At 63.4% G+C, this 56,758-nt stretch carries 49 protein-coding genes and 2 riboswitches (1 of these 51 cut by a window edge); of the genes, 22 read left to right on the top strand and 27 right to left on the bottom strand.

Going from position 1 to position 56,758, the window contains the following annotated elements:
• The 7 genes from ACTJJN_RS07955 to ACTJJN_RS07925 all read left to right on the top strand — a co-directional run.
• A protein-coding gene (locus ACTJJN_RS07955; RefSeq protein WP_012052939.1) for a DNA polymerase II crosses the window boundary here: on the top strand, positions 1-182 show its 3' end. The gene continues 2,179 nt to the left of window position 1, outside the view; 182 of the gene's 2,361 nt are visible here — the last part of the coding sequence; its start codon lies beyond the left edge, outside the window; its stop codon occupies positions 180-182.
• Positions 183-260: 78 nt separating this feature from the next.
• Complete coding sequence (locus ACTJJN_RS07950; RefSeq protein WP_440781186.1) at positions 261-4,682, top strand: NEL-type E3 ubiquitin ligase domain-containing protein; 4,422 nt, start codon at positions 261-263, stop codon at positions 4,680-4,682.
• 97 nt (positions 4,683-4,779) lie between these two features.
• Entirely contained in the window at positions 4,780-9,273 is a 4,494-nt protein-coding gene (locus tag ACTJJN_RS07945) for an NEL-type E3 ubiquitin ligase domain-containing protein (RefSeq protein WP_440781185.1), read from the top strand.
• Between the two features lie 228 nt (positions 9,274-9,501).
• Positions 9,502-10,053 carry a DUF4174 domain-containing protein gene (locus ACTJJN_RS07940; RefSeq protein WP_003250449.1) on the top strand — a complete coding sequence of 184 codons (552 nt, stop codon included), beginning with the start codon at positions 9,502-9,504 and terminating at the stop codon, positions 10,051-10,053.
• 174 nt (positions 10,054-10,227) lie between these two features.
• Positions 10,228-10,719 carry an HvfA family oxazolone/thioamide-modified RiPP metallophore gene (locus tag ACTJJN_RS07935; protein WP_003250451.1) on the top strand — a complete coding sequence of 164 codons (492 nt, stop codon included), beginning with the start codon at positions 10,228-10,230 and terminating at the stop codon, positions 10,717-10,719.
• A 74-nt stretch (positions 10,720-10,793) separates the two neighbouring features.
• The gene (locus ACTJJN_RS07930; protein WP_014753786.1) at positions 10,794-11,627 is read left to right on the top strand and encodes an HvfB family MNIO-type RiPP peptide maturase; all 834 of its coding nucleotides are present in this window, start codon (positions 10,794-10,796) and stop codon (positions 11,625-11,627) included.
• Positions 11,620-12,315 carry an HvfC family RiPP maturation protein gene (locus ACTJJN_RS07925; protein ID WP_012052934.1) on the top strand — a complete coding sequence of 232 codons (696 nt, stop codon included), beginning with the start codon at positions 11,620-11,622 and terminating at the stop codon, positions 12,313-12,315. Before ACTJJN_RS07930 ends, ACTJJN_RS07925 begins: the two co-directional genes overlap by 8 nt.
• A 33-nt stretch (positions 12,316-12,348) precedes the next feature.
• Here ACTJJN_RS07925 and ACTJJN_RS07920 read toward each other — a convergent pair whose 3' ends face one another.
• From ACTJJN_RS07920 to ACTJJN_RS07905, 4 genes are all read right to left on the bottom strand, one after another.
• Positions 12,349-12,837 carry an HvfX family Cu-binding RiPP maturation protein gene (locus ACTJJN_RS07920; RefSeq protein ID WP_012052933.1) on the bottom strand — a complete coding sequence of 163 codons (489 nt, stop codon included), beginning with the start codon at positions 12,835-12,837 and terminating at the stop codon, positions 12,349-12,351.
• Positions 12,838-12,851: 14 nt separating this feature from the next.
• Complete coding sequence (locus ACTJJN_RS07915) at positions 12,852-13,469, bottom strand: ferric reductase-like transmembrane domain-containing protein (RefSeq protein ID WP_014861799.1); 618 nt, start codon at positions 13,467-13,469, stop codon at positions 12,852-12,854.
• 163 nt (positions 13,470-13,632) lie between these two features.
• Positions 13,633-14,919, bottom strand: coding sequence for a sensor histidine kinase (locus tag ACTJJN_RS07910; RefSeq protein ID WP_012052931.1), 1,287 nt, complete (start codon positions 14,917-14,919; stop codon positions 13,633-13,635).
• Positions 14,916-15,656 carry a response regulator gene (locus ACTJJN_RS07905; protein ID WP_003250463.1) on the bottom strand — a complete coding sequence of 247 codons (741 nt, stop codon included), beginning with the start codon at positions 15,654-15,656 and terminating at the stop codon, positions 14,916-14,918. The genes ACTJJN_RS07910 and ACTJJN_RS07905 overlap by 4 nt, the downstream gene beginning before the upstream one ends.
• Positions 15,657-15,876: 220 nt before the next feature.
• Here ACTJJN_RS07905 and ACTJJN_RS07900 point away from each other — a divergent pair, with 220 nt between their 5' ends.
• On the top strand, positions 15,877-16,152 hold the full coding sequence (locus ACTJJN_RS07900; RefSeq protein ID WP_004573749.1) for a DUF2790 domain-containing protein: 276 nt from the start codon (positions 15,877-15,879) through the stop codon (positions 16,150-16,152).
• A gap of 10 nt (positions 16,153-16,162) precedes the next feature.
• A complete protein-coding gene (locus tag ACTJJN_RS07895; RefSeq protein WP_041168480.1) occupies positions 16,163-16,678 on the top strand; it encodes a thioredoxin family protein in 516 nt (171 codons plus the stop codon).
• 118 nt (positions 16,679-16,796) lie between these two features.
• Here ACTJJN_RS07895 and ACTJJN_RS07890 read toward each other — a convergent pair whose 3' ends face one another.
• The gene (locus ACTJJN_RS07890; protein WP_012052928.1) at positions 16,797-17,645 is read right to left on the bottom strand and encodes a shikimate dehydrogenase; all 849 of its coding nucleotides are present in this window, start codon (positions 17,643-17,645) and stop codon (positions 16,797-16,799) included.
• A complete protein-coding gene (aroQ, locus tag ACTJJN_RS07885) occupies positions 17,642-18,091 on the bottom strand; it encodes a type II 3-dehydroquinate dehydratase (RefSeq protein WP_003250469.1) in 450 nt (149 codons plus the stop codon). Before aroQ ends, ACTJJN_RS07890 begins: the two co-directional genes overlap by 4 nt.
• A gap of 262 nt (positions 18,092-18,353) precedes the next feature.
• On the opposite strand from aroQ, the gene ACTJJN_RS07880 reads away from it, so the two are divergent.
• From ACTJJN_RS07880 to ACTJJN_RS07870, 3 genes are read left to right on the top strand one after another with little or no spacing between them, the layout of a single operon-like run.
• Entirely contained in the window at positions 18,354-19,607 is a 1,254-nt protein-coding gene (locus ACTJJN_RS07880) for a TolC family protein (RefSeq protein WP_440781184.1), read from the top strand.
• Positions 19,600-20,814, top strand: coding sequence for an efflux RND transporter periplasmic adaptor subunit (locus ACTJJN_RS07875; protein ID WP_014753779.1), 1,215 nt, complete (start codon positions 19,600-19,602; stop codon positions 20,812-20,814). The genes ACTJJN_RS07880 and ACTJJN_RS07875 overlap by 8 nt, the downstream gene beginning before the upstream one ends.
• Before the next feature lie 16 nt (positions 20,815-20,830).
• Positions 20,831-23,977 carry a CusA/CzcA family heavy metal efflux RND transporter gene (locus ACTJJN_RS07870; RefSeq protein ID WP_440781183.1) on the top strand — a complete coding sequence of 1,049 codons (3,147 nt, stop codon included), beginning with the start codon at positions 20,831-20,833 and terminating at the stop codon, positions 23,975-23,977.
• A 32-nt stretch (positions 23,978-24,009) separates the two neighbouring features.
• Here ACTJJN_RS07870 and ACTJJN_RS07865 read toward each other — a convergent pair whose 3' ends face one another.
• The 4 genes from ACTJJN_RS07865 to ACTJJN_RS07850 all read right to left on the bottom strand — a co-directional run bounded on the left by ACTJJN_RS07865 (position 24,010) and on the right by ACTJJN_RS07850 (position 28,573).
• Positions 24,010-25,347 carry an MFS transporter gene (locus ACTJJN_RS07865; protein ID WP_012052924.1) on the bottom strand — a complete coding sequence of 446 codons (1,338 nt, stop codon included), beginning with the start codon at positions 25,345-25,347 and terminating at the stop codon, positions 24,010-24,012.
• Positions 25,348-25,527: 180 nt separating this feature from the next.
• Entirely contained in the window at positions 25,528-26,304 is a 777-nt protein-coding gene (locus ACTJJN_RS07860) for a ParA family protein (protein ID WP_017147727.1), read from the bottom strand.
• Between the two features lie 158 nt (positions 26,305-26,462).
• Entirely contained in the window at positions 26,463-28,034 is a 1,572-nt protein-coding gene (locus ACTJJN_RS07855) for a sensor domain-containing diguanylate cyclase (RefSeq protein ID WP_014861791.1), read from the bottom strand.
• 59 nt (positions 28,035-28,093) lie between these two features.
• Complete coding sequence (locus ACTJJN_RS07850; RefSeq protein ID WP_003250484.1) at positions 28,094-28,573, bottom strand: hypothetical protein; 480 nt, start codon at positions 28,571-28,573, stop codon at positions 28,094-28,096.
• Between the two features lie 133 nt (positions 28,574-28,706).
• Between ACTJJN_RS07850 and ACTJJN_RS07845 the strand changes: the two genes are divergently transcribed.
• Positions 28,707-29,204 carry a GNAT family N-acetyltransferase gene (locus ACTJJN_RS07845; protein WP_003250486.1) on the top strand — a complete coding sequence of 166 codons (498 nt, stop codon included), beginning with the start codon at positions 28,707-28,709 and terminating at the stop codon, positions 29,202-29,204.
• A 156-nt stretch (positions 29,205-29,360) separates the two neighbouring features.
• On the opposite strand, the gene ACTJJN_RS07840 is transcribed toward ACTJJN_RS07845, so the two are convergent.
• From ACTJJN_RS07840 to lpxO, 9 genes are all read right to left on the bottom strand, one after another.
• Positions 29,361-29,795, bottom strand: a complete 435-nt coding sequence (locus tag ACTJJN_RS07840) for a pseudoazurin (RefSeq protein ID WP_004573737.1) — start codon at positions 29,793-29,795, stop codon at positions 29,361-29,363.
• A gap of 17 nt (positions 29,796-29,812) precedes the next feature.
• Positions 29,813-30,601, bottom strand: a complete 789-nt coding sequence (locus ACTJJN_RS07835) for an ABC transporter ATP-binding protein (RefSeq protein WP_054888682.1) — start codon at positions 30,599-30,601, stop codon at positions 29,813-29,815.
• The gene (locus tag ACTJJN_RS07830) at positions 30,598-31,614 is read right to left on the bottom strand and encodes a FecCD family ABC transporter permease (RefSeq protein WP_003250493.1); all 1,017 of its coding nucleotides are present in this window, start codon (positions 31,612-31,614) and stop codon (positions 30,598-30,600) included. Before ACTJJN_RS07830 ends, ACTJJN_RS07835 begins: the two co-directional genes overlap by 4 nt.
• Positions 31,614-32,624, bottom strand: a complete 1,011-nt coding sequence (locus ACTJJN_RS07825; protein ID WP_014753772.1) for an ABC transporter substrate-binding protein — start codon at positions 32,622-32,624, stop codon at positions 31,614-31,616. Before ACTJJN_RS07825 ends, ACTJJN_RS07830 begins: the two co-directional genes overlap by 1 nt.
• Before the next feature lie 111 nt (positions 32,625-32,735).
• Positions 32,736-32,933: riboswitch (cobalamin riboswitch) on the bottom strand.
• Between the two features lie 28 nt (positions 32,934-32,961).
• Positions 32,962-34,128 carry a DUF1624 domain-containing protein gene (locus tag ACTJJN_RS07820; RefSeq protein ID WP_161773415.1) on the bottom strand — a complete coding sequence of 389 codons (1,167 nt, stop codon included), beginning with the start codon at positions 34,126-34,128 and terminating at the stop codon, positions 32,962-32,964.
• 117 nt (positions 34,129-34,245) lie between these two features.
• Positions 34,246-36,372: a TonB-dependent receptor gene (locus tag ACTJJN_RS07815; protein ID WP_440781182.1), complete on the bottom strand. Its 2,127-nt coding sequence runs from the start codon at positions 36,370-36,372 to the stop codon at positions 34,246-34,248.
• 109 nt (positions 36,373-36,481) lie between these two features.
• Positions 36,482-36,689: riboswitch (cobalamin riboswitch) on the bottom strand.
• Positions 36,690-36,844: 155 nt separating this feature from the next.
• Positions 36,845-37,414 carry an N-acetyltransferase family protein gene (locus ACTJJN_RS07810; protein WP_440781181.1) on the bottom strand — a complete coding sequence of 190 codons (570 nt, stop codon included), beginning with the start codon at positions 37,412-37,414 and terminating at the stop codon, positions 36,845-36,847.
• Positions 37,415-37,492: 78 nt separating this feature from the next.
• Positions 37,493-37,837 carry a carboxymuconolactone decarboxylase family protein gene (locus ACTJJN_RS07805; protein WP_014591592.1) on the bottom strand — a complete coding sequence of 115 codons (345 nt, stop codon included), beginning with the start codon at positions 37,835-37,837 and terminating at the stop codon, positions 37,493-37,495.
• A gap of 118 nt (positions 37,838-37,955) precedes the next feature.
• Positions 37,956-38,855, bottom strand: a complete 900-nt coding sequence (gene lpxO, locus ACTJJN_RS07800) for a lipid A hydroxylase LpxO (RefSeq protein ID WP_003250504.1) — start codon at positions 38,853-38,855, stop codon at positions 37,956-37,958.
• A 158-nt stretch (positions 38,856-39,013) separates the two neighbouring features.
• Between lpxO and thpR the strand changes: the two genes are divergently transcribed.
• Entirely contained in the window at positions 39,014-39,559 is a 546-nt protein-coding gene (thpR, locus tag ACTJJN_RS07795) for an RNA 2',3'-cyclic phosphodiesterase (RefSeq protein WP_392510389.1), read from the top strand.
• A gap of 63 nt (positions 39,560-39,622) precedes the next feature.
• Here the strand turns inward: thpR and ACTJJN_RS07790 are convergent, their stop codons facing one another.
• Positions 39,623-40,528, bottom strand: coding sequence for an AraC family transcriptional regulator N-terminal domain-containing protein (locus tag ACTJJN_RS07790; RefSeq protein WP_440781180.1), 906 nt, complete (start codon positions 40,526-40,528; stop codon positions 39,623-39,625).
• Between the two features lie 181 nt (positions 40,529-40,709).
• Between ACTJJN_RS07790 and calA the strand changes: the two genes are divergently transcribed.
• Positions 40,710-41,762, top strand: coding sequence for a vanillin reductase (calA, locus tag ACTJJN_RS07785; protein WP_012052913.1), 1,053 nt, complete (start codon positions 40,710-40,712; stop codon positions 41,760-41,762).
• 110 nt (positions 41,763-41,872) lie between these two features.
• Here calA and ACTJJN_RS07780 read toward each other — a convergent pair whose 3' ends face one another.
• Entirely contained in the window at positions 41,873-43,189 is a 1,317-nt protein-coding gene (locus ACTJJN_RS07780; protein WP_440781179.1) for a hypothetical protein, read from the bottom strand.
• Between the two features lie 205 nt (positions 43,190-43,394).
• On the opposite strand from ACTJJN_RS07780, the gene ACTJJN_RS07775 reads away from it, so the two are divergent.
• Complete coding sequence (locus tag ACTJJN_RS07775; RefSeq protein ID WP_003250514.1) at positions 43,395-44,594, top strand: sugar transporter; 1,200 nt, start codon at positions 43,395-43,397, stop codon at positions 44,592-44,594.
• Positions 44,595-44,633: 39 nt separating this feature from the next.
• Here ACTJJN_RS07775 and ACTJJN_RS07770 read toward each other — a convergent pair whose 3' ends face one another.
• Genes ACTJJN_RS07770 through ACTJJN_RS07760 form a run of 3 tightly spaced genes read right to left on the bottom strand, consistent with a single transcriptional unit; the run spans position 44,634 to position 47,072 of the window.
• Positions 44,634-45,218, bottom strand: coding sequence for a LysE family translocator (locus ACTJJN_RS07770; RefSeq protein WP_004573728.1), 585 nt, complete (start codon positions 45,216-45,218; stop codon positions 44,634-44,636).
• Between the two features lie 51 nt (positions 45,219-45,269).
• Positions 45,270-46,100 carry an AraC family transcriptional regulator gene (locus ACTJJN_RS07765; protein WP_003250518.1) on the bottom strand — a complete coding sequence of 277 codons (831 nt, stop codon included), beginning with the start codon at positions 46,098-46,100 and terminating at the stop codon, positions 45,270-45,272.
• A 48-nt stretch (positions 46,101-46,148) separates the two neighbouring features.
• A complete protein-coding gene (locus ACTJJN_RS07760; RefSeq protein ID WP_004573727.1) occupies positions 46,149-47,072 on the bottom strand; it encodes a LysR family transcriptional regulator in 924 nt (307 codons plus the stop codon).
• A gap of 103 nt (positions 47,073-47,175) precedes the next feature.
• Between ACTJJN_RS07760 and ACTJJN_RS07755 the strand changes: the two genes are divergently transcribed.
• From ACTJJN_RS07755 to ACTJJN_RS07745, 3 genes are all read left to right on the top strand, one after another.
• Entirely contained in the window at positions 47,176-47,829 is a 654-nt protein-coding gene (locus ACTJJN_RS07755) for an oxygen-insensitive NAD(P)H-dependent nitroreductase NfsB (RefSeq protein ID WP_004573726.1), read from the top strand.
• Between the two features lie 142 nt (positions 47,830-47,971).
• Entirely contained in the window at positions 47,972-48,421 is a 450-nt protein-coding gene (locus ACTJJN_RS07750; RefSeq protein WP_003250525.1) for an antitoxin Xre/MbcA/ParS toxin-binding domain-containing protein, read from the top strand.
• A complete protein-coding gene (locus ACTJJN_RS07745; RefSeq protein WP_012052908.1) occupies positions 48,418-48,855 on the top strand; it encodes an RES family NAD+ phosphorylase in 438 nt (145 codons plus the stop codon). Before ACTJJN_RS07750 ends, ACTJJN_RS07745 begins: the two co-directional genes overlap by 4 nt.
• Before the next feature lie 168 nt (positions 48,856-49,023).
• Here ACTJJN_RS07745 and ACTJJN_RS07740 read toward each other — a convergent pair whose 3' ends face one another.
• Both ACTJJN_RS07740 and ACTJJN_RS07735 read right to left on the bottom strand, forming a co-directional pair.
• Positions 49,024-50,178, bottom strand: coding sequence for a cysteine desulfurase family protein (locus ACTJJN_RS07740; protein ID WP_041168478.1), 1,155 nt, complete (start codon positions 50,176-50,178; stop codon positions 49,024-49,026).
• A 193-nt stretch (positions 50,179-50,371) separates the two neighbouring features.
• Entirely contained in the window at positions 50,372-51,295 is a 924-nt protein-coding gene (locus tag ACTJJN_RS07735; RefSeq protein ID WP_012052906.1) for a LysR family transcriptional regulator, read from the bottom strand.
• A gap of 140 nt (positions 51,296-51,435) precedes the next feature.
• On the opposite strand from ACTJJN_RS07735, the gene ACTJJN_RS07730 reads away from it, so the two are divergent.
• Positions 51,436-52,665 carry an acyl-CoA dehydrogenase gene (locus tag ACTJJN_RS07730; RefSeq protein WP_440781178.1) on the top strand — a complete coding sequence of 410 codons (1,230 nt, stop codon included), beginning with the start codon at positions 51,436-51,438 and terminating at the stop codon, positions 52,663-52,665.
• 95 nt (positions 52,666-52,760) lie between these two features.
• Here the strand turns inward: ACTJJN_RS07730 and ACTJJN_RS07725 are convergent, their stop codons facing one another.
• Positions 52,761-53,825 (bottom strand): TerC family protein, encoded by a 1,065-nt coding sequence (locus ACTJJN_RS07725; RefSeq protein WP_041167238.1) that lies wholly within the window; start codon positions 53,823-53,825, stop codon positions 52,761-52,763.
• 321 nt (positions 53,826-54,146) lie between these two features.
• On the opposite strand from ACTJJN_RS07725, the gene ahpC reads away from it, so the two are divergent.
• Entirely contained in the window at positions 54,147-54,710 is a 564-nt protein-coding gene (ahpC, locus tag ACTJJN_RS07720) for an alkyl hydroperoxide reductase subunit C (protein WP_003250537.1), read from the top strand.
• 124 nt (positions 54,711-54,834) lie between these two features.
• Positions 54,835-56,397, top strand: coding sequence for an alkyl hydroperoxide reductase subunit F (ahpF, locus tag ACTJJN_RS07715; protein ID WP_012052903.1), 1,563 nt, complete (start codon positions 54,835-54,837; stop codon positions 56,395-56,397).
• Positions 56,398-56,758: the final 361 nt, after the last annotated feature.

Genomic DNA, 56,758 nt, shown 5'->3' with positions numbered 1-56,758 from the left:
GTGGGGGCTGGATCAGCTACGTGATCACCACCGCCGGGCCTGAGCCGCTGGAAAACCTGCAGGCACCGATCGACTACGATCACTACATCAGCCGTCAGCTACTGCCGGTGGCCGACGCCATCCTGCCCTTTGTCGGCGATGATTTCGCGCGCCTTACCGACCATCAGTTACTGCTGTTCTGAACAGGTGGTAGATAGCTAGGCGTCAGCCTGACGCTACAGTCTTCAGACTCGGCCCTCCATGTCGTCGCGGAGGCAGAGATGCAGAACAATAGCCGTCAACCATCGGCTGCGGTCGATACCCTTGCCATGGCACAAGCATGCCAGGACCACTACATCGCACAGCGGCTGCCGGCCTGGATGAAGCGGCTGAGCATGGCCGAATTCAGCCTGCTGAGCGAGGCGCTGGCTGAACTGTTGGCGTGCCGTGCAGGCTTGTCGTCAGCGCTGGCGCGGCTAAGCAACCTGAATGCATTTACCCAGCCCTTGCTGCAGCAAGCGCTCGGTGCCCACGGCGACCTTGACGTCGATCGCCTGTACTTTCGCCAGTGGTACACCTTTACCTCGCCCACGATCCATTATGTAACCAGTCGGCTTCCGGTTGTCGGCAGCGATTACTACGACATCCCTCTGCTCGAGGCTGCTTTGAGCAATTTCACCGCAGAACAGCAGCGCGACCAGCCACAGGGTAATTGCCTGGTCGATGTGCGCGGCGCAAGGCGTAGTGAGCTGTCTGCACCGAGCTTCGCCAGGCTGTGTCGAGCGCTGGATCTTGGGCAGAAATACCAGGCGCATCTGGATTCGGTACTTCAGCCCGAAGTCAGGGGATTGCTGACGCGACGGCAACGCTACAGCATGCTGGTGGATGCCCTGCAGGCCAGGGCGCAGGGCGTATTGAGCGCAGACGAACTGCAGTGGGTGGTGGCGCTCTGCACCAAGGACACGCTCGGCAAGCTCGAAGGCGCCTCGGTTCGCGTGCGGCAGTTGGCGGTGTTCGGTTGCCGCTTGCAGCAGATCGTCGTGCTGGACGTGATCGACGCGGGCCTGTTGTTCAACACCAGCAAGCGCGTGTTGGTCTATGTACCGGGTGACCCGCACGGCCCCTGGAGCGTGCGCAGCGACCTGGAAGATTATGCCCGCCGGGTGCTTGGCAAACGCCTGCGCGAAGATGACTACCGGCGCTTCTTCAACCGCTTCGTGCGCCGACGCGATAGCCAGCGATTCTTCTCGGCCGTCAGTGAGCGCCTCGATGATGTGCCCGGCTGGGCAACCCGCGACCTCGATGAGCAGACCTTTGCCTATCGCCTGCCATTGTTCGAACACCTTGCTGACGACTGGATTGCGCGAATCAAGGACGATGCTGCGGTCATCGCCCCGCCCGTGGCCTTGCTTGATCGCGAGGTCCAGGCCGAACACGCCCGCCGTTTGCGTGCTGAAGGCTGGACCCTGTTGGGTGTTGCAGGGTTTTTCGTTCCGGGCATCGGCGCGGTGTTGTTGGGGGTGATGGCCTGGGAGCTGCTTGAGCAGACGTTCCAGGCTGTAGGGGATTGGCAGGACAACGAACGCAATGCGGCACTGGCGCACCTGCTGAATGTAGGCAAAGGACTGCTGGCTGTCGGGGCAACCGTTGCCGTAGTCGCCACGGCCCGACGCGCCTGGAGTGTGGTGGACAACCTGGTACCGGCGCAGCTGGAAAACGGTGAGGAAAAACTGTGGAACGCAGACCTCGGCCCCTATCGCTGCGAAAGCCCGCCAGACACGGCGGTGCCGGACATGGAGGGTATGCACCGCCTGGGCGAGCGCCGCTGGATCAGCATGGACGGGCACTGGTATGAGATGACCTGGCACAACGACGATGAACAGTGGCAACTGCTCCCTTATCAGGGCTATGCGCCGCCACTGCGTCACAATGGGGCCGGTGCATGGCGGCTGTGGTACGAGCAGCCCGCCGAGTGGGGCGACACACGCCAGTTGTTCCGCCGCCTGGGCGGGCCATTCAGCGACCTTGACGATGCGCAGATCGACCAGTCGCTGGCGATCCATGGCCTCGATGATCAGCACCTTCGGGCATGGCATGTGTATGGCCTTGCGCCGGAAGCAGCGCTGGTCGACACCGTCGCACGCGTGCGGCTCGCCGGCAGGATTGGGACGTTGATCAACCACTTGCGCGAGGGAGGGGTAACGGCAGACCCGCTGCTGCTGGAGCAGGTCATGCGCCTTCCACAGGCCGCCGGCAAGGACGGAGCAGCGTTGGCCGATGTGGCTTGGGCCGGGCGACGAGCACTGCTGCAGGCGGTGTACGAAGAGCAGAATCCCGACACGGAAACGGGCCGTCTCTTACGGCAGAATTTTGCCAGCCTGCACCGCCTGGCTGCGGATGAGGTGCTACGCGATGCCAGCGAGGATGACCTGCAGCTTTTGCGTGAGACGGGGCGCGTGCCGTTGCCGATGGCCGAGGCAGCAAGGTTGCAGGTTGCGCGGATTCGAATAGCGCGGGTGTATGAGGCGCTGAGCATCGATACGCCGCAAAACCTCGACCTGGCGCGTGTGGTACTTAATCTGCTGGTGCATGTGCCGGGGGCTGGCGGGCCCGGGTGGCGATTGTACGACGGTGATGCCAGCGAGCCGTTAGTGACGGTCGAGGGATCGGGGCAGACGTTTGACTTGCTTCATCGTCATGGGCTGTTCCGCCTGCGTACCCGAACGCACACGGTTGCCGGTGAGAGGGGGGAGTTGTTCGAGACCTTGGCCGCAGCCTATGACGACGCATCGCAAGCGGCCATCGGCCAAGGCCGGTCGTTTGTGCCTGCGCTGCGCCAGGCGCTGACCGACGTTGCTATCGAGCAACGCCAGACCGTGGTGAATCTGCTCAGGCTGGAACAGCCGACCGGCTCGTTTCTCCCGCCACAACGTCTGGCTGATGGCAGGGTTGGCTACCCCTTGGCGGGCGGCAGGTTCTGGGGGGCGCTGGGGCGGAACAGGCCTAGGGCGCTTCAGGCTCGGCTGCGTGATCTGTACCCAGCTTTCAGTGACGAGCAGATTGGGCACTGGCTCGCATCAGGCGACGCGCAGGCCAGGTTACAGAGGCTGGAACAGCAATACGGGGTGCTCAAGAGGCACTTGACCCAGTGGGCGCGCAGTGCCTTGCTGTCATCAGAACTGCCCGCCCGGCGTGAGTTCAGAAAGGGGCTGATCAACTGCTGGCGCTGTCTTGTGCCGGAACTGCAAGGACAAGCAGCACTGGACGACGGGCGCTTCATGCTGACCCAGACCATCAGCCGCTTGGGCCACCTGCCGGCCCTGCCCGCGCAAGTGGGCTTTCCCCACGTTTCGATCCTGGCCTTGCGCGCCATGCGCGTGGAGCACGTTCCGGATGAGTTTCTGCGGGCGTTTCCCAACTTGCGCAACCTGGAAATCACCCATTGCCGACTCCGGCGTTTGCCATTGCCTCTGATGCTTGTCCAGAAGCTGGAGGTACTCGACTTGTCTGGTAACCAGATCACCCTCGACCAAGGCCAGGCGTTGGTCCTGGCAGATTGCCGATCCCTGGTGTACCTGAACCTTTCGGACAACCCGTTGCGCAGGGCATTTTCCGTCCAGGCAATGACGGAGCTGAATGCCCTCTACCTGTCGAACACCCAGTTGCCCGAGTGCCCCTACGGGCTGATGGACGCGCCAGAACTGCATACCCTGAACCTCAGCGGCAACCGTATTTCTGAACTGCCCGAGGGTTTTCATCAGTCGCAGCTGTGGCGCTTGGGCAGGGTCGAGCTTTCCGGCAATCGGCTGGGGGGGGCGCAGGTTGGGTTATCAAACTGGCATTTGCTTGAGGCCAGTCGCGTGCCTTACCGGTTGCGCATTCTGGATGCGCTGCCTGGCGAACGCCGAGATGAAATGGCTGCACTGTGGGCCCATCTGGAGGCCGAGGAACAATCGGAAGCGTTCTTCAATACCCTGTCGATGCTGACGGAATCGGGCGCCTTCAGCTTCTCATCGACTGCATCCGCGCTCGCGGCCCGTGTGTTCGACATGTTCCAGGCGATGTCTGAGCATGATGCCCTCAGGCAGGAGCTGTTCGAGCACGCTGCGGCGACCGGTTGCCAGGATAACGCCACCGCGCGTTTCGCCAACCTGGAACTGCGAGTGATGATATGGCGCACGAGGCACAGCGGATCTGCCCGGCCTGAACGGGCCTTGCTGAAGCTCGGTGCCCGGATGTGGCGGTTGGCGGTGCTTGAGCAAATTGCCGCTGAACATGCTCATCGGGTGGGGGCGAGCGCTGAATCGATCGAATTCGCCTTGGCCTATCGAATCGGCTTGCGCACGTCTCTGGACTTGCCTGGCCAACCCGATGAAATGCTCTATGCAGGTATCCCTGCCTTGAGTAGCCAGGACCTTCTCCTGGCCCGTGAAAGGGTTCTGGCGCGACAGACCCGGGAGGGCATTGCTGATTACTTGTCACGCCAGTGGTTCTGGCAGGATTACTTGCGCAAGGCCTGCGCGGTTCGCTTGCAAGTGCCCCAATCCATGCACGCTGAGCTGGAACGGCTGATGGCGCTGGGGAATCGGGACGAGGAAATCGCGCGGCTGCAGATCCGCAATCAGCAACGCGAGCATGCGGTGTTGCTGCAGTTGACGCTGGAGGCGCTGGACCGGAACACGGTGCAGCGTCCGCTCAGCTAGCGGGTTGGCGGTTGTCTGAACGCAGGCATTAGCTATATAGCGCCTGGCGGGGAGCAGGCAATTTAGTCTGGCCTCTTTTCATGAAGAGGCCCCCGCTATGGACACCACTTTGCCGTCAGATGCGCAGGCCGCCATCGATGCCTTTCAGGACGGCATCATCGGCAGGCGCCTGCCACCCTGGTTGCGTCATGCACCTGCTGAGCAACTGCCTGAGATCGGCAGGGCATTGTCAAACAGCCTTCGCTGCTGTGAGCAAGTGAACACGGTGCTGCGAGGTATCGAGGGCCTCGACAGTTTCGTCGCATCAGCCCTGGGAAAGGCCCTCGACGAGCGTTACGGGCTTGGCCGTAACCCGCACGTGCTCAGGTTCCTGGAGGGCCGCCGGGAACCTGTGATCAACAGTCAGCCGGTGGGCGCGCACCTGACTACCGTGGTCTATGAAGAAAAGCCACTGCTCGAAGTGGCATTGCGCAACTTCACGGACGCGCAGGCGCAGGAAGGTGGCCAGCCGCGCGGTAACCGCCTGCTGCTTCCACGCCACGGCACGGCCAAACCCCCTACGAGCATCGAGTTTGCCGGACTGTGTCGTGAGCTGGACCTGGGTGAGCGCTATCAACGTCATCTGGATGCCATCCTCACGCCCACTGGCAGTGCCGAGCGCCTGGTATCGCAGCTTGTAGATGCCACGCGCTACACCATGCTTGTGGACGCCTACAAAGCCAGGCAAGAGGGAACGCTGGATGCCAGCGAACTCAATGTGATGGTAGCTGTGTGCGAGAAGGGAAAACTGCCGCGCTTGGCGGGCGACCTTGTGCAGGCCAGGCAACTGAAATTGCTGGGTTGCCAGATTGAGCAGGTGACCGTGTTCGTAGTGGTTGAGCAGGGCGTTTTGTTCAACACGACGCGTCGGGTGTTGCTTTACGTGCCTGGAGACCCTTTTTCGCCCTGGCGCGCGTTCGAGAGCCTCGACAAACTGAACCGCGAACTGGGCCGTCGCTTGCGAGACAAGGCTTACCAGCGTTTTTTCAGCCGCTTCGTGCTGCGGCGCGACAGCCAGGCTTTTTTCGCCCAGGTCGCGGAGCGCTTCGATGACCTGCCGGGCTGGGCGTTTCGTGATCTCGAACCGCGCTTGCAGGCTTACCCGCAGCCGTTGTTCATCAGCCTGGCACAGGCACGTATCCACCAGATCAAGGACGATGCGGCGATGATCGCGGTGCCTGTGGCCAGACTGGATCGTGAGGTTCAGCGCCAGCATGACCTGCGCCTTGCAGCCGAAGGATGGGCGCTGCTCAACCTGGCCAGTTTCTTTGTGCCCGGGGTTGGCCTGGCGCTGCTGGCCGTGACGGCCTGCGAACTGCTGGGTGAGGTCTACCATGGCGCCGAGGCCTGGCAGCAAGGCGATCGTCCGGAGGCGCTCGACCATTTGACCCACGTGGCGACAGACCTTGCCGTGCTGGCGACCACAGTCGCCGGGGTGGGTGTCGCTCGACGGGTTTGGGCACGCTCTGCGAAGGTCGATGCCATGGTGCCGGCCCGGCTGGAGGACGGCACTGAGAAACTTTGGCAACACGACTTGACCCTGTTTCAAAGCCAGGCCCCCGTTGCGGCCTCGAGCCGGGATGCCTTGGGTATTCGGCGTCAGGACGGGCGGGCCTGGATCGAAATGGACGGGCATCACTATCGCGTGGCAGAGGCGGGTGATGATCAATGGCAGTTGTATCCGGTCGACGGCCACGGGCCGTTGCTGCGCCACAATGGCGCAGGTGCCTGGCGTTTGTGGAGCGAGCAACCGGCTCGGTGGACCGACAAATACCGCATGTTCCGGCGTTTGGGCGAACCCTTCAATAGGCTGAATGACGAACAGATCGATGAGGTTCTGCTGTTCCATGGCCTTGATGGCGACGACCTGCGTGGCCTGCATGTACACGCCCAGGCACCGAGCCCAGGGATGATCGACAGTGTGGAGCGGGTCAGGCTTGATCAACGCATCCGCAGCATGATTGGCCGTCTGCGCAGCGGCGAGCCGGTCGCAGATACAACAGTGCTCGATCACGCTCGGCGCCTGCCAGGCGCGAGTGGCCTGACAGATCAGGCACTGGCCACGTTGGCATGGACGCAGCGCCGAACACTGCTGCAGCACCTTTTCGAAGCCTTGCAGCCCAGCGACACCCCTGGCAGCGCGGCGCTGCGCCGGGTGTTCCCGGGGCTGAGCGCGCGCACTGCGCAAGCATTGGTACAGGCCGCCAGCAGCGTGGATCGCATGCGGCTGCGGTCCAGCGGCAGGGTTGCACTGGGGCTCGCTGAAGCGGCAAGGGGCAGTGTGCTGGCTACCCGCCAGGCTCGGGTATTTGAAGCGTTGTACCTTGATACCCCGCAGCACGCAGACTTGGCACGGGTGGCCTTGGGCTTGCTGCGGTATGTACCCGGTGGCGAACAAGGTGTGTGCTGGCGTCTGTACGAAGGTTGCCTGGGCGGGCCGATGCTGGCGAAGACCGAGCAAGGGCAGCGGGCGTTCGATCTGGTGCACGTGAACGGTACGTTTCAACTGCATGGCAGCCAGGGCACGGCGCTGGGTGAGGCAGGTGAGTTGTTCGACGTCATGGCGCCAGCCTATACCGAAGCGCAGAGGGCGGCGATGGGGATCGGCGATCCATTTGCGCACAACCTCAGGGTGATACTGGCGCGCGAAGCGGCACGCCATCGTGATGAAATCAGTCGTTTGCTTGGCGCGGTACGCCCAGGTGCTGTCCGAGGGCCCATGCGCTTGGCCGATGGACGTATTGGCTACCCGCTGGGTGGTGGCGGAGTAGGTGGTTTCGCATCAAGGGGGAGTGCCCTGAGGGCAACGCTGCGCGATCTCTTTCCGTGGTTGAGTGATGAGCAGGTCGAGACCTTCGCCGATGACGCCAGGCGTTCAGGGCAGCAGATTGAACACGTACTGGCGGACCTTCGCAATGAGTTCGCCATCCTGCGCATCACACTGAATACCTGGGTGGCACGAGGGCAGGGCGATGTCAGGGAAGATCGAGAGGCTCTACGCCAGACGTTGTTCAATTGCTGGCGGCGGTCAGTCGGCGTGGGGGAACTGCAAATCAATGCACAGGAAAACCTCCACGTCATGTTCTGCAATTTCAGATCGAGCGGCTTGCCCAACATACCCCCACAAGTCAGCTTCAGAGGTGTGACCAGCCTGTCGCTGCTGCACCTTGACCTTCTGGAGGTGCCCAGCAGCCTATTGCTGGCTTTCCCTAACCTGCAAACCCTCGATCTGGGAGGGAACCTGTTGACGCGCCTTCCGCAGCCGTTGCTGCAGATAGCGCAGCTGCGGCATCTGAGCCTGACCAACAACCGGATCGTCCTGAACATTGCACAAACCGCCACATTGGCCAGTTGCACGAACCTGCAGTCTCTCGACCTATCCCACAACCCCCTGGGGAGCCGGTTCACGTTGGCGGGTTTGGCTGAATTGCGTTGGCTGAACTTGCGCGACACACAGATCTCGCAGTTTCCACTGGGCGTGTTCGACAACGCTCAGTTGGTATCCGTTGACTTGCGGGATAACCGGATCAGGCACATTCCAGAGGGTTTCTACCAGTTGCCCCTGTGGCATCGGCGGCGGTTTCGCTTGAATGCGAACCCCTTAGGCGAGGCCCAGACGTTACGCTTGCAGGCTTCGTTGAGCAGCGACGATCCTGCCCTCGACGAGGAGCAAGTGCTTTTGCGCCTGCAGCACGCGCGTGAAGTCTGGGGGGATGCCGTGGCCCCGGAGCATCGCGGCCTGATGCTTGCTGCCTGGGACTCGCTGGATTCAGGGCAGGACGCCGAGCGCTTTTTCCGTGTGCTTCGCCAGTTGTTGCTGTCCGAAGACTTTCGTGTCAATGCGCGTGCACTGGGCAATCGGGTAATGGCGGTATTGCAAGCGATGGCCATTACGCCAGAGCTGCGGCAGAACCTGCTGTCAGTGGCCAATGATGAGTGGGGGTGCCAGGACGGTGCAACCTGGTGCTTGAGCAACCTTGAACTGAATTTGCTGGTTTGGCAGGTTGAGCACGCGGCTCAGGGAGAAAGCGAACGCGCTTTGCTAGACCTGGGCAGACGTTTATGGCGCCAGGATGCAGTCGACATGTTCGCTACCCGATGGGCGCTACAGCATGGCAGGACGCTGGAAGGAAGCGAGGTGGGGTTGGCTTTCAGGATCGGGCTGAGGGAGCGTCTCGACCTGCCATTGCAGGTGGGAGAAATGAGCTTTCTTGCGATCTCAGGCGTCCTGGAGGCGGACCTTGCAGAGGCAGAGGCTGCGGTGCGGGATGCAGAAACGCCGGAAGAGATTGCCCGCTCCATGGTTGACCGTGAATTTTGGCAGGCGCACCTGGAGCGTTCCCATCCTGAGCGATTCGCTGCGGTCGACCTGCCGTTCAGAAGGCAGCTTGAAACCGTGCTTGACGACGAAGCGCTGAGCGAAGGGGCCAGGATCGACCAGGCGGATGCCATTCGTGATGCTCAGCGCGCTGCACGCAGAGGGCTGATGCTGGATATGACGATTCAAGCGATGGAAATGGGACCCAAGGGGCCATCGATCGATGTACGTTGACATGCGCTCAGGGTAAGGGCTTGCCCGGCCCTGCCAAAGCGGCTTTGGGCTATGCTCAATCAAGCTGAATGTGGTTTGTACCAGCGCCGTAGTCTTGGCTTCAGGTGGCTCGGAAATCGACAGTTACTTTTACACACCCCGTTCTGGAATGAAGTGGTTTAGGCTCCCTGTCGGATTTTTCTCCGTGATCTGTAGTCATTGGTTTATCGAGACAATAAGGAGATACGCATGCTTGTCCGGTCACTGACCCTCGCAACCTTGCTTGCTGTTGCCGGCCCCCTGTTTGCCGCAGACAGTGATGCGCCTCTAGCCAAGGAACTGGGCAAGGCCAGACCATTGGTGGTTATCGCTCCCAGCAGTGCCGACCCAACGTTGCGAGGGCTGAACAAAGCGCTCGAGGACCCGGCCACACAGGCAGCGTTCAAGGAGCGCAACCTTGTCCTGTACAGCGTCGCCAACATGATGGGCAAGCGAGAGGACAAGAACCTCGAGCAGCAGACCACAATGGCCCTGATTCGGGAACTGAAGCTGGGTGCGAGCAAGGGTACCAAGGTGATCCTGGTGGGCAAGGATGGTGAGCGGCACATGCTCAAGGACGACGACACCGGCGAGGCCATCGACCCACAGGTGATCCTCAAAGCGGTCGATGAACTGCCTGCCAGCGAAAAGGCGGTGGCGGCGCCCGAGCCCGTAGCGGCGGCCCCGCAAGCCAAGGACAAGGACAGCAAGCCGGCCAAGCCCGCCAAGCCAGCGGCCCCGCCCAAACCGCTGGAAGACTGATCACGCCTCATGGCCCCAAGGCAACTTGGGGCCCGTTGCCGGGTGGTGTGTATCGCACTGTATCTGCCTGTGCTGCAGACCTACTGCCATACAAAAGTGCGCCTGGCACGATACATCCACGACAAACCGCAACGGCCTAATGGCTCCACTTTCCAACCCCAGTGGAGCTGCATCATGACTCAAGCAAAAAACACCCTCGGCCTGCTCGGCGCCGCCCTGATCGGCAGCATGGCATTGAGCAACAGTGCGTTCGCCGTCGAGCCGCTGGCTCAAGGTTACCAACTGGCCTCGGCCAAAGTGGCCGGCGAGGGCAAGTGTGGTGAAGGCAAGTGCGGGGGGAGCGGCAAGGCTTCCCAGAGCGAAGGCAAGTGCGGTGAGGGTAAGTGCGGCGCCGGCGCCAAGGCTGGGGCCGAGGGCAAGTGTGGTGAAGGCAAGTGCGGTGACGCCTCGTTCGCCAAGACCGACAGCAATCACGATGGCAAGGTCTCGCGCGATGAGTTTCTGGCGGTGGCCAAGGACCGTGCCCGTGATTTCGACACGATCGACCGCAACCATGACGGTTTCATCTCCGAGCAGGAAGCGGCCGATCACCTCAAGGCGATTTATCAGGCCAATGGCAAAGCCATGCCTGATGGCTTGTTCAGCCACCTGACCGGCAAGCCCTGACGTTCTACCCCATGAAACGCCACAACGCTCCTCCTGCTGGCCAGGTGGGGCGTTGTGCTTGTTGGAGAACTTTTATGTTTCCTGCGATGTTGAACATCGGGCTAGGCTTGCGTCGCGGCCTGTTGCCGGAACTGCTGGCCATGGAGGCGGGTGCAGTGGACTTTCTCGAGTGTGCGCCGGAAAACTGGATTGCCGTGGGCGGCGCCTATGGCAAGGGCTTGGCCCAGTTGGCGGAGCGCTTTGCTGTCACCTGTCATGGGTTGTCTTTATCGCTGGGTGGCAGTGCCCCGCTGGATCGCCATTTCCTTGAGCAGACCCGGCAGTTTCTCGATCGATACCAGGTGCGACTGTACAGCGAGCACCTGAGCTACTGCAGTGATGACGGGCACCTGTACGACCTGATGCCCATCCCGTTCACCGATGAAGCCGTACACCATGTGGCCGCGCGCATACGCCAGGCTCAGGAGCAGCTGGAGCGGCGCATTGCCGTGGAGAACATCAGCTACTACGCCGCGCCGTATCAGGCGATGAGCGAACTCGACTTCATCCAGGCGGTGCTCGAAGAGGCGGATTGTGACCTGCTGCTGGACGTCAACAATGTCTATGTCAACGCCTGCAACCATGGCTACGACGCCCAGCAATTCCTTGCAGGCTTGCCCCCGGCGCGCGTGACCGGGATGCACGTTGCCGGGCATTACGATGAAGCGCCGGACCTCAAAGTGGATACCCATGGGGCCGCCGTGAAGGAGGATGTCTGGACGCTGTACGCCAGCGCTTGCGTGCGCTTTGGCGTAAAGCCGACGGTGCTTGAGCGTGATTTCAACTACCCGCCCTTGGCCGAACTGTTGGCCGAGACGGCGCGTATGCGTGCTGTGCAAAGCGCTGCCGGAGGGCAAGCAGATGAATGAGACCCTGCGTGCGCAGCAGTATGCCTTGGCCCGTCACCTGCGCGATCCACAGCGCCATGCCCCGCCGCCCGGCGTCGAGGCCCGGCGCCTGAAGGTTTACCGTGAATTGTTCTATGGTGCCATCGAAGGGTTGCTGGCTGGCAGCTTCCCGGTCATGCGCCAGGCGTTGGGCGAGCAGCGCTGGCATGCCCGAGTACGTGATTTCTACGCCAGTTACCGTTGCCAGACGCCGTTGTTTACCGAAATTGCCGAGACGTTCGTCGACTACCTGCAACGTGTGGCGCTGGACACCCCTTGGCAGCTGGAGCTGGCGCACTATGAGTGGGTCGAGGCGCAACTGTACCTGAGCGATGCCGAGGACCCGGCGCATGACCCGGGTGGTGACCTGTTGGCGGGAGAGCCGTTGTTGTCTTGTGTGGCGCGCGTGTTGGCCTATCGTTGGCCGGTGGAAAGCATTGGCGTGGACTACCAGCCAACGGCTGCCCCAGTATCGCCGAGCTTGCTGCTGGTTTATCGCGATGCCCGGTTGCAGGTGCGCTTTGCCCGGTTGGCACCTATGGCGTATCGGTTGCTGGTGGAGCAGGGGACTGGAAGAGAGCGGCTGCAGGCGTTGGGCGGGGATGTGCAGCAAGGGTTGGCATTGTTGGAGGCATTGCGCGAGCAGGGCGTCATTGTCGGAACCGTCTGAAGGCATAGGGGGCTGCGCAGCAGCCCCCGATCCTCATCTGCCGAACCGCATGCCAAGCCAATGATCGAGGCTAAGGCGCCCGGCGCCCTTGAGCAGCAGGGGCAGCAACGCGACCAGGTAGATCAGCGGCAACTTGTAATTGCCGAAGCCCTGGTCGGTAATGGCATAGCCTTGGGCCAGCTCCGCCAGGCCCGACCAGTGCGCCGGCCAGTGCACTGCCGCTATGGCTACAACGGTCACCACCATCAAACCCAACGATGCCAGCCGGGTACCCAGGCCCAGCAACAGCAGCAACGGCAGCACCAACTCGGCCCACATCGACAGCTGCCAGTTCAGCTCCGCGGGCAGCAGGTTGAAGGGGAACGGGAAGCTGGACTGCAGGTCGGCGAACCAGTTGCTGCCGTTGAATTTCTCCAGGCCGGATTCGAAAAACTCCCAGGCCAGAAATACCCGTAATGGCACGTCGGCACTCCAGCTGCCGAGGCGATCAACGGTGGTCAGGGTACGGGTCAAGGTCGTCATTTGCGGTGCTCTCTTCAGGCAAGGGCGCGGGTGCTGCGGCGTTGTTTACGGGCCACTTTGGCGGTGAGCTTGACGGCGATGGCGCTGAACATCAGGGCGAACGCCAGCGGGTACCACCCCCCCATGGGGATGCGTTTGTAGAACGACAGGCAGAACACGGCAGCCAGTACCCACATGCCGCTGCTGTGCAGCGCTTGCCAGGCACGGCCGCCCAACAGCCGCATGGGGGGCTTGAACGAGGTGGCGGTGAGCAGCAGCACGAACAGGTAGCCGACTGTCCCGGGCAGGCTGGAAGTCAGTGTGCGGCCGGCCCAGAACAGCTCGGGGAATTGCTGGGCGTAGCGATAGATCAGCACGCCGTGCACGGTGTGGGAGAACGCGAATGCCAACCCCAGGTAGCGTCGCTCCTGAAGGATGCGGCGGCTTGATGTGCCAGGCAGCAAGGTCACCAGCGACGAGGCCAGGAACGCCAGCAGGAACAGTGCGAACGAGCTGCGTGCGGTGGCACGGATGGCACTGCGCAAGCCGTCCGGGTCAGGTTGGCTGGCCAGGACTATGGCGGTCATCGCCAAGGTCAGGCCGGCGAGGGCGGCGAACAGCTTCCAGCCGGAGGGCAAGGTGAGGGCTTTCATCAGGGACTCCCGGGGTGTGGTTGTGTGACCGGGAGTGTCTCGGGGCGGGGTATCTGCAGTGTGTCAGGGGGATGCAGTTGTGTATCTGTTTGTAGAGGCGACCGCGCGTTTTACAGGAACGGCCCGATCGAGATCCAAGGCCGTTCCTGCCAACGATCGCACTTCAGGTGAGTTCGATCTGCGCGCACAATCCGCCCTGTTCGCGGTTGCTCAGGGTCAGCCGGCCCCCCATGGCCTGGATCAGCTGGTGGGCAATGGCCAGTCCCAAGCCGGTGCCACCCGTGCTGCGATTGCGTGAACCTTCCACCCGGTAGAACGGCTTGAGCACTTCATCCAGCTCGTCACCGGGTATCCCTGGCCCGTTGTCGAGCACGCGGATGATGGTGGTACTGCCCTCGCGTGACACTTGCAGCTCGGCAGCACCTGCAAACTTCAGGGCGTTGTCGACCAGGTTCACCAGTACCCGGCGCAGCGCATGCGGGCGGGTTTCCAGCAGAGTCCCGCTGCTGCCGTGGCGTTCAACCTGGGCGCCGCTGTCCTGGTAGTCGAATACCAGGCTGTCGAGAAAGGCATCAAGGTTGACCCGGCAGGTTGCTTCGGTGCTGCTGTCCATGCTGCGGGCGTAAGCCACGCCTTCGCGCACCAGGTGTTCCATTTCATCGAGGTCGCTCCCGAACTTGTCCTTTTCGACCCCCTCATCCATCACTTCGACCCGCAACTTCATGCGAGTGATCGGTGTTTGCAGGTCGTGGGAAATGGCTGCCAGCAACTGCATGCGTTCCTTGAGGTGGGCAGCAATGCGCGCCTGCAGGGCGTTGAAGGCCACGGCAGCGTAGCGCACCTCGCGTGGGCCGCTTTCATCCAGTTGCACGCCGGGCTGGTCCGGGTCGAGGTTGTCCACTGCCTGGGCCAGACGGGTTAGCGGGCCGATGGCCAGGCGTACCGCCAGCCAGGTACACAGCAACAGCACAGCCAGCTGAATCAGCAGCACCACGGGCAACCAACGGGCTACCGGGACCGGTGCGGGTGTCACGTCGATGGTCAGTGGCGCGCCGTCGGCCAGGTTCAGGTGCGCCTGGAAGTGCGCATTGGGCCCCGGGATTTCCAGGAAGGTCAGGCGGTAGTCGCTGCCAATGGCCTTGACGATCGACGCGGCGGCCATCGGTGGGTCACTGCTCGGCATCGCTTCGCCTGCCAGGCCCTGGTCCAGGCGATAGCGGTAGGTGCGCCGTTCCAGGCGTGGCAGCCAGGCGGCACGCTCGGCTGCGGGCAGGCGGTCAAGGATGGCAACCGAGGTCGCCACGTCCTGTTCGAGGTTGCTGAGCATCATCGAGCGGCTGCTGATATAGCGCTCGTAGGCCTGCAGGCCGAACGACAGACCATAAGCCAACACCAGGCCGGTGAAGAAGATCAGCGCCAGACGCGAGGCCAGGGTGCGCGGCCATTTCATGAGGGAGACTCGAGCAATTGCACCGGCAGCGAAAACACGTAGCCCTCGCTGCGCACGGTCTTGATGCAGCTGGGCTCGCGGGCATCGTCACCCAGGCGCTGGCGCAGGCGGCTGACCAGCAAGTCGATGGAGCGGTCGAAGATGTCGGCTTCGCGGCCCTGGGTCAGGTTAAGCAGCTGTTCGCGGCTGAGCACCCGCTGCGGGTGGTCGAGGAACACCCGCAGCAGGCGGTACTCGGCGCCGCTCAGGGCCACCAGGGTGCCTTCGCTGTCGAGCAGGTGGCGCGCGGTGGTGTCCAGGCGCCACTGACCGAAACCCAGCAGGCGGCTGCTTTCACTGATGGTCAGGTTGGGCGGCAGCATGCGTGTGCGGCGCAGCACGGCGTTGATGCGGGCGAGCAGTTCGCGGGCCGAGAACGGTTTGGTCAGGTAATCGTCGGCGCCCATTTCCAGGCCGATGATGCGGTCGGTTTCGTCATTGCGGGCGGTCAGCATCAGCACCGGCGTATTGCGGTGCTTGCCGGCGCGCAGCTCGCGGCACAACAGCAGGCCGTCGTCGCCAGGCATCATGATGTCGAGCACGATCAGGTCGACGCTGTTGGCTTCGAGAAAGGCGCGCATCTGCCGGCCGTCGGCAACGATGCTGGTGCGCAGGCCGTTCTTCTTCAGGTAATTGCCGACCAGTTCGCGGATCTCGCGGTCGTCGTCGACGATCAGGATGTGATCGACGTGTTCCATGCGCTGGGTTCCTGTGCAAAGGGGGTTGGGCGCAGTGTACCGAGCGCGTTCGCCCTTGCCTGCGGGAGTTTGTATTGCAGTGTATCTGGCACGGGTAGGGATACAGCAGGACGCACATCACAACGTTGGGAGACACATGCGGGATACCTGGCTGACGTGAAATGGCTCTCGACCGGGGAGCAACACTCCCCACCCCCAAGTGTTACCCAGGAGAGATGCCATGAACGTCAAGACTATCGCCAGCGCCAGCCTGTTCGCCGTGCTCAGCTTCGGCGCCATCGCTGCCCAGGCCGCCACGGCCCCGATGCAGGATGGCGGGGTCATGCAGTACCGCTACGGTGAGCCTCTGGATGTGAAGAAAGTGCTGTCGGTGCAGGACGATCAGAGCAACGCCTGCGGCCTGGTGAACACCCGAATGGACTACCTTGACTCCCATGGCCAGCGGCAAAGCGTGCAGTACCGCACCTACGCCACGGGCGGTTGCCATGACAATTGATCGGCGCCGGATGCTCAAGGCAGGTGGTTTTGCGCTGGCGCTGATGGGGCTTGGGTTGGCTGGGCACCTGAAGGCACGCGACAGCTACGGCGCCATGCCGTCGCTGTCAGGCGCCAGCCAGTGGTTGAATTCGCCGCCCGTGGATGCCCCGGGGCTCAAGGGCAAGGTGGTGCTGGTGGACTTCTGGACCTGGGACTGCATCAACTGTCGGCGCAGCCTGCCGCATGTGAATGATTGGGCGCGGCGCTATGCCGATCAAGGGCTGGTGGTGGTGGGGGTACACACGCCCGAGTTCGACTACGAGCATGATGTGGACACGTTGCGGGACAAGTTAGCCCGGTTGGGTATCGGGTATCCGGTGGCGGTAGATAACGACTACAAGGTGTGGAATGCCTGGGGCAACCAGTTCTGGCCGGCGCATTACTTTGTCGACCGCAAGGGGCAGGTGCGCCATGTGCACGTTGGCGAGGGGGATTATGGCGAGCAGGAACAGGTGATACAGGCGTTGCTGGATGAAAAAGGGTGATTCTCCTGTACCGGCCTCTTCGCGGGCATGCCCGCTCCCCCAGGGAGAGTGCAATCAGTAACGTTTGCGCAGTACCTGTGGGAGCGGGCGTGCCCGCGAAGAAGCCAACACTTTTCTATCAGGTGAAACTGGCAAAGTGTGCCTGCATTCGCGCCGCATCCGCCTGCCGCCCGCTGAACAGCTCGAATGCCTTCACCGCCTGGAACACCGCCATGTAGCTGCCATCCAGTGTGCGGCAGCCCAGTGCCCGGGCCGCGCGCAGCAGTTCGGTCTCCAGCGGGAAGTAGATGATCTCTGCCACCCACAGGCGGGGATGCAGCAACGCCACCGGCAGTGGCGTGCCCGGTAGCTTGGCCATGCCCACCGGCGTGGTGTTGACCAGCCCGTCCGCTTCGGCCAGTGCTGTGGCCAGGTCGGTGCCAAGCACGGCGCGCTCCGCGCCGAAATGGGTGTTCAGGTTGTCCACCAGCGCCTGCGCACGGGTCGCATCCACTTCGAACAGCACCAGCCGCTCTACCCCTTCACCCAGCAGGGCATGGGCCACGGCCGAGCCAGCGCCACCGGCACCCATCTGCACCACCTGGCGCCGTGCAACGTCGGGCAGGCCACGGCGCAAGCCTTCGGCAAAGCCCAGGCAATCGGTGTTGTGGCCGACGCGCTTGCCGTCCTTGAGCACCACGGTATTTACCGCGCCGATACCGCGGGCCTCGTCGGACAGTTCGTCGAGCAACGGCAGGATCGCCTGCTTGAACGGGTACGTAATGTTCAGCCCGGTGAAACCGGTATGTTGCGCGGCTTCGAGCAGGCCGGGCAGGGCGCTGTCGTCCAGTTGCAGCTGGTCGGCGTCGATCAGCCGGTACAGGTAGCGCAGGGCCTGGGCGTCGCCTTCGTGTTCGTGCAGGGCCGGCGTACGTGACAGTTGGATGCCGCGGCCGATCAGGCCGGCGAGGATGGCTTGCTGGCTCATGCCGCACGCTCCTGCAACAGCTCGGCGAAGTGGCTCAGCGCCATGCGGTAGCCGTGGCTGCCCAGGCCGCAGATGACACCGACGGCGATGGACGATACGAACGACAAGTGACGGAACGGCTCGCGTTTGTGCACATTGGACAGGTGCACCTCGATCACCGGCAGTTCGCTGGCCACCAGGGCATCGCGGATGGCGACCGAGGTGTGCGTCCAGGCGCCGGGGTTGATCACGATGCCGGCGCAGCGGCCACGGGCGGCGTGGATCCAGTCGATCAGTTCACCTTCGTGGTTGGTCTGGCGGAATTCGATTTCCAGGCCGTGGGCGTGGGCAGTGTCGGCACATCCCTGAGCCAGGTCAGCGAGGGTTTCGTGGCCGTACTGGGCAGGCTCGCGGGTGCCCAGCATGTTCAGGTTGGGGCCGTTGAGCACGAGAATAAGGGGCTTCATGACGGGCATCGCTTTGTTGTTGTTGAATGCACGTAGTTTTGTACTGACTGGTTAGTTCCGTCAATTGGCCAAGATCGTCGCACCGGGAAAGTGGGCGATTATCGAACTTATTGGGCGTTGAATGCCCTGTACCCAGCCGTGCAAAGCTGCCCCTGCAACGAACTGCAGGGCGTCATTACAAAATTGTAATCTTGCCGCCACCGCCCCGATAACCAGCCCTTTCTACAGTCCCTCGCCAATGCTTCGCCCAGAGGACTGTTTCGTGCCCATCCCCCGCAAGATCGCCTTGCTCTGTCTGCTGCTGGCCAGTGCCACCGGCGCCCAGGCCAGCCAGGTGCTGAGCCTGCCCCAGGCGCTTACCGCCGCTTTCGCCCAGAACCCGGAGCTGGCTGCAGCCGGCCGTGAAATTGGCATTGCCGATGGCGAACGGCGCCAGGCCGGGCTGCTCCCCAACCCGGAGCTGGCCTGGGAGGTCGAGGACACCCGCCGCGACACCAGCACCACCACTGTCACCCTCAGCCAGCCGCTGGAACTGGGCGGGAAGCGCGGCGCGCGTCTCGCCGTGGCGGGTGCCGGCCAGGCCATTGCCCAGCTTGACCTGGAGCGCCAGCGCAACGCCCTGCGGGCCGATGTGGTGCAGGCTTTCCACGCTGCCTTGCGTGCACAGACCGCGCTGGAGTTGGCTCAGCAGTCGCAGGCGTTGACTGAACGCGGTCTGCGGGTGGTGCAAGGGCGGGTTACGGCAGGCCAGTCATCCCCGGTGGAGGCCACCCGTGCCCAGGTGCAACTGGCCCAGGCCCAGGCCGAAGTGCGCCGCGCGAAAACCCAGCGCAGCGTGGCCTACCAGGCCTTGGCCCGGTTGACGGGCAGCCCGCTGGCAAGCTTCGACCGGTTGCAGGCAGCCAACCTTTCGCCAGGCATCGCGCCGGGTGCCGACACCTTGCTTGACCAGGTCGAAAAGACTGCCGAATGGCGCCTGGCCGCTGCCCAGGTCGAGCGCGGCGACGCCTCCCTGGGGGCGGAAAAAGCCCAGCGTATCCCCAACCTCACCGTCAGCCTTGGCAGCCAGTACAGCCGCGAAGACCGGGAGCGAGTGAACGTGGTTGGCCTGTCCATGCCGTTGCCGCTGTTCGACCGCAACCAGGGCAATGTTCTGGCAGCTGCGCGCCGCGCCGATCAGGCGCGCGACCTGCGCAATGCCGTGGCGCTGCGTCTGCGCAGTGAAACCCGTAGTGCCATCAGCCAGTGGGAGACGGCGATGCAGGACGTTGAAGCCTATGACCGCACCATCCTGCCTGCTGCGCAGCAGGCCGTGGACACCGCCACCCGCGGTTTTGAAATGGGCAAGTTCGCTTTCCTCGATGTACTCGACGCCCAGCGCACGCTGATCGAGGCTCGCGGGCTGTACCTCGAGGCGCTGGCCTCGGCGACCGACGCGCGTGCACAAGTGGAGCGGATCTACGGCGATCTCGATGGCGTGAGCAACAAATCCAATAGCAGGAGCAACAATGACTAACCCACGCAAGCTAGCCCTTCTGGCTGCCGCCATTGCTGCGCTTGGCCTCGCGGGCCTGGCCTGGACCGGCAACCTCGGCCAGGCGTCCAAGGCTCAAGCCCCCCATGACGACCATGGTGAAGACAGCCACGGCCATGCTGCAGCGCAGGCCGCCGAAGGCCCTGCAGAGAAGGAGCACGGCGAAGAAGAAGGCCAGCTGCACCTGTCTATCGCGCAGATCGAATCGGCTGGCATACAACTGGCTGCCGCAGGCCCCCGTGAGCTGGGCACCGCCATCAGCTTCCCGGGTGAGATCCGCTTTGACGAGGACCGCACCGCACATGTGGTACCCCGCGTGCCGGGTGTGGTCGAAGCGGTGCAAGCCGAGCTGGGCCAGGCGGTCAAGCGCGGCCAGGTACTGGCGGTGATTGCCAGCCAGCAGATCTCCGACCTGCGCAGTGAGCAGCAGGCCGCTCAACGTCGCCTGGAACTGGCGCGGTTGACCTTTCAACGGGAACAACAGCTGTGGCAGGAGCGAATCAGCGCCGAGCAGGATTACCTGCAGGCACGTCAGGCGTTGCAGGAGGCCGAGATCGCCCTGGCCAATGCTCGGCAGAAGGTCGCAGCGGTGGGGCCGGCCGGTGCCGGCAACCGCTATGAACTGCGCGCCCCCTTCGATGCGGTCGTCGTGGAGAAGCACCTGACCGTGGGCGAGGTGGTCGACGAGACCAGCAACGCGTTCACCCTGTCCGACCTGAGCCGGGTGTGGGCCACCTTCGCCGTGGCCCCTCGTGACCTGGGCAAGGTGGTGACCGGCCGTGAAGTCACGGTCAGTGCGCCGGACCTGGGCGCCCAGGTTCTGGGCAAGGTCAACTACGTCGGCAGCCTGCTCGGCGAGCAGAACCGTGCCGCCACTGTGCGTGCCACACTGGCCAACCCCAATGGCGCCTGGCGCCCCGGGCTGTTCGTCAATGTGGCTGTCAGCGTCGACCGCTTCGATGCCGCCGTGGCGGTGCCGGAAAGCGCCCTGCAAACCTGGGAGGCGCAGACCGTGGTGTTCGCCCGCACGGAGGAAGGCTTCGAGGCGCGCCCGGTGAAGACTGGCCGTCGCGATGCTGGCCAGGTGGAAATCACCAGCGGCCTGGCCGCCGGTACTCAGGTTGCGGCCGCCGGCAGCTTTGTCCTCAAGTCGGAACTGGGCAAGGGCTCGGCCGAGCACAGCCACTGATCACGGGGACACCTGCATGTTCGAACGCCTGATTCAATTTGCCATCGAGCAGCGCCTGGTGGTGATGCTGGCCGTGGTCCTGATGGCCGCGGTGGGTATCCACAGCTACCAGAAACTGCCAATCGATGCTGTGCCGGACATCACTAACGTCCAGGTGCAGATCAACACCGCCGCCCCCGGCTATTCGCCGCTGGAGACCGAGCAGCGCATCACCTTTGCCATCGAGACCGCGATGGCTGGCCTGCCAGGGCTCAAGCAGACCCGCTCGCTGTCGCGCTCGGGCCTGTCGCAAGTCACGGTCATTTTCGATGATGGCACCGATATCTTCTTCGCCCGCCAACTGGTCAACGAGCGCCTGCAGGTGGCCCGCGAGCAATTGCCTGAGGGCATCGAGGCGGGCATGGGGCCGATCTCCACCGGGCTGGGGGAAATTTTCCTGTGGACGGTGGAAGCCCAGGAGGGGGCGCTCAAGGAAGACGGTACACCTTACACCCCAACTGACCTGCGGGTGATTCAGGACTGGATCATCAAGCCGCAGCTGCGCAATGTACCGGGTGTGGCCGAGGTCAACAGCATCGGCGGCCATGCCAAGCAATACCTGATTGCACCAGAGCCCAAGCGCCTGGCGGCCTACAAGCTCACCCTCAACGACCTGATTGCAGCGCTGGAGCGCAATAACGCCAACATTGGCGCTGGCTATATCGAGCGCAATGGCGAGCAGTTGCTGATTCGCGCGCCGGGCCAGGTGGCCTCGGCCGAAGACATTGCCAACATCGTTATCTCCAGCGTCGACGGCACGCCGATCCGCGTCAGCCATGTCGCCCAGGTTGGCCTTGGCGAAGAGCTGCGCTCGGGGGCAGCCACCGAAAACGGTCGGGAAGTGGTGCTGGGCACGGTGTTCATGCTGATTGGCGAGAACAGCCGCACGGTGTCGCAGGCGGTCGCTGCAAAATTGGTCGAGATCAATCGCAACCTGCCCAAGGGCGTAGTCGCCGTGACGGTGTACGACCGCACCAACCTGGTGGAGAAAGCCATCGCCACGGTGAAGAAGAACCTGATCGAAGGTGCGATCCTGGTGATTGCCGTGCTGTTCCTGTTCCTCGGCAACATTCGCGCTGCGCTGATCACGGCCATGGTTATCCCGCTTTCGATGCTGTTCACCTTTACTGGCATGTTCAGCAACAAGGTCAGTGCCAACCTGATGAGCCTGGGCGCGCTGGACTTCGGCATCATCGTCGACGGCGCGGTGGTGATCGTGGAAAACGCCATCCGTCGCCTGGCCCATGCCCAGCAGCGCCACGGTCGCATGCTGACCCGCGGCGAACGGTTCCATGAGGTGTTTGCCGCTGCCCGCGAAGCACGCCGGCCGCTGATCTATGGGCAGTTGATCATCATGGTGGTGTACCTGCCGATCTTTGCCCTGACCGGGGTCGAGGGCAAGATGTTCCACCCTATGGCCTTTACCGTGGTCATGGCCCTGTTGGGCGCGATGATCCTTTCGGTCACGTTCGTTCCGGCAGCCATTGCCCTGTTCGTCACCGGCAAGGTCAAGGAAGAGGAAGGCCTGGTGATGCGTACGGCACGGCAGCGCTATGCCCCGGTGCTGGCCTGGGTGCTGGGCCGGCGCAAACTGGCAAGTGCCGCCGCCGCCGCCCTGGTGCTGTTGTCGGGCGTGATGGCCAGCCGCATGGGCAGCGAGTTCATCCCCAGCCTCAGCGAGGGTGACTTCGCCCTGCAGGCCCTGCGCGTGCCGGGCACCAGCCTGTCGCAGTCGGTGGACATGCAACAGCGCCTGGAGCAGGCGATCATCGCTCAGGTGCCGGAGGTGGAGCGGGTGTTTGCCCGCACCGGCACTGCCGAGATTGCCTCCGACCCGATGCCGCCGAACATTTCCGATGCCTACGTGATGCTGCGCCCGCGCGAACAATGGGTTGACCCGGGCAAACCGCGGGATGAGCTGATCGCCCAGGTGCAACGCGCCGCTGCCAGTGTGCCGGGCAGCAACTACGAGCTGTCGCAGCCGATTCAGCTGCGGTTCAACGAGCTGATTTCCGGGGTGCGCAGTGATGTGGCGGTGAAGCTGTTCGGTGACGACATGGAGGTGCTCAACCGCACTGCCGCACAGATCGCTGCCAGCCTGCAAGGGGTGTCGGGCGCGTCCGAGGTGAAGGTGGAGCAGACGACGGGCCTGCCGGTACTGACCATCGACATCGACCGTGACAAGGTCGCACGTCATGGCCTGAATGTGGGCGATGTGCAGGATGCCATCGCCATTGCCGTGGGCGGCCGCACCGCCGGTACGCTGTATGAAGGCGACCGCCGCTTCGACATGGTCGTGCGCCTGTCGGAGACCTTGCGTACCGATGTCGACGGGCTGGCCAGCCTGCTGATTCCGGTTCCGGCCAGTGCCGCTGAGGGGGCCGGGCAAATCGGTTTCATCCCGCTGTCGCAGGTCGCCACGCTGAACCTGCAACTGGGCCCGAATCAGGTGAGCCGCGAGGATGGCAAGCGCGTGGTGGTGGTCAGTGCCAACGTGCGTGGACGCGACCTGGGCTCGTTTGTGCAAGAGGCTGAGCAGGCCCTGATCGACCAGGTGCAGGTACCACCGGGTTACTGGACGCGTTGGGGAGGGCAGTTCGAACAGTTGCAGTCGGCAGCCGAGCGCCTGCAGGTGGTGGTGCCGGTGGCCTTGCTGCTGGTCATGGCGCTGTTGCTGATGATGTTCAACAACCTCAGGGATGGCCTGCTGGTGTTCACCGGCATCCCCTTTGCCCTGACCGGCGGGGTGCTGGCGCTGTGGGTGCGTGATATTCCGCTGTCTATTTCTGCCGGCGTCGGGTTCATTGCATTGTCGGGAGTGGCAGTGTTGAACGGGCTGGTGATGATTGCCTTTATCCGCGGGCTGCGCGAGGAAGGGCGCACGCTGCGGGCGGCGGTCGAGGAGGGGGCGCTGACCCGCTTGCGGCCAGTACTGATGACGGCGCTGGTGGCCTCGCTGGGGTTCATACCGATGGCCTTGGCCACCGGGACCGGGGCAGAGGTGCAGCGGCCACTGGCGACGGTGGTGATTGGTGGGATCTTGTCTTCTACCGCGCTGACGTTGCTGGTGTTGCCGGCGTTGTATCAGTGGGCGTATCGGCGGGATGAGCAGCAGGAAGGCTGAGTACGTGGGGCTGCAAGGCAGCCCCAACAACCTCAAACGGCCCTTCGGGCACCAGCCCGTACACCGTCCACACCCAGGTCGTCATGCAAAGAAATCCGCGACGTTTCCGGCAACGCCAACCCGCCCACCAACGCCACCAGCGCAATCACCACCAGGTAGAACGCCGGTGCCAGGCTGCTGCCGGTCTGCCCGATGAGCCAGGTTGCCACCAGCGGCGCTGTGCCGCCAAATAGCGTGTAGGCCACGTTGTAGGTAATTGCCGAAGCGGTGTAGCGGGTACGGGTAGGGAAGCTTTCCGAGAGCAAGGCTGCGGTAACCACGCCGCTGCACAATGCCCCCACCGCGAGCAGGATCACCCCCAGCAGCGCACCCGACATCGAGCCAGAGCTGGCCAGCCAGTACGCCGGGAACACGCACAGCATCACCCACAGGCAGGTAAAGCCGATGGTCTTGCGCCGCCCCACCCGGTCAGAAAATGCCCCGGCCAGCGGGCAGCCGACCGCAGCGAACAGCAGGGCCACGGTGGTTACCAGCAGTGACTGCGCGCGGGTCAGGTTGCCGACCAGTTGCAGGTAGGTGGCGAAGTAGGTGGTGAACATGTAGAACGACAATGCGGTCAGCGAAATGAACGCCCCCAGGTTGCGAATGACCCGGCCATGGTGGCGCAGGGTTTCCTTCAGCGGTGAATGCTCGTGCTCCTTGCCCTGGGCGACGGCTTCGCGGAACGCCGGGGTTTCTTCCATGCGCCAGCGCAGGTACAGGCCGACCAGGCCCAGCGGTGCTGCAATCAGGAACGGAATGCGCCAACCCCAGGCATTCATCGCCTCGGTCGACAGGCTGGCTTCCAGGCCATACGCGATCACCGCCGCACAGGCAAAGGCGGAAAAGGTCGACACAGGCACGAAGCTGCCATAAAAGGCGCGCTTGTTGTCAGGCGCGTGCTCCATCAGGTAGGCGCAGGCCCCGGCATATTCGCCACCGGCAGAAAAACCCTGCAGGCAGCGGGCCAGGGTCAGCAGCGCCGGGGCTGCCAGGCCGATACTGGCGTAGGTCGGCAGCAGGCCGATCAACGTGGTGGAGCCGGCCATCAGCAAGATGGTCAGCGACAGGATGCGCTTGCGTCCCAGGCGGTCGCCCAGGGCGCCGAAGACGATGCCGCCCAAGGGACGCAGGGCGAAGGCCACGGCGAACACCGCGAAGGTTTTGAGCAAGGCTACGCTGGCGTCTTCGCTGGCGAAAAACTGGCTGGCGATCAGCGTGGCGAGAAAGCCGTACACGGCGAAGTCGAACCATTCGACGAAATTGCCGATGGCCGAAGCGGCAATCACCCTGCGCAGGGTGGCGGGGGATACCTCATGATATGCGGACATGCGGGTGCTCTCCGGTTTCCTTTGGCAGCCATGTTGAAAGTGGCGCAGTCGGGCCGCGCCATCGTTATTGTGCTTGCCAGTAGATAGCCGAGCGCTGCAACGCGCTTTGTCGAGGGCGACCTCGGTATACCTGATTCGACCGGTGCAGCATGTTACAGCCGGAGTACCCCCAACGGCCTGTCAGGCCGCACGCTCAAGCACATCCAGCAAATCGATGAATGCCAGGGCCAGTTTATGCCGCGGCGCCAAATGCACCAATGGCACCGAGGCGTGGTGCGATTCGCGCATCTTGATCGAACTGCTCAGGTACACCGGCAATACCGGCATGCCTTCGTTGCGCAGTTGATCGACCAAGGTCTGGTGCAGCGCCGTGCGCCCGGCGAACTGATTGACCACCACACCTTCCACCACCAGCGCGGGGTTGTGGTCCTGGCGCAGTTCTTCGACCTCGGCCATGACACTGTGCAGGGCCTGGCGCGAGAAACTGTCGCAGTCGAACGGAATCAACAGACGCTCGGCCGCCACCAGCGCGCTGAAGGTGTAGAAGTTCAGCGCGGGTGGGGTGTCGATGTAGATCCGCTCATAGTCCTCGCCCAGCGTCACCAGCAACTTGCGCAGCTTGTTGATCTTGAACTTGCTCTCCAGCTTGCTTTGCAGGTCGCTGAGGTCAGGGCTGGCGGTGACCAGGTGCAGGTTGCGGTAGCGGGTTTCGGTGATGGCCACGCGGTGCTTCTTGCCGGCGGCGGTAACCGGCGACAAGGTCTGGCGGAAGAAGTCGGCGATGCCGGCAGGAATGGTGTCGTTGACCAGCCCGGTGAGGTAGAAGGTGGCATTGGCCTGCGGGTCGAGGTCGACCAGCAAGGTCCGGTAGCCCTCGGCGGCACTGGCTGCGGCGAGGTTGCAGGCAATGCTGGATTTGCCGACGCCACCTTTCTGATTGAAAACCACACGACGCATGAGACGCTCATCCATGAAGTAAAAATGTCAGGTCGGGGTCAATCCTATGACTGAAACACTGCAGTTTTATGACAGGAATTGTTACAAGCCACCGATTCATCGTTGCCTGTAACGGCATTTCACGGGCAAGCCCGCCCCCTGCAGACAACTCAAGACGTTCAGGCAAAAGCGACCCGGTTGCGCCCCTCCTGCTTGGCCCGGTAAAGCGCCCGGTCAGCCTCGCCCAATGCGTTCATGGGCTCGCCGTGAGTCTCGCCATCCCAGTGCGTCACCCCCAGCGAAATCGTCACTGCCCCCACCGGTTCCACCGGCATATCCTGTACGGTCACACGCAACCGTTCGGCCACCGCGGCCGCCACGTTCAGGGTGGCCCCAGGCAGCAATATCAGGAACTCCTCGCCACCGGTGCGACACAGCAGGTCGCCCTCGCGGCAACAACGGCGCATGAGCTCCGCCAGCTGGCGCAGCACCTGGTCGCCCACTTCGTGTCCATGGCTGTCATTTATCCGCTTGAAGTGGTCGATATCCAGCGCAATGGCTGCAAACTCCCGGTTTTCAGCCTCCAGTAACGACAGGCTGATTTCCAGGCTGCGGCGGTTGCCCAGGCCGGTCAGCGGATCGGTCTGGGCGTCCCGATTGAGCCGGCCGATACGCTCTTGCAGCAAGTTCAGGCTGAACAGCAACGCGCGCTTGAGCTCTGCCGCCTCGAAGTACCAGGCCCGCACCTGATGCAAGTGCTCGGCGGTAGCGGCGCGGTCCATCGTGCGGGCACCGGCGGCAAGCTTCCAGAGCGGTCGGGCGATGGTACGGGCCAGCCACCACAGCAGCAGGCTGCCAACCAGCGCCAAGGGCGCCGAACTGGCGATCACGTTCAGCACCAGATGGTGCAACGGCGCCACCGTCTGCACCAAGGGCTGCTGCGCTACCACGCCCCAGCCGGCGCTGGGGACGGTGGCGAAGCCGGCGAGCATTTCCACGCCCAGGCTATTGGTCAGTTGCCGGGTACCGCTGTCCAGTGTCGCCAACTGGTCGACCAGCGCATTGCCCTCCACCACCGTCCCTACCCGCTCGCTATGGGGGTGGTACAGCAGGCGTCGGTTGCGGTCGACCACATACAGGTACGAACCGTCCTTGTAGAAATGCTCGCCCAGCAGGCTGTTGAGGATGTTGCGTTCACGCAGGTACAGGCTGCCACCCACATACCCCAGGTAGTTGCCGTTGCTGTCGAAAATGGGTTGCGATAAGGCTACCACCAGGTTGTCGGCCGCCGACAGGTAGGGCGTGGAAACCAGTGGACGGCGTTCGCGCAGGGCTTCCAGAGCACCGGGCGACTGCACGTGGGTGCCGAGCAGGTGGCGTAGCGGGGCGGGGGATACTGCCAGCAGTACACCGTTGGCATCGATCACGAAGGTGGAGTTGAAGGCCATGCTCTGGCCCAGTACGCGGTCGGTTTCCAACTGCAGCGCTGTGGTGTCGCTCAACTGCCGGCTTTGCACGCCGGCGCTGAACATCAGTTGCTGCAAGGCGTTGCCAATGAAGGTTTCGGTGATGCTGGCCAGTTTCGTCGCATACACCCGGTTGGCTTCCAGGGCATTGTCGATCAATAGCTGGCGCTGCACCCGGTAGCTGGCGAAATAGCTGGCGCACAGCATGACCACTGCGGTAAGGGCGCAGAGCACCAGGATGAGTGTACGTAGATCCAGGCGCAATCCATGCTTGGTGTGTGTCAATCCTGACCTCGGGTGATCGTAAAGGGCGGCTGAACGGAAGTTACCTTGCCGGGCAGCGGTCAAGAGCCTGCTTTGTCCAGCGCATCAAGCTCATCTTCCACCTCTTGCATACGCTGCTCCACCAAGGCTTGCACGTTCACATCGCGGGCGGTTTCGCGCATCAGGGCGGTGAGTTTTTCGCTCAAGCGTTTGCCGGCTTCGGTGTCTTCCAGGGCGCGAGCTTTGGCGGGGTCCTGGGTGGCGGCGACGATGGTGGCGAATTCGGCGTCGCTGAAGTTCTTTTCGCTGTACAGGCGGAACAAGTCCCGGCGCTGGTCCTCGACGGTGAGGTGCTTGCGCAGTACGTCCTGGATGGTCGCTTGCGACAGCTGCGGGTGAGTGCGACCCAGCAGCGCGGACATGCGCTCGATGTTGTGCGTGTAGGCGTCCTGCAGCGGCAGCTGGCTGAGGATCTGATCTTCACGGGAGGGTTTCTGGTCGCAGGCGGTGAATGCAGCAGCCAGCAACAGGGGTAACAGCAACTTCGGGAGGCGAGGCATGGTGTGGCCTGGTCGGGCAGTGAAGACTGCTGATTATACCGATGTCCGCCTTGCCACGACGAGCCCTGTGATTTGCCTTGTGCGGCACGCTGCGGTAGAACCGTGCGCTCCCAACCACACTGGCAATAGCCCGATGCCGAACTGGACCCTGCAACCTGTGGCGCGTGACGCCATTGCCGAAGTGCTGGCGTTTGTCGACAGCGCCCGGCGCGCGCTTTTCCCGATGCTCGCCAACGCACCCTTGCCGCGTGACCTGGCGCATTTCGCCGACACTTACCTGGACGGTGCGGGCTGCTTTCTGGAAGCCCGTGAGGGTGGGCGGCTGGTCGCGGTGATCGGTTACTTGCCCTATGACCATCGCTTTGCCCAGCTTGATTACCGCGCAGAGCGGGTAGTCGAGGTGGTGCGGCTGTTCGTGTTGCCGGCCTACCGCAGGCATGGCCTGGCGGCTGCCTTGTTTGGTGCCTTGCGCGAACGGGCGATGCAAGCGGGCTTGGACTGCCTTTACTTGCATACTCATCCGTTTCTGCCGGGTGCCATTGCGTTCTGGGAGCGGCAAGGCTTCACGGTGGTGGATGTGGAGCAGGACCCGGTGTGGCAGACCACGCACATGCAGTTGCGATTACGCTGACCTGTGGGAACGTGCCTATTGGCGATGAAGATCGCGCCCTGGGTCACTGGGTCGAACGCACGGCGGTTGATGAGGTTCCAGTTGCCATCCTCGGTAAAGCCATTGCTGTGCAACGGGGCGGAGCCGGCCAGGGTGTGAGCGGCCCGAATAGCCGCCTTACTGCCCGGCCTCGAGCTTTTGCAACTGTGCGGCAAAGCGGGCTTTGGCCCGCGCCGGCAAGCTGGCCGGCAATTCGGCGGTAGGCGCATCACCGACCTGGATCACCATGACCATGCCCATGGCCACGTGCGGAATGCACTGGATACCGTATACGCCCGGCACGCGGAAGGTGTGCTCGAACGGCTGGTTCAGCGTGCTCTTGAACGGCTCGGCACCGGTGGGTAGCAGGCCCGCCACGCTGGCGGCATTATGCCCGCTGTGGCTCGGCAGGAAGCGCACGCTGTCGCCGGGGGCAATGCGCAAGTGGTCAGGCTCGTAGACCATGGCGCCGTCGCTGCCACGGTTGAGCATTTTCACTTCATGCACTTCGGCCAGTGCGGTCGGGGCAAGCAGGGTGCTGGTGAGCAGCAGGGCGACAGGGCGCAACAGCATGGGCAAGGCTACCAGGTTCAGGGGGCGCGAAAGCGCAGGATGCGCGCGCCGTCGAAAGGGTCGGTGAGGTAGTGGGCGTGGACGCCGAAGGTGCTCAACAGGCGCTCGGGGGTAAGCACTTCGAAGGGGTTGCCGAGGGCGACCAGACGGCCCTTGTCGAGAACCGCAACACGGTCGCAGGTCAGCGCCTGGTTGAGGTCATGCAGCGCTACCAGGGTGGTGACCGGCAGCGCCTGCACTTGTTGCAGCAGGCTTAGCTGATGCTGAATGTCCAGGTGGTTGGTCGGTTCGTCCAGCAGCAGCACCTGCGGCCGTTGGGCCAGCGCACGGGCGATGTGCACACGCTGGCGCTCGCCACCGGACAGCGACCCCCACAGGCGCGTGCGCAGGTGCAGGGCGTCGAGGTCGGCCAGGGCTTGCTCGACGATGGCGCAGTCCTGCCGGGAGAACGGTGCCAGGGCCGAGAGCCACGGCGTGCGGCCCAAGGCAACCGCGTCGAACACGCTGATCGCATCGAGTGTGTCGGCCTGTTGCTCGACCAGTGCCAGCGCTTGGGCAACACGGCGGCGGGGCATCTGTGCCAGTGGCTCACCCAGGAGCTGCACGCTGCCGCAGGCGGGTTTGCGCAGCCCTGCCAGCAACTTCAACAGCGAGGACTTACCCGAGCCGTTGGGGCCGACGATGCCCAGGGTTTCACCGGCGACAACGCTGAGATCGATAGCGCTGAGCACGGTAGTGCCGGCCAGTTGCAACCCCAGCCCATGGCAGGCCAGCGGGGGGATGCGAACAGCGGTCATGGCTGTCATGGGCGCCCCCGACGGCTGACCAGAATCAGCGCGAATACGGGGGCACCGATCAGCGCCGTAACCACGCCCACCGGGATCACCTGGCCGGTGATCAGCGTGCGCGAAAGAATGTCCGCCACAATCAGAAACAGCGCACCGCCCAGTGCGCTGGCGGGCAACAGACGGCTGTGCCCGGGGCCGAGCAGAAGGCGCAGGGCATGGGGTATAACCAGCCCGACAAAACCGATGGCGCCGACAATGGACACCATCACAGCCGTCACCAGCGCTGCACAACTGATCAGCAGCAACTGGGTGCGCCGCACCGGGATGCCCAGCGAGGCGGCCGAATCGGCACCGAAGGTAAAGGCATCCAGCGCACGGCGATGCCACAGGCACACCAGCAAGCCGAAAATAGCCACCGGTACGGCCAGCCACACCGAAGGCCAGCGTACACCGCTCAGGTTGCCCAGCAGCCAGAACAGGATGCCGCGCGCCTGCTCGGCGGTTGCTGACTTGGTGATCAGGAAGGCGGTCAGTGCATTGAACAGCTGCGAGCCGGCGATACCGGCAAGGATGACCTGTGCATTGTTGCTGCTGGGGCCGGCCGCGCGGGCCAGCACCAGCACCAGGGCGAATGCGGCCCCGGCGCCGATGAAGGCCCCTGCAGACATGCTCAATGCCAGGCTACCCAGCCCCAGCAGGCCGACCAGTACTGCGCCGGTCGAGGCGCCGGCAGACAGCCCCAGCAGGTAGGGCTCGGCCAGTGGGTTGCGCAACATCGCCTGCAGGATGACACCGCAGGTGGCCAGCCCGGCGCCGCAAGCGGCCGCGACCAGGGTGCGGGTCAGGCGGTAGTTCCAGATGATGCCGGCGTCGATCGGGTCCACCGGGTAGTCGGCTTGCCACAGGTGGTTGGCCAGCACCTGGCCAACCACGCTGGGCGACAGGTTGGTTTCGCCAATGGCGGTACCGGCCAGCAGGGCGGCCAACAGAGCGGCCAGGGCAACCGCGATGCAGGGTAACAGGCGGTTCATCACGGGGCTGCTTTACCGCTGGCGAAGGCCGTGGACAGCGTCTGCATGCCGCGGAACAGGCGGATGCCGGCCTGCATGGCGTCAGCGTCGAGGATAATGATGCGGTCGTGCTTCACCGCGTCCATGTTGCGGGTTACCGGGTCACTGCGCAGGAATTCGAGTTTTTTCTGGTAGTCGTCGGCGGGGAAACGGCGGCGGTCCATGCGCGCGATGATCAGCCAGGTCGGATTGGCCTTGGCCAGGGTTTCCCAGCCTACGCTTGGCCATTCTTCGCTGGACTCGACCACGTTGCGCACACCGAGGGTGCGCAGCATGAAATCGGCGACACCTTGGCGGCCGGCCACATAGGGGTCGATGTCTAGGTCGGCGCTGGAGAACCAGAACAGCGCCGAAGTTGCCGACAGGTCCTTGCCGGCCAGTTGTGCCCTGGCGCTGTCGAGGCGCCCTTGCAACTCGGCGTTCAGGGCCGCGCCGCGGTCCTGAACGTCGAAGATCTCGGCCAGTTGGCTGACGCTCTTGTAGATACTGTCTACCTGGAACGCTTGCAGGCGGGTGCCGTCTGCACCGACCAGGTTGTCCTTGCCCTCGCAGTCCGATGGCAGCACGTAGGTGGGGATCTTCAGCTCATCGAACTGCTCGCGGGTGGCGACCACGCCCTGGGCACCGACCATCCATTCGAACTGCGCCGCGACCAGCTGCGGGCGCTTGCCGACCACCGCCTCGAAGCTGGGGTCGTTGTCGGCCAGGCGCGGCACCTTGGCGTTCACCGCCTGGTATTCGGGCAATACATTGTTGAACCACAGCGAAGTGCCCGCCAGCTTGTCACCCAGCCCCAGGGCATAGAGCAGCTCGGTACCGGCCTGGCCGATGGTGACGGCGCGCTGCGGCGCCTGGGCAAAAATCTGCGGCTTGCCGCAGTTGTCGACCGTCAGCGGATAGTGGGTGGCAGCGGCCTGGGCCAGGCCAGTGAAGCCTAGGCCAGCGAGCAGGGTGGCGAAACGGGGCAGCATGCTGGGCGATCTCCTATCGGACAGTTCTGGTGAGGAACGCACGGACAGGCATCGCCGAGGCCCAGCGGGTGGCCGGGGCAACACGGATGGCCAATCCCGGACACCCCGCCGGTTGGTGAATGTAGGCCGGCAGGTCTCCTGACTGGTGCGTCACGGCCCGGCTCCGGCCTTCCCGGGCGACAGGCCCAGTGGCATTGATGGAGCAGGCTCGGCACCTACAGTTGCGGGGGCAGTTCCGTTTGGCCCGTATTGGCAGGCCTGGGATTCCCTGTTAGTTCCGTGGTGGAAACCGGCGGCCCGCATGGTAGACCATCGCGTCGCCAGGTGAAAACGCTTTTCAGAAGTACTTCAGCCAACGGATGTCACGGCGGCGCTGCTTCAGTCGGGCGAACCCGCGCACCGGCAGGTACAGCGAAACCGCCAGCAGTACTGCGCCCAGCCATATCGCTGCAACACCGTTGAAACCGAAGTAGTCGCCATGGTTGAGCCCGAACAGCGCCACGCAGGCCAGGTACAGCAGCTTCAGCACATACAGGTGCAGCAGGTAGAAGAACATCGGTGCCGCACCGAACACCGCCAGGGCAGTGATCCAGCGCGCCTGGCCGGCCCGTTCGAACGCGCGTAACAACAACAGGCCGCAGCCCAGGGTCAGGGTCAGGAACAGCAGCGACGGTGGGTATTTGGTGATGTTGAAGAAGCTCATCAGGGTTTGCGTGAAGGTTGGGTAACCGCTCCACGGTGCCTCACCGTAACCGTTGAACATGCGCAGCAGGACAAAGCCAAGCAGCGCGAGCAAGCCAGCCGCCAGCAGGTGTTGCTGGCGTTGCCCGGCATCGCTGCCGCGGGCGAACCAGGGCCCCAGGCCGTAACCCAAGGCGATGACGCCGATCCACGGCAGCACCGGGTAAGACGTGCGCAGGTGCAGGTTTTCGGAAAACGCCAGCCAGCCGCGATCATGCAGGATTGCCCACGGCACATGCAGGGCTGAATCCACGCCAAAGTGCAGGCCGTCGAGCAGGTTGTGGCCGGCGACGATACTGGCGCCCAGGGCGAGCAGTGCGGCGCGTGGCAGCCACACCAGCAGCGACAGGGCGATCATGCTGACGCCGATGGCCCAGATCACTTGCAGGTAGATCACGCTCGGGGGCAACTGGAAGGTCCAGGCGAAGTTGACCAGGGTGAACTCCAGCACCACCAGGAACAGCCCGCGTTTGAACAGGAACGCGGAGACGTCGCCACGGCCCTGATGCTTCTCGCCATACAGCCAGGCCGACAGGCCGGTCAGCAGGACGAACACAGGCGCACACAGGTGGGCGAGGGTGCGGCTGAAGAAAAGCGCCGGTTCCGTGGTGTCGATGGCCATGGGGTCGCTGACCTGGCGGTGCAGGAGGAAAGTCTCGCGGACGTGGTCCAGGAGCATGAACAGGATCACCAGGCCGCGCAGGGCATCGATGCTCTGCAGGCGCTGGGTGATCAGCGTGGGCGTGGCGCTGGCACTTGTCATGGGTTGTCTAATAGGAATGAATTTCATGTGAAACGTTATCGTATAACAAGACGCTAAAAGGGAATAGAGGTTTTTGTGTGGCCTGTGCCGGGCTCTTCGCGGCACAAACCACCCAGATCAGAAGCTGTAATCCACTGTCGCGAAGTACGACCGCGGTATCCCCATCAACCACTGCTGCCCGCTGAACGCCGACTGCACATACTCGCGATCGAACAGGTTGTTCAACTGCAACCCCACCTTCACATCCGGCATCACCTGCCAGGCGATGTTGGCATCGACCACGGTGTACCCGGGGGCGCTCTGGGTATTGGCGGTATCGGCATAACGCTCATCCACATAGCGCGCCCCAATGCCGGCCTCCACCTGCTGGCCGAAGCCTTTGCTCAACCAAAGGTTGGCGGTACGCCGTGGCACGTTGGCCGGCCGGTTGCCTGCCCGGTCCTGCGGCATGCCGCCGACCCTTTCGTCGAAGTCGTCGTACTTGGCACGTACCAGCGATGCGTTGGCCGACACCTGCCACTGATGGGCCAGGGCCAGCTCCAGCGTCGCTTCCAGGCCATCGGAGGTCTGCTGCCCGGCTTGTTGCTTCTCGTGCGTGATGGGGTCGTCCACCAGCAGCTTTTTCTTGACGATGTGGTAGGCGGCAAGCGTCCATTCGCCGCGCCCCTCCCAAAAGCGCTGCTTGAGGCCGACCTCGGTCTGCTTCGCCTCGGTCAGGTCATAGTTCATCTGCGCGGGGCTGAGGCTGATGAGGTTGTTGACCCCATCCTCGCTGGTTGAGTACTGGCCGTACAACGACAGGTCGTCGCTGATTGCGTACACCAGCCCGACGCGCCAGTTGCCCCCTTGCAGGCTGCGATCGCTACGGCTGTCGTTGATCAAGTTGTTGCGGTCGATGTGGTTCTGGTCGCGACGCACGCCGGTAACCAAAGACAGGCGATCGCTCAATTGCAGGCGGTTCTCGGCAAACAGGGCAAAGGTATGGGTGGTCGAAAGCGTTTGCGGCCGCAACGGCGAGGCGCTATGAAACCCGCCGGGCTGCGGCTGCCACGGGTCGATGTAGTCGCCGCCGACATCGTTGTAGGGTGAATTGCTGTCGACGTTGAATCGCACCTTGTTGTATTCGGCACCGAGCACGGTCTTGCTGTCCAGGCCGAACAGGGTGTGGTCGAAGGTGAAGGTTTGACGGTCGCCGAACTGTTCCTGGTTGTGCTTGATTTCCAGGTAGCTGCCGCGCAGCAACTGCTGACGCCCGGCGTCCCAGCTGTAGTCCTCGGCGTTGCGCCAGTGGCGGCGGCTTTTGATGTAGTACAGCTGGTTGCTGGCGCTGAGCTGGTCGTTCAGCGCCCAGTCGGTCGTGAACCGGGTCCATTCATCAACGTACTGCTGTACGTCGTTCTGCACGTTGTAATTCTTTTTGCGCAGGCTGCTGCGGTAGTGGCCGTCGATCAGCGGGGTACCGTAGTAGTTGGCAGGTTGTGCATCGCCGCGGTCATGGGCCAGTGTGAAGCTGAGGTCATCACTGGCGTCAAAACGCAGCGCGGCGCTCAGGGCCAGGCTACGTGAAGCGGTGCGGTCGACCCAGCCATTGCCGGCCTGTTGGTTCAGCGTCAGGCGGTAGCTCAGGCGCTCGCTGAGGCTGCCGCCGCTGTCCAGGCCGAGCTGCTGGCGGTCCCACGAGCCGTAACCCAGTCGCAGGTGGTTGCGCACCTCGCCGGCAAAAGGTTTTTTCGGGATCACGTTGATCACTGCGCCGGTGGCGCCTTCGCCATGCAGTACCGAGGCCGGGCCGCGAATCACCTCGATGCGTTCGACCATCCACGGGTCGACCGGGAAGGTCTGTGTGCCGGCACCGGTGTACAGGCGCGCGCCGTCGAACAGGGTCATCACTGAGCTGTGGCCGGCAAAGCCGCGGGCAGACAGGCCTGTACCGCCGTCCCCCGGGGAGCCGACGAAAGTAATGCCCGGTGAGCGGGTCACTGCATCCTGCACCGTGATGTTGTTGCGCTGCTGAATCTGCCGTTCGCTGATACTGCTGGTGCTGGCCGGTGTTTCCAGGGCGCTGAGGCCAAGGCGCGAGCCGGCCTGGGTCGGCGTGGCCAGGTCGATGGTGCGGTTGTCCTGGGTGTCGGTGATGGCCGTGGAAGGCAGGGCCAGAGGCTGCGGGTCGCGGTCATCAGCCAGCGCCGGCAGGGCAACGGCCAGGCAGGCCGCCAGGGGGTGAAGTTTGAACATACGGGACATGTCGTTCCACTGCTGCAGGAATGAATGGATCCCGGTGGAAAACACGCAAAGGCGAACCATGCAGGCAGGCGCGCGCACGGATTCCGGCCTGCGCCCGCCCACCGCGGGTTGCCAAGTGAAGCTCCAGGCCGGTCTCCGGGCTTGCGAGGGGCATGAAACCTTCACCTTCCCATGCTTGAGCACAGTGGTATCTCGAAGGGTTCGCTCGCTTACCGTTGCGGGGGCAGCACCGGACTTGTCGTGGGCAACACGACGCACCGGTTTCCCGTTTCACCCTGCGCGCGGCGGCGCAGGGCACCTGAAACTGGCGCGCATCTGACCATTGAAAGGCTGGGGCGTCAAATGTTGGTGTGCTGTGAATGCTGAGAGAAAACAACAGGTTGTGCGTTTTTGCGGCGCCGGAGCCCCATTTGGCAAGAACATCAGGCCCCAGCGTGATGAGTTGGCTGGGGAGGCAGGCTTGCCTGTAAAGCTAGCGCCCGCGGCGCCGCGATACCCGTGCCTCGATGTTCTTGCGCCCGATCAGCAGCGGCGGCTTCTCCACCACCGGCTCATCCGCCAGCCATTTGTACATCACCAGGCAGTCCACCAGCCCCAGGCGGGCATGACGGTAGGCCTTGGGCAAACGGCCGACTGTTTCAAAGCCCAGCTTGTGCCATAGCGCCACGGCCACTGCGTTGGTGGCTACCACCGAGTTGAACTGCAATGCCAGAAAGCCTTCCTGGCGCGCCAGCTTTTGCGAGTGCTCGCACATCAAGCGCGCCACGCCCCGGCCGCGCGCCTGTTCGCAGACCATGTAGCCGAAATTGCCCACATGCGCACCAGGCCCGGCAGCATTGGGCTTGAGGTAATACGACCCCAGTAGCTCGCCATCTTCTTCGGCCAACAGCGTGTGCAAGGGCAGCTCCAGCCACAGCTGGCGCGCCTGTTCGAAGCTCAGCGCCGGGTCGAAAGCGTAGGTTTCACGGGCTTGGACAATGGCCTGGAAGGTGGGCCAGAAACGATCAAAATCTTCCGGCGTCATGGGGCGAATGTGGATCATGCGGGTTCCTGCGCGGGGTGAGCCGCCCAGTCTGGGTGGCGCGGCGCCGTCGCGCAAGGGCGGCGACGCCGTTTGTGCTCAACCGTTGGCCTTGCCCACCGCGTCCATTGCGCGGGCCGAGTACACCAGCGCGGCACCGGCGTTCATGGCCACGGCCACGCCGAGGGCCTCGGCAATTTCCTCGCGGCTGGCACCCGCTTTGACGGCCTGCTGCGAATGCACGGCGATACAGCCGTCGCAGCGGGTGGTCACAGCCACGGCCAAGGAGATCAGCTCGCGGGTCTTGGCATCCAGGTGGTTGGTTTTGGCGCCTGCACCGCTGGCGGTCATGTAGCCGGCTACGGTGTCGGGGGAGAGTTGCTTGAGATCGCCGATGCCGGCCATCAACTGCTTACGGTAGGCGTCCCAGTCCATCATGCTCATCGTCTTCACCTTGGGGGGTTGCGAGTGGAGCTTTCAGGCTAGTCGAAGCGTGGCACGTGCGAGGCGGTACTTTGGTGGGTAAACGCAGGTCACTCGTACAGTGGCCTGCGTTGAGCCTTCAGATGTAGATGAACACCAGCACCAACGCCGCGACCACTGCCCATTTTTCCAGGTAGTAGCGCAGGCGATTGCGCTTCTTCAGCGCCTTGCCACGCTCGCGGATCTTGTAGATGCGGGTGAACAGGCGGTTGATGCCACCGGTCTTGTCGCTGGCATCGTTGGGCGCAGCGGCAGCGGCCATCACGTTGCGGCTGAACCAGCGGTTGAACGCGGTTGCCCAGCGGTACTTGAGCGGGCGTTCGACGTCGCAGAACAGGATGATGCGGTTGTGCTCGGTGGTGTTGGCTGCATAGTGGATGTAGGTTTCGTCGAAGATCACCCCCTCACCATCGCGCCAGGCGTATTTCTCGCCGTCCACGTCGATGTAGCAGCCGTCGTCATTCGGGGTATCCAGGCCCAGATGGTAGCGGTACGAGCCGGCATACGGGTCACGGTGGCGCACCAGCTTGGCTCCCGGAGGCAGGGTAGCGAACATGGCGGCCTTGACCGTGCCGATGCCTTGCAGCAGCTCGGTCGTGCGTGGGCAAAGGGCCATTGCCGACGGGTGGCTTTCGCCATACCACTTCAGGTAAAAACGTTTCCAGCCGGTCTTGAAGAACGAGTTGAAACCGACGTCATCGTAATTGTCGGATTTCTTGATTTCGCCTACGTGCAGCAACTGACGGCCTTCCTCACGGATCTCCTGCCAGTGGTCCTGCAGCGGTTTCAGTTCTGGAAAGGCCTCGACCGGCAGGTAGGGCTTGGCCGGGTGTTTGGAGAACAGGTACAGGAAGCTGTTGATCGGGGCCAGGAAGCTGGAGTGGTCGCCCAGCTGACGAGTCAGCTTGTGGCGAACCCGACCGCGCAGGTGAACATAGGCGATCGAGAAGACGAAGATAAGTACGAGTGCAATTTTCATGGACGTTTACTTGTCGAAAAATGGCCATGCGCCGAGGCATGAGCCCGCCAGCATAAACAATCATGGGGGCAGTTTGTACTTATTGTTACCAAACTGCGGGGCGACATTGGTGTAATACCCTACAGTCTTGCGCAAACGTTTCATGTCAGGGAGTTTGTATGGTTCAGGATATACGCCCCAGCGGTAGCCCGTTCAAGCGGCTGTTCTTCGCCTTGCCGGTCAGCGACGCGCAGCGCCGTGACCTGGCCCAGTGGCGGCGCGGGCTGAACCTGCGCAGCGGCAAACCGGTGCCGGCGGCCAACTTCCATGTCACGCTGCTGTTCCTCGGCGATGTAGATACCGCCCAGGTGCCTGCGATCTGTGCGGCAGTCGATCAACTGGCACTGCCGGCCATGGCACCGCGGCTTCTGCTTGACCGCTTGCAGGTGTGGCAGCGGGCCGGCGCCTTGGTGCTGGAGGCGCAGCAGGTACCGCCCGCCCTGTTGCAACTGGTGTACGGTTTGCAGCAGGCGTTGCTGCCGTTGGGGCTGGAAGCGGCCACGCGTGAGTATCGACCGCACCTGACGCTGTCCAGGGATTACCGCGGGCAGCCGCCCGAGGCCAGTAGCGCGCCGGAGTTTTACCTCACCGCGCGACACTTCACGCTTTACGAGTCGCGCAAGGGGGCTTACTGGCCATTGGCGCAGTGGCCGCTGGCGGACTGACTCGCCGGGCGAAAAACGCCTTGTCCCGGATGCGTACCTGCAGGGGCTGTTCAGATCGGGTGATTACACCGGCATGCTTTGGTAAGGCAATTCATCCCCTGGGCTGCGTTGGAACTGGCGCTTGTATTCGCGGCTGAACTGCGAGGTACTCTGATAGCCCACCCTGTGCGCAGCCTGTGCCACGCCCAGGCCTTCGCCGATCAGCATCTGCTGCGCCTTGAGTAGCCGCAAGCGCTTGAGGTACTGCATCGGCGCCATGTCGGTGCAGCGCTTGAAATGTTCGTGGAAGGTTGAAACGCTCATGTTGGCGCGCGCAGCCAGTGCCTCCACGCTCAGCGGCTCGCTGTAGTGCTCGCGCAGGTGGGCGAGGGCGGCGCCGATGCGGGCGAAGTGCCCCTGTTGCTCCACCAGTGCCCGCAACACACCGGCCTGCGGGCCACGCAGGGCGGTGTACAGCACTTCGCGCACACGCGCCGGGCCCAGCACCTTGGCGTCCAGCGGGTCGTGCAGGCAGCGCAGCAGCCGCTCCACGCTTTCGCGCATGGGCGCATCCAGTGCCGCCGACGTCATCGATTGCGGTGTTTGCGCCTGCACTTCAGCGTCCGGTGCCAAGCCCATGCTCTGCACCAACTCGCCCAGCACGCCACGGTCGATGCCCACCGCCACGCCCAGCAATGGCGCGTCAGGGGTGGCGAAGGTTTCGCACATGAACGGCACCGACAACGCCTGCACCAGGTAATGCCCGGCGCCGTACTCCAGGGTGCGCGGCCCCAGGCGTGCCAGCTTGCTGCCCTGGGCCAGGATCATGAGGCTGGGTTCGTAAATCTGTGGGCTGCTGGCCACATAGTGGTCCCAGCTCAGCACCTGCACCTGGGGCAGGAGGGTGGGCACGAAGCCTGGGCGCGTGGTGAGGCTGCGGATCAGTGCGCAAAGCGGCGCATTGGCGTCGACGTGACGGGTCAGTTGCATGGTGGACCAAGGGCAGAGAATCAGACAGTTTGATCATCGCAGATTTAGGGCGTGGCGCCAGGTGTTAGATGACACCTTCGGAGAATCAGGCATGCATGCCGGAGAATCAGCCGTGGGCGAGGCGGCGAACGACGCGCAAAATGCGTCGCCTGAATCGTTTCACTTCACTGCGAGGCCCTGCATGTATACCGCCATCGGTTACGCCGCTCAAACCCCCACCAGCCCCCTGGCCCCCATGACGTTCCAACGCCGCAGCCCGCGCCCGGATGACGTCGCCATCGACATCCTGTACTGCGGCGTGTGCCACTCCGACATCCACCAGGCGCGCAACGAATGGGGCATTGCCGTGTACCCGCTGATGCCGGGCCACGAGATCATCGGGCGGGTCACGGCGGTGGGCGACAAGGTCACCGCGCACAAGGTCGGTGACCTGGTGGGCGTCGGCTGCATGGTCGACTCGTGCCGTACCTGTGAAGCCTGCGCCAAGGACCTGGAACAGTATTGCCTCGAAGGCCCGACCATGACCTACGCCACCCCGGACCGGGTCGATGGCAGCAACACCATGGGGGGGTACTCCAGCAGCATCGTGGTCAGCGAGCACTTCGTGGTGCGCATACCGGCCGGCATGGACCTGCCCAGCGCTGCGCCTATCCTGTGCGCCGGCATCACCACCTATTCGCCGCTCAAGCACCACGGCGTTGGCCCGGGCCACAAGATCGGCATCCTCGGCATGGGCGGCCTGGGCCACATGGGCATCAAACTGGCCAAGGCCCTGGGTGCGGAAGTGACCCTGTTCACGCGCTCTCAGGCCAAGGCCGAGGAAGCGCGCCGCCAGGGGGCCGACCATGTGATCGTCTCCACCGATGCCGAGCAGATGCGCGCCGCTGCCGGTCGTTTCGATTTCCTGCTCGACACCATTCCGGTGCAGCACGACCTCAACCCGTACCTGGAAACGCTGAAGTTCGACGGTGTGCACATCCTGGTCGGCCTGATCGAACCGATCGACCCGGCATTGCATGCGGCCAACCTGGTGATGAAGCGCCGAGTGCTGGCGGGGTCGTTGATCGGGGGGGTTGCCGAGACTCAGGAAGTACTGAACTTCTGCGCCGAGCACGACATCCGTTGCGATATCGAGATGCTGGATATCCGCAACATCAACCAGGCCTATGAGCGGATGATTGCCGGTGATGTGAAGTACCGGTTCGTGATCGACATGGCCACGTTACAGGGCTGATGGGGCGGTTGCCTGTACCGGCCTCTTCGCGGGCAAGCCCGCTCCTACACAGGGGTGATGTGGGGCTTGCGCGCGGTGGGGCCGGTACAGGCAGCACCGATGCAGCCGTTTTACCAGGCCATCGGCTTGTCCCAGCCCTTCCAGAACAACCACCGCCGCACCTCGCCGTGCGCCCCGGTACCGATCTGCCACTCGGGCCGCCCGCTATCCAGCGCAATCACCGAAATAACCCCCGCATGGCTCGCCGCCACCAGCGTTTGTCCGTCGACGCTGATATCCATCGCACTGATGGTCGATCCCAGGTAATGCTGCCAATGCTCCTTACCCTCTTCGCCAAACGCCCGCAGGTAGCCATAGGCATCACCCACAATGTACTCGCCATCGCGCGCAACCCCCGCATACACCCTTGCGCCATCCTGCACCAGCGGGGTACGCGGGTCCTGGCTGTAGTAATCGGTATCCAGCCCGTGCAGGTCTGCCACCCTCACGGCCAGCGTGGCACCGCTGTAGAAATGGCAGGCATTGACGATCAACTGGTCACCCGCGCGGTTGAACAAGGCAAAGTGCGGGTATTCGCTGCCCGGGCCGATGTGCGCCAGCGGCTTGAGTCGTTCGTCCAGAACAAGGTGTCGGCTGCCTTGCTCACCCACGACGATCAGCCGGCCATCCGCCGACACCGCACCATGCTCCATGCTCAGCCCCAGGCTGATGTCGTCCGGGTCGGTGCCCTCGGCCAGCTCATCGAGCACCCGTGTCTGCTGTGGCAGCAGGCGAGTCGCACCTTGAGTGGCCAGCACGAAGATACCTTCGGCACTCACCAGCAGCACTCGCTGGCCATCGGGGAAGGGGATCAGCGCGGTCGGTGTGGGCGGCAGGTCGAACGGCTCGAACGGGTAGCCTGGCGGCAACCCCTCCAGCCCCGTAGGCCAGGCCAGGCGCTGCACTTGCGGGCCGCCCCAGCCATCGGTCACACGCACGCCCTCGGTATTGGCCAGGGCGAAATAGCGCCGCGCCGGGCAACGGCCAAAGTGTTCGATGCCGATGACCGGGGTTACCCCATGGTGATCGATACGCACCACCTGGCCCTTGTCGTAAGGCATACCGATGCGGGCCAGCAGGCTGCCATCTTCCAGCAGCAGGACATGGCTGATGCCTTGGCCGTGGTCTTCGAGCAACGGTATCAAGGGGTGGTGTGCGGGTGGCCAAGCCTCGCGAAATGCCTGACGCTGCGGTTCGTCCATGCCAGGGCGGTTGGCTGCCTGCAGGGCTGCCAGCCAGGCGTCGAGCAGGTGTTCGGTGGCGGGTGCCTGCGGCTCTTCGAGGTTGTCCCAGCCGTGCGCACGGCCCTGCGCGACGTAGTCGTTGACGGCCTGGGCATAGGCGATGACTGCCTGCTGCCACTGCTGCTGGGGGTGCTGCTTGTCCATGAGCGGATCGGGCTCCTTGTTGCACGCGCGTTTCACACAAAGCGCGCATGGTACTCCTTCTGCCTGCCCTGCGGTTGTGAGGCCCCAGCTTGACGCGTACCATGCCGGGCATTCCTATCCATAACAAAACGTACGTTGGCACCCCTGCAAGCGGGGGGCTGGCGTGCGACCTGTTGCTTTGTCTGCGGAGAAGCGGTTTCCACCCATGAACGGACCCATACCCACACACCTGCCGCCCACAACGGGCAGCGGCAGCTGGCTGAGCGTCATCGCCCTGGCCTTGGCGGCCTTCATTTTCAACACCACCGAGTTCGTCCCGGTGGCGCTGCTCAGTGACATTGGCCGCAGCTTCGACATGAGCACTGCCCAGGTCGGCCTGATGCTGACCATCTATGCCTGGATCGTGGCGCTGGCCTCGTTGCCCATGATGTTGCTGACCCGCAACATCGAACGGCGGCGTCTGCTGCTGTTCGTGTTCCTGGTGTTCATTGTCAGCCACGTGCTGTCGTGGCTTTCGCAGAGCTTCGCCATGCTGCTGGTCAGCCGTATCGGCATTGCCCTGGCGCATGCGGTGTTCTGGTCCATCACCGCCTCGCTGGCGGTGCGTGTGGCGCCGCCGGGCCAGCAGGCCAAGGCGCTGGGCCTGCTGGCCACCGGCACTACCCTGGCCATGGTCCTGGGCATCCCGCTGGGCCGTGTGGTGGGCGAGGCACTGGGCTGGCGCATCACGTTCCTGAGCATTGGCGGGGTAGCGCTAGCCACCATGCTGTGCCTGATGAAATCGCTGCCGCTGCTGCCCAGCCAGAACTCCGGTTCGTTGCGCAGCCTGCCGGTCCTGTTCAAGCGCCCGGCACTGGTCATTACCTACTTGTTGGTGACGTTGGTCATTACCGCGCAGTTCACGGCCTACAGCTATATCGAGCCGTTCGCCCTGCACGTAGCGCAGATCGGCGGCGACCGCACCACACTGTTGCTGCTGTTGTTCGGCGGTGCCGGGGTTTTTGGTTCGTTGTTGTTCAGCCGTTACAGCGACCGCTTCCCGCATGGCTTCCTGGTGGGTTCGATCGGGGTACTCGCCGCGTGCCTGTTGCTGATGTTGCCGCTGTCGGGCAACTTCTATGTGTTCGCAGTGCTGAGCATGTTCTGGGGCGTGGCCATTCTCAGCTTCAGCCTGGCGCTGCAGTCCAAGACCCTGAAGCTGGCGTCCGACGCCACCGATGTGGCCATGGCGCTGTTCTCGGGTATCTACAACATCGGTATTGGCGGGGGTGCGCTGCTGGGCAGTATCGTCAGCAGCCAGATGAATGTGGCGGATATCGGCCTGGTGGGCGGCAGCGTGGCAGTGGTCGGGCTGGTACTGGCCGTTGCCAGTACCCGGCGTTTTCGCGAGGCGTTGGCACGCTGAGCCGGGGCCGCTCAGGCCCCTTGCCGGTCAAGTAGAGACTCAGGCCAATACGGCAGCCCATGCCGATATCAACAAAACCCCCGCCAATACCTGGTTGAACACCCGCAACCGCCCCGGTGCCTGCAGCCACCGGGCGCTCCCCACCCCCAACACCGCCCACGCGGCCATGCTCGGCAGAGCGATCAGCAAGAACACCAGCGCCAGCTGCCACACTGGCAACGACGGCGCGGCAAATACCCCGACCACCGCCACGGCCATCAACCACACCTTGGGGTTCACCACCTGCAACGAAGCCGCGCTGAGCGCACTGAAGCCTGGCGCCGTGGTCGTGTGGAGCGGGGCGGCGGCACTGCGCAGCATCTTCCAGGCCAGGCTACTCAGCCACAGCACCCCGGCCCAGCTCATCAGCTGTTGTGCCAGGGGGTGGCGCAGCAGCAGTTCGCCCAGCCCCAGCCCGACGAGCAGCACAATGGCTGCAGCCGCGCCACACGCCGCCACGATCGGCGCCAGGCTTGCGCGCAGGCCCCGGCGGGCGCCATGGGCCAGGATCAACAGGTTGGTCGGCCCCGGGCTGATACTGGACACCAGGGCAAACAGAATGAAGGGCAACAACGACTCAGACATGGTTCATGGGCTCCGTAACATCGAAGCACCATGCTCGCTGCCCGCCGGCACTCAGTCTGGAAGGTTTGAGCAGCGCCTGCGGTAGTCGGCCGGGGTCAACTGGTAGGCGCGGCGGAACCAGCGCCCCAGGTGGCTCTGGTCGGCAAAGCCCAACGCCACGGCCACTTCGGCCGGTGTCTGGCCTTGGGCAAGCAGGCGCCGCGCGCGGGCCAGGCGCAGCTGGATCAGGTAGGCATGGGGTGCAATGCCGAACGCCGCCTTGAACGCACGCGTCAGGCGAAAGCGGTCAATGCCGCAGGCCTGGGCCAGGTCCTCCAGGCCGATGTCGCGCTCCAGATTGGCATGCAGGAAGTCCCGGGCGCGCTGTGCGGTCAGCGGCAGGCGCGGGTCGGGGTTGATGCGGCGGCGCCAGTGCAGGTGGCGGGTAAGGCAAGCCAGCAGATCGTCCATGGCCGTTTGCCTGACGATGCGCAAGTCCTGGTCATGCACGGCCCTGAAGGCCAGGGCGGTGGCCCGTGCCAGGCGTTCGTCGTGGCACAGGGTGTCGGCGAAGCTGGGCAGGCTGTCGCCCGGCGCGTGCTCGTACAGCGCGCGCAGCTGTTGGTCGAGCCAGGCGGGCTCCAGGTACAGCGTCGAATAGGTGAAGCCTTCTTCGGTGGGCGCCAGGCCATCGTGGATGTCGCCAGGCTCAAGTAAGAATACCTGCCCCGGCGTGCTGCGGTGGCGCACCCGGCGGCAGTTGAACTGCTGCACGCCCTGTTCGGTCACGCCGACCAGGAAGCTGTCGTGCCAGTGGGGATCATAGGCATGGCCGACAAAATGCGCGCGGACCGACTCGATGCCGGTGTCGGCGTCTTGTTTGAAGTCGATCCAGTTGCTCATGGACGTGTACCGTGGGGTAAATGGCTACCTTAGCGCAACGCCCCCGGCTCAGTCTGGAACGATTGTGCAGCCGTTGGTCAGTGCCCGGGCGCGCAGGGCCTCGAAGCGTTCGCGTAGCCACAGGTGCAATTGCTTCACGGCCGGTGTGAGTTGTTTGCGATGAGGGCAGACCAAGGTCAGCGGGGTAGGCTCGCCGAGCAATTCGGGCAGGACCATTTCCAGTTCACCGGCCGCGATGTTGGCGCTGACATCCAGCCACGACTTGTAGACGATACCTTCCCCCTGGATGGCCAGGCGGCGGATGACGTCGGCATCGTCACTGACCAGCGGCCCACGCACCTGCACGGTGCGATTACCCAGCTGCCACTTGTCGTACACCCGGCTGTGCTGCATGTACAGCAGGCAGGCATGCTGCTGCAGTGCGTCGGGGGTAAGCGGGCGGCCGTGGCGGGCCAGGTAGTCGGGCGAGGCCACCAGCACGCGGCGGTTCCATTCGGCCAGTGGCAGGGCGATGTAGTTGGCATCCTGGTTGAGGCCATAGCGGATGGCCACATCCACAGGGTCGCGGTTGAGGTCGGCCATCTGGTCGGACAGGAAGAAGCGCAGTTGCAATGCCGGGTGGTCGTGGCGGAAGGCGCTGAGCCAGGGCAACAACATGTTGCGGCCCATGTCGGAAGGCGCCGACACCTGCAGGGTGCCGCGCAGGCTATTGGGGTTGCCATGCAGATCTTCATGGCCCTGGCGCAGGCTTTCCAGCACATTCAGCGCGGTTGGCAGGTAGCGCTCGCCCTCGGCGGTCAGGCGCAGGCTGCGGGTGGTGCGGGCGAACAGGCGTACATCCAGGTCGCGTTCCAGACGTTTGATCGCGGCAGCCACCTGGCCCGGCAGCAGGCCGGCTTCATGGGCGGCGGCAGTGAAGCTACCCAGCACGCTGCTGCGGGCAAACAGTTCGAGGTCGGTGATGCGCAGCATTTTCATTCCAAAGATGAAAGTGTTGTTACATTGTGCCGCTTTTTCTTTTTTGCTGGAAAGATAAGATGCCCGGCAAATCCACTGTTCACTCCGGAGTTGTCGCATGGATACCGTATCGCTGGCCAAGCGCCGTTACACCACCAAAGCTTACGATGCCTCACGCCGCATTCCCCAGGCCACCGTCGACGCCCTGCTCGAACAACTGCGTCACAGCCCGTCGTCGGTCAATTCCCAGCCCTGGCATTTCATCGTCGCCGACACGGCCGAAGGCAAGGCCCGCCTGGCCAAGAGCACTGCTGAGGGTTATGCCTACAACACGCAGAAGCTTCTCGATGCCTCGCATGTGATCGTGTTCTGCACCCGTACCGAAATGACTGAAGAACACCTGAACGCCGTGCTCGATCAAGAGGCTGCCGATGGCCGTTTCCGTGATGAGCAAGCGCGCGCCGGGCAAAACCAGAGCCGCCGGCACTACGTCAACCTGCACCGCTTCGACCAGAAGGATGTGCAGCACTGGATGGAAAAGCAGACCTACCTGGCGTTGGGAACTGCCTTGCTGGGTGCAGCGGCGCATGGGCTGGATGCCACGCCGATCGAGGGCTTCGACAGCAAGGTCCTCGATGCCGAACTGGGTTTGCGTGAGCGTGGCTTTACCAGTGTGGTGATCCTGAGCCTGGGTTACCGCAGTGAGGCGGACTTCAATGCCGGGCTGAGCAAGTCGCGGTTGCCGGCATCGCAAGTGTTCACCTTCCTGTGAGGTTTCCGGGGCCGCTGTGCGGCCCTGGCAACGCTGGCGGTTAATCTGGCAAAGCCCAGACGTCGACCGCCCGATCAGGCAAACTGGCAATGATCCGGCATATACCGCATACTTATCGGCAAATGCCGAAAAGGAGCCTGCCATGCTTGCCGAAGTGCTTCGCGACAACGGTTACCACGAGTACCGGGCGCGCTTGCAGGCGCTGCTGGACATTCCCGAGCTTGCCAGCGATTTCGAAATCCACACCCGCATCACCGATGGTTTTGCCGCCACCTGGTTGGTAAAGCTGACCGAACGCGGTGTGCTCACACCGGTGGAGCGCGACCAGATCATCCCGCTGCGCACCCTCAAATCCCGTATCGAGCGCGACCAACCGCTGACCGTGGATGAGAGCGATCGGCTGTTCCGCTCGGCCCACATCACCGCCATGGCCGAGGCTGTGTTCGGTGAAGCGGGCAAGGCCAAACGCTGGCTTTCCAAGCCCAAGGAGCGTTTCTCGGGGCTGACGCCGATGCAGATGCTCACCACCCAGCAAGGCACCACGCAGGTCGAAGAAATGCTGCTGCAGATTGCCGAGGGCTATGGCCTGTGATTTTGTGGCGAATCAGCGCCTATGCAGATTTGAGCGGTACGGGGGGCTTGCGTGTAAGTGGCCGCTGGCACCAGGCGGGTCGGCCGGTGGTGTATGCCGCCACCAGCCCTCCCGGGGCGATGCTGGAAGTGTTGGTGCACCTGGAGATCGACCCCGAGGATTTCCCGACCACCATGCGCTTGCTTCGCATCGAACTGCCCGACACGGTTTCCCAGGCGCAGTTGCCCGCTTTGCAGCCCGGCTGGTCTGCTCAGCCTGAGTTGACCCGTACGCTGGGCAATCGTTTTCTGGATGACGGTTCGGCATTGCTGCTGCCGGTGCCAAGCGCGATCATGCCCAGCACCACCAATTACCTGTTCAACCCACGGCACCCGCAGGCGCAGAGCGCGAAAATCCAGGTTGAGGATTTCACGCCGGACAGCCGCCTGTTCTAGTGTGGTGTTTTGCAAATACGGCCAATAACTCGCGAGCGATTTTTGCGCTCAGGCAAGGCGTCGCGACGAGTCGTAGCCCAGCTACGGCGAGGAGCGACAACGCCGCATGAGCGCAAAAAGCGCCGCGAGTTATGGTCGTTATTTGTGAAACACCACACTAGGGCGTGGTCACCACAGTGCTGCCGATGCTGACGCCAGCACCCGGCCAAACACTTCGAGCGCCTTGTCCACGTCAGCCTCGGTGCTGAAACGGCCGATGCTCAAGCGCACACTGTTGCGAGCCTGACGCTCATCCAGCCCCAGTGCCAGCAGCACATGCGAGGCAGCGTTGCTCGCCGAGTTGCAGGCCGAGGTGGTCGACAAGGCCAGCTCGCCGGCCAGCGCCGTGCTGTTGAAGCCCTTGCTGTCGATGCACAGGTTCAAGGTATGGGGAATGCGTTGCTTGGCGCAGCCGTTCAGGGTAACGCCGGGCATGGCCAGCAGGCCTGTGCGCAGGCGTCTTGCCAGTTGCTCGAGGCGCTGGTGTTCGCTGTCGCCAGGTTGGCCGGCCAAGGCAAAGGCGCTGCCCATGCCCGCTATCTGATGGGTCGCCAGGGTGCCGGAACGCAGGCCCTGCTCGTGGCCGCCGCCGTGCATCTGCGCACGCATCAGCACGCGGGCGCGCGGCCCGACATACAGCGCACCGATGCCTTTTGGCCCGTAGACCTTGTGCGCCGAAAAAGACATCAGGTCCACGGCCATCGTATGCAGGTCGATCGCCAGCTTGCCCACGGCCTGCGCGGCATCCACGTGCAGCAGGGCACCATGGGCACGTACCTGCTCGCCGATCGCGGCAAAATCAGTGACCGTGCCCAGTTCGTTGTTGACCGCCATCAGCGATACCAGGCGGGTGTCAGCGCGCAACGCTGCCTGCACGCTTGCGGGCTGGATCAGGCCGTCGGCATCCGCTGCCAGGCGTGTAACGGCCCAGCCCTGGCGCTCCAGTTCGGCCACGGTGTCGAGCACGGCCTTGTGTTCCAGCTGGCTGGTGATCAGGTGCCCGGGCTGGCCGATGCCTTGGGCGATACCCTTGAGCGCCAGGTTGTTGGACTCGGTCGCACCCGACGTCCATACCAGATGCTCGGCGTGCGCGCCGACGCACTCGGCGACTTGCTGGCGCGCTTGTTCCACGGCGTGACGTGCAGCCTGGCCGAAGGCGTGGCCGCTGGACGCCGGGTTGCCGAAGTTGGCCTGGTTACCCAGGCAGGCGAGCATGGTTTCGATAACCCGGTCGTCGACTGGGGTAGTGGCGGCGTAATCGAAGTAGAGTGGGGCGCTAGGCATTGAGGGCGGGTCCGTGTCAGTGGCCGTCAAATCGGCAATCATTGACGTAAGCGTACCTGCCAGCAGCGGTATTTTTTTCGTTTCCCTCAGGTCGATTCGCGATTATTTTAGAAAAAAATTCTCTATCGAAGATCTTTCATGGGATTTTCTACTTTGCCTGGTGAGAGCCATGAAGGGGCCCTCGCCGGCACCGTCAGGGCTCCAGAGCCTTCTCTTCCTCTGCAACCACGCGCTCGCACAATTCCGTAATCTGCTCGCGCATCCAGCGGTTGGCCGGGTCCTGGTCGGTGCTTTCATGCCAGTACAGGTGCGTTTCCAGCGCAGGGACCTCCACCGGCAGCGCCTGATAACGCAACTGATGGCGACGGGCGAAGCGCTCGGGGACCGTCATCGCCATGTCGGTCTGCTGCAACACCTGCGACGCCATCAGGTAGTGTTGCGAACGCAGGGCGACCTTGCGTTGAACCCCCATCTTGCCCAGCGCCAGGTCGACGTAACCCAGGCCGTTGCGGCGGCTGGAGATATGGATGTGGGTCATGCCCAGGTAGCTGTCGAGGGTCAGCTTGCTGTCGGCCAGCGGGTGACCCTGGCGCAGGGCGCAGACATAGCGGTCTTGCATCAGTTTGATGTGGCGCACCTGCGGGTCGGTGTTCAGTGGCGCGTCGATGGCAAAGTCCAGGCGGCCGGCCGCGAGTTCCTTGGTGGTCTCGCGGCGCTTGCACAGGAAGCTTTCGATCATGACTGCCGGCGCCAGGCGGCGCAGGCGCTGGAACAGCGGCGGCAGGATGACCGCCTCGGTCAGGTCGGTCATGCTGATGCGGAAGGTCTTGTTGGCCTGCTGCGGATTGAAAATGCGGCTTTCCTGCACCGAAGTCCGCAGCAGCGCCAGCGCGTTGCGCACAGGGCCGATGATGTTCTGCGCCATGGGGGTGGGCACCATGCCTTGCGCAGTGCGCACGAACAGCGGGTCATTGAAGGTTTCGCGCAGGCGCGACAGGGCATTGGACACTGCCGGCTGGGTAATGCCGACGATCTGCCCGGCGCGGGTCAGGTTGGCTTCGGTGTAGATCGCATCGAACACGATGAACAGGTTGAGGTCGACCTTGCTAAGGTTCATGGGCGCCGCTCTTTGTTGGAATTATCGGCCGATCATATATCGGTTATGAATGTTTATACACGCGGAAAATAGACTAGGTGGATGGAGCAATGCTGCTCTAGGCTCTGGCCCACGTACTCCGAACTGTGAAGGTAGCCCAGATGGATTTCGCCTATTCGCCCAAGGTCCAGGCACTGCGCGAGCGTGTCACTGCGTTCATGGACGCTCATGTCTACCCCGCCGAAGCCGTGTTCGAGCGCCAGGTCGCCGAGGGTGACCGCTGGCAGCCCACTGCAATCATGGAGGCGCTCAAGGCCAAGGCCCGCGCCGAAGGGTTGTGGAACCTGTTCCTGCCAGAGTCGGAATACGGCGCCGGCCTGAGCAACCTGGAGTACGCCTCGCTGGCAGAGATCATGGGCCGCTCGTTGCTCGGGCCGGAGCCGTTCAACTGCTCGGCGCCGGACACTGGCAACATGGAAGTGCTGGTGCGCTACGGCAGCGAGGCGCAAAAACGCCAGTGGCTGGAGCCGCTGCTGCGTGGCGAGATCCGCTCGGCGTTTGCCATGACCGAACCGGACGTGGCCTCCTCGGACGCCACCAACATGGCTGCTACCGCCATACGGGACGGTGACGAGTGGGTGATCAACGGCCGCAAGTGGTGGACTTCCGGCGCCTGCGACCCGCGCTGCAAGGTCATGATCTTCATGGGCCTGTCTGACCCTGAAGGGCCACGCCACCAGCAGCATTCCATGGTGCTGGTGCCGACCGACACGCCAGGCGTGAAGATCGTCCGCCCGCTGCCGGTATTCGGTTATGACGATGCGCCCCATGGTCATGCCGAAGTCCTTTTCGATCATGTGCGGGTGCCGTACGAAAACGTGATCCTTGGCGAAGGCCGCGGCTTCGAAATTGCCCAGGGCCGCCTGGGCCCAGGCCGTATCCACCACTGCATGCGCTCGATCGGCATGGCCGAGCGCGCACTGGAGCTGATGTGCAAGCGCTCGGTGGAGCGTACTGCTTTCGGTCGGCCACTGGCACGCCTGGGCGGCAACGTCGACAAGATCGCCGACTCGCGCATGGAAATCGACATGGCCCGGCTGCTGACGCTCAAAGCGGCCTACATGATGGACACCGTCGGCAACAAGGTGGCCCGTAGCGAGATCGCCCAGATCAAGGTGGTGGCGCCGAACGTGGCCTTGAAGGTGATCGACCGGGCTATCCAGATACATGGCGGGGCAGGGGTAAGCGGCGATTTCCCGCTGGCCTACATGTATGCCATGCAGCGCACCCTGCGCCTGGCTGACGGGCCGGATGAAGTGCACAGGGCGGCGATTGGCAAATACGAGATTGGCAAGTATGTGCCGGTGGAGATGTTGCGTAGCGGGCGGTGAACGCGTCAGCCTGCGCCGGCCCATTCGCGGGTGAGCCCGCGCCTACACGGGCAGCACTCAGCTTGCCCGCGACGTGGCCAGTGCAAGTGATTCACTCAGGCACCTAGTTGCGTGTCTTTTTCTCTCTTGGACGCGGGTTCTTGTCCAATGGCGTGCGGCTGGTGCCCATCCATACTGTCATCCTTTTTTTGCCCCCGCGTCTTGATCAACGAAATCACCACCCCACCCAGCAACAACCCGAATGTCACGCCCAACGACAGCAGCGCCGGCACCTTGCCCACCATGCCGTGGTAGAAAATCTTGCAGCCAATGAAGATCAACACCAGTGCCAGTGCGTACTTGAGGTAGACGAACCGGTGCATCAGCGCCGCCAGCGCGAAATACAGCGAGCGTAAGCCGAGGATGGCGAAGATGTTGGAGGTGTAGACGATGAACGGGTCCTGGGTGATGGCGAAGATCGCCGGCACGCTGTCGACGGCAAACACCAGGTCGGCCAGTTCGATCAGTACCAGCGCCAGAAACAGCGGGGTGGCATAACGCAGCGCCTTGCTGTGCCCGGCCGGGGTGTGGCGTACGAAGAAGTGCGAGCCATGGATCTGGTCGGTAACCCGCATGTGCCGCCGCACGAACTTGAGGATCGGGTTGTTGGCCAGGTCCGGGCGGCTGTCTTCCTTCGACAGCGCCATTTTCACCCCGGTAAACAGCAGGAAGGCACCGAAGATGTAAAGCACCCAGGCAAAGTTCTGTACCAGCGCCGCGCCCACGCCGATCATGATGGCCCGCAGGAACACCACGCCCAGGATGCCCCAGAACAGTACGCGGTGCTGGTAGCGGCGGGGGATGGCGAAGTAGCTGAAGATCATCGCCATGACGAACACGTTGTCCATGGACAGCGATTGCTCGACCAAAAAACCGGTGTAGAACTCCAGTGCCGACTGCGCGCCCAACTGGTACCAGACCCCCGCGCCGAACAGCACACCGACACTGAAATAGCCTGAATACAGCAGCAGGCTCTCGCGCATTTCAATTTCCCGGTCGTGGCGGTGCAGCACGCCCAGGTCGAGCACCAACAAACCGATGACGATGGCCATGAACACCAGCCACAACCAGGCGCTGGTACCGAGGACAGGTGTTGTGAGGAATGCTTGCAGAGCTGTCATGAGCCCCTCCTTGAATGTCGACGTTGCAAGGCAACAGTGATCCGACATGGCGGCTTGGCAGCCGTCAGAGGGGCCCGGTATCACATGGGTTTGAGCCTAGACCCGTTTGCCCGCGATGCCGAATGGGGAGCTGTTACATTTCTTTGCCAGTGCAGCGCTCAGGACCGCAATCCTTTGCTCAGCCCGTTCCCTTCTATTAAGTAACCCCGGTTATAGCCAAAACCAATTGAAAGCATGAGCTTTGCCAATGAGCCTTCAGCGGGATGATTGGTTAGGATTCTGTCCATCAACTGATTCCAACCCCATGAAGGAGTGTCTCTCATGCCAATCATCAACAGCCAGGTCAAACCCTTCAACGCCACCGCCTACCACAAAGGCGAGTTCGTTCAGGTCAGCGAAGCCGATCTGAAAGGCAAGTGGTCTGTCGTGTTCTTCTACCCGGCCGACTTCACCTTCGTTTGCCCGACCGAGCTGGGTGACCTTGCTGACAACTACGCCGAGTTCCAGAAACTGGGCGTGGAAATCTACGGTGTTTCCACCGACACCCACTTCACTCACAAAGCCTGGCACGACACTTCGGACACCATCGGCAAGATCGAATACCCGCTGATCGGTGACCCGACTCACGTCATTTCGCGCAACTTCGACGTGCTGATCGAAGAAGCCGGCCTGGCCGACCGCGGTACCTTCGTGATCAACCCGGAAGGCCAGATCAAGATTGTCGAGCTGAACGACGGTGGTGTCGGCCGTGATGCTGCTGAACTGCTGCGTAAGGTCAAGGCTGCTCAGTACGTTGCCGCTCACCCAGGCGAAGTGTGCCCGGCCAAGTGGAAAGAAGGCGAAGCCACTCTGGCGCCGTCGCTGGACCTCGTAGGCAAGATCTAAGGTCATGCCCATAACGCGGGCGGTAAGCAGCCGCCAAAGCTGAAGTACCTACCGCCCCGTCAAACGCCCGGGCGACCTCGCCTGGGCGTTTTTGTATCCGAGTTTTGAAAAAGGAATCGCCCGTATGTTGGACGCCACGCTTAAATCGCAACTGAAAACCTACCTGGAGCGGGTCACCCAGCCGATCGAGATCGTTGCTTCCCTCGACGACGGCGCGAAGTCCCGCGAATTGCACGACCTGCTGGTAGAGATTGCCAGCCTGTCGAACCTCATTACCTTCAGCGCGGACGGTACCGATGCCCGTCGCCCTTCATTCTCGCTGAACCGCCCGGGTGCCGATATCAGCCTGCGCTTCGCCGGCATTCCCATGGGCCACGAGTTCACCTCGCTGGTGCTGGCACTGCTGCAAGTGGGTGGCCACCCGTCAAAGGCCAGTGTCGAAGTGATCGAGCAGATCCAGGCCCTGGAAGGTGAATTCAACTTCGAAACCTACTTCTCGCTGTCGTGCCAGAACTGCCCGGACGTCGTCCAGGCACTGAACCTGATGGCGGTACTCAACCCCAACGTGCGCCATGTTGCCATCGACGGTGCGCTGTTCCAGGACGAAGTGGAATCGCGCAAGATCATGGCGGTTCCGAGTATCTACCTCAACGGTGAAGTGTTTGGTCAGGGCCGTATGGGCCTGGAAGAAATCATTGGCAAGATCGACACCAACGCTGGCGCCCGCCAGGCCGAGAAGATCAACGCCAAGGAAGCCTTTGACGTGCTGGTTGTCGGCGGTGGCCCCGCTGGCGCCGCTGCTGCTATCTACGCTGCCCGCAAGGGCATCCGTACCGGTGTTGCCGCCGAGCGCTTCGGCGGCCAGGTGCTGGACACTCTGGCCATCGAGAACTTCATTTCGGTGCAGGAAACCGAAGGGCCGAAGCTGGCCACGGCGCTGGAAGAGCACGTCAAACAGTACGACGTCGACATCATGAACCTGCAGCGCGGTGACGCGCTGATTCCGGCCGCCGAGGGCGGTCTGCACGAAGTGCGCCTGGCGGGGGGCGCTTCGCTGAAGGCCAAGACCGTGATCCTGGCCACTGGCGCCCGCTGGCGCGAAATGAACGTGCCGGGTGAGCAAGAGTACCGTGGCCGCGGCGTGGCCTACTGCCCGCACTGTGACGGCCCGCTGTTCAAGGGCAAACGCGTGGCGGTGATTGGCGGCGGCAACTCGGGTGTGGAAGCGGCCATCGACCTGGCCGGTATCGTCGCCCAGGTGACGCTGATCGAGTTCGACAGCCAGTTGCGTGCCGATGCGGTGTTGCAACGCAAGCTGCGCAGCCTGCCGAACGTCAACGTGATCACCAGCGCGCTGACCACCGAGGTGCTGGGCAATGGCGAGAAGGTCACCGGGCTGCGCTACAAGGACCGCACCACGGATGAACAGCACGAAGTGGCACTGGAAGGCATCTTCGTGCAGATTGGCCTGCTGCCCAACACTGACTGGCTGAAGGGCACCGTCGAGCTGTCGCCGCGTGGCGAAATCATTGTCGACGCCAAGGGCCAGACCAGTATCCCGGGTGTGTTTGCAGCAGGTGACGTGACTACCGTGCCATACAAGCAGATCGTCATTGCGGTGGGTGAGGGGGCCAAGGCGTCGCTCGCGGCCTTTGACCACCTGATTCGGACTTCGGCACCGGCGTAAGCCTGTACGGCCCTTTCGCGGTTGGAGCCGCTCTCACAGGACTGCGCAGTTGTTGAAACTGTGAAGATCCCCGTAGGAGCGGGTTCACCCGCGAAGAGGCCGGGCCTGCTGGCCAATCACCACCCGCCGTTCACCGTTGCTGCCGCTACCGTATTCGCGGGTAAACCCGCTCCTACATCGGATCGGTGGTGGACAGATGTCGGTGGCTGGACACAGGCCGTCGTGTAGGAGCGGGTTCACCCGCGAAAGGGCCAGCCCTGCTGGCCAATCTCCACCCGCCGGTCACCGCTGCCGCCGCTACCGTATTCGCGGGTAAACCCGCTCCTACACCTGATCAGGGTTGGACACACATTGGTGATTG

Origin of the sequence: Pseudomonas sp. 22515 (assembly GCF_052044625.1) — a bacterium.
GTDB lineage: Bacteria > Pseudomonadota > Gammaproteobacteria > Pseudomonadales > Pseudomonadaceae > Aquipseudomonas > Aquipseudomonas alloputida.
Note: the sequence above shows the minus strand (reverse complement) of the source record. Positions and strands in the feature narration are given on the sequence as shown.

Bases quoted from the DNA above. Each gene is read 5' to 3' on its own strand.
- ACTJJN_RS07950 (WP_440781186.1), top strand. From the start codon at position 261: ATGCAGAACAATAGCCGTCAACCATCGGCTGCGGTCGATACCCTTGCC.
- ACTJJN_RS07945 (WP_440781185.1), top strand. From the start codon at position 4,780: ATGGACACCACTTTGCCGTCAGATGCGCAGGCCGCCATCGATGCCTTT.
- ACTJJN_RS07940 (WP_003250449.1), top strand. From the start codon at position 9,502: ATGCTTGTCCGGTCACTGACCCTCGCAACCTTGCTTGCTGTTGCCGGC.
- ACTJJN_RS07935 (WP_003250451.1), top strand. From the start codon at position 10,228: ATGACTCAAGCAAAAAACACCCTCGGCCTGCTCGGCGCCGCCCTGATC.
- ACTJJN_RS07930 (WP_014753786.1), top strand. From the start codon at position 10,794: ATGTTTCCTGCGATGTTGAACATCGGGCTAGGCTTGCGTCGCGGCCTG.
- ACTJJN_RS07925 (WP_012052934.1), top strand. From the start codon at position 11,620: ATGAATGAGACCCTGCGTGCGCAGCAGTATGCCTTGGCCCGTCACCTG.
- ACTJJN_RS07920 (WP_012052933.1), bottom strand. From the start codon at position 12,837: ATGACGACCTTGACCCGTACCCTGACCACCGTTGATCGCCTCGGCAGC.
- ACTJJN_RS07915 (WP_014861799.1), bottom strand. From the start codon at position 13,469: ATGAAAGCCCTCACCTTGCCCTCCGGCTGGAAGCTGTTCGCCGCCCTC.
- ACTJJN_RS07910 (WP_012052931.1), bottom strand. From the start codon at position 14,919: ATGAAATGGCCGCGCACCCTGGCCTCGCGTCTGGCGCTGATCTTCTTC.
- ACTJJN_RS07905 (WP_003250463.1), bottom strand. From the start codon at position 15,656: ATGGAACACGTCGATCACATCCTGATCGTCGACGACGACCGCGAGATC.
- ACTJJN_RS07900 (WP_004573749.1), top strand. From the start codon at position 15,877: ATGAACGTCAAGACTATCGCCAGCGCCAGCCTGTTCGCCGTGCTCAGC.
- ACTJJN_RS07895 (WP_041168480.1), top strand. From the start codon at position 16,163: ATGCTCAAGGCAGGTGGTTTTGCGCTGGCGCTGATGGGGCTTGGGTTG.
- ACTJJN_RS07890 (WP_012052928.1), bottom strand. From the start codon at position 17,645: ATGAGCCAGCAAGCCATCCTCGCCGGCCTGATCGGCCGCGGCATCCAA.
- aroQ (WP_003250469.1), bottom strand. From the start codon at position 18,091: ATGAAGCCCCTTATTCTCGTGCTCAACGGCCCCAACCTGAACATGCTG.
- ACTJJN_RS07875 (WP_014753779.1), top strand. From the start codon at position 19,600: ATGACTAACCCACGCAAGCTAGCCCTTCTGGCTGCCGCCATTGCTGCG.
- ACTJJN_RS07870 (WP_440781183.1), top strand. From the start codon at position 20,831: ATGTTCGAACGCCTGATTCAATTTGCCATCGAGCAGCGCCTGGTGGTG.
- ACTJJN_RS07865 (WP_012052924.1), bottom strand. From the start codon at position 25,347: ATGTCCGCATATCATGAGGTATCCCCCGCCACCCTGCGCAGGGTGATT.
- ACTJJN_RS07860 (WP_017147727.1), bottom strand. From the start codon at position 26,304: ATGCGTCGTGTGGTTTTCAATCAGAAAGGTGGCGTCGGCAAATCCAGC.
- ACTJJN_RS07850 (WP_003250484.1), bottom strand. From the start codon at position 28,573: ATGCCTCGCCTCCCGAAGTTGCTGTTACCCCTGTTGCTGGCTGCTGCA.
- ACTJJN_RS07845 (WP_003250486.1), top strand. From the start codon at position 28,707: ATGCCGAACTGGACCCTGCAACCTGTGGCGCGTGACGCCATTGCCGAA.
- ACTJJN_RS07840 (WP_004573737.1), bottom strand. From the start codon at position 29,795: ATGCTGTTGCGCCCTGTCGCCCTGCTGCTCACCAGCACCCTGCTTGCC.
- ACTJJN_RS07835 (WP_054888682.1), bottom strand. From the start codon at position 30,601: ATGACAGCCATGACCGCTGTTCGCATCCCCCCGCTGGCCTGCCATGGG.
- ACTJJN_RS07830 (WP_003250493.1), bottom strand. From the start codon at position 31,614: ATGAACCGCCTGTTACCCTGCATCGCGGTTGCCCTGGCCGCTCTGTTG.
- ACTJJN_RS07825 (WP_014753772.1), bottom strand. From the start codon at position 32,624: ATGCTGCCCCGTTTCGCCACCCTGCTCGCTGGCCTAGGCTTCACTGGC.
- ACTJJN_RS07820 (WP_161773415.1), bottom strand. From the start codon at position 34,128: ATGACAAGTGCCAGCGCCACGCCCACGCTGATCACCCAGCGCCTGCAG.
- ACTJJN_RS07815 (WP_440781182.1), bottom strand. From the start codon at position 36,372: ATGTCCCGTATGTTCAAACTTCACCCCCTGGCGGCCTGCCTGGCCGTT.
- ACTJJN_RS07810 (WP_440781181.1), bottom strand. From the start codon at position 37,414: ATGATCCACATTCGCCCCATGACGCCGGAAGATTTTGATCGTTTCTGG.
- ACTJJN_RS07805 (WP_014591592.1), bottom strand. From the start codon at position 37,837: ATGAGCATGATGGACTGGGACGCCTACCGTAAGCAGTTGATGGCCGGC.
- lpxO (WP_003250504.1), bottom strand. From the start codon at position 38,855: ATGAAAATTGCACTCGTACTTATCTTCGTCTTCTCGATCGCCTATGTT.
- thpR (WP_392510389.1), top strand. From the start codon at position 39,014: ATGGTTCAGGATATACGCCCCAGCGGTAGCCCGTTCAAGCGGCTGTTC.
- ACTJJN_RS07790 (WP_440781180.1), bottom strand. From the start codon at position 40,528: ATGCAACTGACCCGTCACGTCGACGCCAATGCGCCGCTTTGCGCACTG.
- calA (WP_012052913.1), top strand. From the start codon at position 40,710: ATGTATACCGCCATCGGTTACGCCGCTCAAACCCCCACCAGCCCCCTG.
- ACTJJN_RS07780 (WP_440781179.1), bottom strand. From the start codon at position 43,189: ATGGACAAGCAGCACCCCCAGCAGCAGTGGCAGCAGGCAGTCATCGCC.
- ACTJJN_RS07775 (WP_003250514.1), top strand. From the start codon at position 43,395: ATGAACGGACCCATACCCACACACCTGCCGCCCACAACGGGCAGCGGC.
- ACTJJN_RS07770 (WP_004573728.1), bottom strand. From the start codon at position 45,218: ATGTCTGAGTCGTTGTTGCCCTTCATTCTGTTTGCCCTGGTGTCCAGT.
- ACTJJN_RS07765 (WP_003250518.1), bottom strand. From the start codon at position 46,100: ATGAGCAACTGGATCGACTTCAAACAAGACGCCGACACCGGCATCGAG.
- ACTJJN_RS07760 (WP_004573727.1), bottom strand. From the start codon at position 47,072: ATGCTGCGCATCACCGACCTCGAACTGTTTGCCCGCAGCAGCGTGCTG.
- ACTJJN_RS07755 (WP_004573726.1), top strand. From the start codon at position 47,176: ATGGATACCGTATCGCTGGCCAAGCGCCGTTACACCACCAAAGCTTAC.
- ACTJJN_RS07750 (WP_003250525.1), top strand. From the start codon at position 47,972: ATGCTTGCCGAAGTGCTTCGCGACAACGGTTACCACGAGTACCGGGCG.
- ACTJJN_RS07740 (WP_041168478.1), bottom strand. From the start codon at position 50,178: ATGCCTAGCGCCCCACTCTACTTCGATTACGCCGCCACTACCCCAGTC.
- ACTJJN_RS07735 (WP_012052906.1), bottom strand. From the start codon at position 51,295: ATGAACCTTAGCAAGGTCGACCTCAACCTGTTCATCGTGTTCGATGCG.
- ACTJJN_RS07730 (WP_440781178.1), top strand. From the start codon at position 51,436: ATGGATTTCGCCTATTCGCCCAAGGTCCAGGCACTGCGCGAGCGTGTC.
- ACTJJN_RS07725 (WP_041167238.1), bottom strand. From the start codon at position 53,825: ATGACAGCTCTGCAAGCATTCCTCACAACACCTGTCCTCGGTACCAGC.
- ahpC (WP_003250537.1), top strand. From the start codon at position 54,147: ATGCCAATCATCAACAGCCAGGTCAAACCCTTCAACGCCACCGCCTAC.
- ahpF (WP_012052903.1), top strand. From the start codon at position 54,835: ATGTTGGACGCCACGCTTAAATCGCAACTGAAAACCTACCTGGAGCGG.